Annotated in this window: 59 protein-coding genes and 1 pseudogene (2 of these 60 cut by a window edge); 7 read left to right on the plus strand and 53 right to left on the minus strand. The window is 27.7% G+C overall.

Translation table 11 applies throughout. From position 1 onward, the window contains the following. Positions 1-594, plus strand: the 3' portion of a protein-coding gene (locus J7M87_RS15230; protein ID WP_291652181.1) for a metallophosphoesterase. Its footprint begins 300 nt before the window's first position; only the last 594 of its 894 coding nucleotides appear in the window; the start codon falls outside the window, past its left edge; its stop codon occupies positions 592-594. 133 nt (positions 595-727) lie between these two features. On the opposite strand, the gene J7M87_RS15235 is transcribed toward J7M87_RS15230, so the two are convergent. From J7M87_RS15235 to J7M87_RS15290, 12 genes are all read right to left on the minus strand, one after another. Continuing rightward, complete coding sequence (locus J7M87_RS15235; protein WP_291652183.1) at positions 728-2,506, minus strand: M3 family oligoendopeptidase; 1,779 nt, start codon at positions 2,504-2,506, stop codon at positions 728-730. A 98-nt stretch (positions 2,507-2,604) separates the two neighbouring features. After that, positions 2,605-3,288 (minus strand): AraC family transcriptional regulator, encoded by a 684-nt coding sequence (locus J7M87_RS15240; RefSeq protein WP_291652184.1) that lies wholly within the window; start codon positions 3,286-3,288, stop codon positions 2,605-2,607. Between the two features lie 138 nt (positions 3,289-3,426). Then, positions 3,427-3,771 carry an FMN-binding protein gene (locus tag J7M87_RS15245; RefSeq protein ID WP_291652186.1) on the minus strand — a complete coding sequence of 115 codons (345 nt, stop codon included), beginning with the start codon at positions 3,769-3,771 and terminating at the stop codon, positions 3,427-3,429. 24 nt (positions 3,772-3,795) lie between these two features. Continuing rightward, positions 3,796-5,217 carry a flavocytochrome c gene (locus J7M87_RS15250; protein ID WP_291652187.1) on the minus strand — a complete coding sequence of 474 codons (1,422 nt, stop codon included), beginning with the start codon at positions 5,215-5,217 and terminating at the stop codon, positions 3,796-3,798. 106 nt (positions 5,218-5,323) lie between these two features. After that, entirely contained in the window at positions 5,324-6,022 is a 699-nt protein-coding gene (locus J7M87_RS15255; protein WP_291652189.1) for a response regulator, read from the minus strand. A gap of 2 nt (positions 6,023-6,024) precedes the next feature. Beyond that, a complete protein-coding gene (locus tag J7M87_RS15260; protein WP_291652191.1) occupies positions 6,025-7,563 on the minus strand; it encodes a sensor histidine kinase in 1,539 nt (512 codons plus the stop codon). 99 nt (positions 7,564-7,662) lie between these two features. Beyond that, on the minus strand, positions 7,663-8,241 hold the full coding sequence (locus J7M87_RS15265) for a hypothetical protein (protein ID WP_291652192.1): 579 nt from the start codon (positions 8,239-8,241) through the stop codon (positions 7,663-7,665). Between the two features lie 599 nt (positions 8,242-8,840). Further along, the gene (locus J7M87_RS15270; protein WP_291652193.1) at positions 8,841-9,401 is read right to left on the minus strand and encodes a TlpA disulfide reductase family protein; all 561 of its coding nucleotides are present in this window, start codon (positions 9,399-9,401) and stop codon (positions 8,841-8,843) included. 13 nt (positions 9,402-9,414) lie between these two features. Next, positions 9,415-10,095 (minus strand): cytochrome c biogenesis CcdA family protein, encoded by a 681-nt coding sequence (locus J7M87_RS15275; RefSeq protein WP_291652195.1) that lies wholly within the window; start codon positions 10,093-10,095, stop codon positions 9,415-9,417. 200 nt (positions 10,096-10,295) lie between these two features. Further along, a complete protein-coding gene (locus J7M87_RS15280; RefSeq protein ID WP_291652196.1) occupies positions 10,296-10,445 on the minus strand; it encodes a hypothetical protein in 150 nt (49 codons plus the stop codon). A 43-nt stretch (positions 10,446-10,488) separates the two neighbouring features. Next, positions 10,489-10,917: a DUF3783 domain-containing protein gene (locus tag J7M87_RS15285; protein WP_291652198.1), complete on the minus strand. Its 429-nt coding sequence runs from the start codon at positions 10,915-10,917 to the stop codon at positions 10,489-10,491. Positions 10,918-11,016: 99 nt separating this feature from the next. Then, positions 11,017-11,538, minus strand: coding sequence for a putative ABC transporter permease (locus J7M87_RS15290; RefSeq protein ID WP_291652200.1), 522 nt, complete (start codon positions 11,536-11,538; stop codon positions 11,017-11,019). A gap of 258 nt (positions 11,539-11,796) precedes the next feature. On the opposite strand from J7M87_RS15290, the gene J7M87_RS15295 reads away from it, so the two are divergent. Continuing rightward, positions 11,797-12,618, plus strand: a complete 822-nt coding sequence (locus J7M87_RS15295; protein WP_291652202.1) for a cation diffusion facilitator family transporter — start codon at positions 11,797-11,799, stop codon at positions 12,616-12,618. Positions 12,619-12,670: 52 nt separating this feature from the next. On the opposite strand, the gene J7M87_RS15300 is transcribed toward J7M87_RS15295, so the two are convergent. From J7M87_RS15300 to J7M87_RS15320, 5 genes are all read right to left on the minus strand, one after another. Continuing rightward, a complete protein-coding gene (locus J7M87_RS15300; RefSeq protein WP_291652204.1) occupies positions 12,671-13,324 on the minus strand; it encodes a membrane-spanning protein in 654 nt (217 codons plus the stop codon). Positions 13,325-13,332: 8 nt separating this feature from the next. Continuing rightward, complete coding sequence (locus J7M87_RS15305; RefSeq protein WP_291652206.1) at positions 13,333-14,238, minus strand: permease; 906 nt, start codon at positions 14,236-14,238, stop codon at positions 13,333-13,335. Between the two features lie 3 nt (positions 14,239-14,241). Then, positions 14,242-14,865: a GTP-binding protein gene (locus tag J7M87_RS15310; RefSeq protein ID WP_291652207.1), complete on the minus strand. Its 624-nt coding sequence runs from the start codon at positions 14,863-14,865 to the stop codon at positions 14,242-14,244. Between the two features lie 10 nt (positions 14,866-14,875). Then, positions 14,876-15,817, minus strand: coding sequence for a GTP-binding protein (locus J7M87_RS15315; RefSeq protein ID WP_291652209.1), 942 nt, complete (start codon positions 15,815-15,817; stop codon positions 14,876-14,878). Between the two features lie 185 nt (positions 15,818-16,002). Continuing rightward, complete coding sequence (locus tag J7M87_RS15320; protein WP_291652211.1) at positions 16,003-17,625, minus strand: cell shape-determining protein; 1,623 nt, start codon at positions 17,623-17,625, stop codon at positions 16,003-16,005. 306 nt (positions 17,626-17,931) lie between these two features. Between J7M87_RS15320 and J7M87_RS15325 the strand changes: the two genes are divergently transcribed. After that, the gene (locus J7M87_RS15325) at positions 17,932-18,549 is read left to right on the plus strand and encodes a DUF975 family protein (RefSeq protein ID WP_291652213.1); all 618 of its coding nucleotides are present in this window, start codon (positions 17,932-17,934) and stop codon (positions 18,547-18,549) included. Between the two features lie 459 nt (positions 18,550-19,008). On the opposite strand, the gene J7M87_RS15330 is transcribed toward J7M87_RS15325, so the two are convergent. From J7M87_RS15330 to J7M87_RS15350, 5 genes are all read right to left on the minus strand, one after another. Further along, positions 19,009-19,968, minus strand: a complete 960-nt coding sequence (locus J7M87_RS15330; RefSeq protein WP_291652215.1) for a calcium/sodium antiporter — start codon at positions 19,966-19,968, stop codon at positions 19,009-19,011. A gap of 85 nt (positions 19,969-20,053) precedes the next feature. Then, positions 20,054-20,728, minus strand: coding sequence for a deoxyribose-phosphate aldolase (gene deoC / locus J7M87_RS15335; RefSeq protein ID WP_291652217.1), 675 nt, complete (start codon positions 20,726-20,728; stop codon positions 20,054-20,056). A gap of 112 nt (positions 20,729-20,840) precedes the next feature. Further along, positions 20,841-21,887 (minus strand): DNA polymerase IV, encoded by a 1,047-nt coding sequence (locus tag J7M87_RS15340; RefSeq protein WP_291652219.1) that lies wholly within the window; start codon positions 21,885-21,887, stop codon positions 20,841-20,843. An 11-nt stretch (positions 21,888-21,898) separates the two neighbouring features. Further along, positions 21,899-22,849 (minus strand): DUF4003 family protein, encoded by a 951-nt coding sequence (locus J7M87_RS15345; RefSeq protein ID WP_291652221.1) that lies wholly within the window; start codon positions 22,847-22,849, stop codon positions 21,899-21,901. Positions 22,850-23,028: 179 nt separating this feature from the next. Continuing rightward, complete coding sequence (locus J7M87_RS15350) at positions 23,029-23,802, minus strand: hypothetical protein (protein ID WP_291652222.1); 774 nt, start codon at positions 23,800-23,802, stop codon at positions 23,029-23,031. 159 nt (positions 23,803-23,961) lie between these two features. Here J7M87_RS15350 and J7M87_RS15355 point away from each other — a divergent pair, with 159 nt between their 5' ends. Beyond that, on the plus strand, positions 23,962-24,666 hold the full coding sequence (locus J7M87_RS15355) for a hypothetical protein (protein WP_291652224.1): 705 nt from the start codon (positions 23,962-23,964) through the stop codon (positions 24,664-24,666). Positions 24,667-24,863: 197 nt separating this feature from the next. On the opposite strand, the gene J7M87_RS15360 is transcribed toward J7M87_RS15355, so the two are convergent. Next, positions 24,864-25,139 carry a hypothetical protein gene (locus J7M87_RS15360; protein ID WP_291652226.1) on the minus strand — a complete coding sequence of 92 codons (276 nt, stop codon included), beginning with the start codon at positions 25,137-25,139 and terminating at the stop codon, positions 24,864-24,866. 168 nt (positions 25,140-25,307) lie between these two features. Here J7M87_RS15360 and J7M87_RS15365 point away from each other — a divergent pair, with 168 nt between their 5' ends. After that, entirely contained in the window at positions 25,308-25,829 is a 522-nt protein-coding gene (locus J7M87_RS15365; RefSeq protein ID WP_291652228.1) for a manganese catalase family protein, read from the plus strand. A 107-nt stretch (positions 25,830-25,936) separates the two neighbouring features. Beyond that, complete coding sequence (locus J7M87_RS15370; RefSeq protein ID WP_291652230.1) at positions 25,937-26,353, plus strand: hypothetical protein; 417 nt, start codon at positions 25,937-25,939, stop codon at positions 26,351-26,353. Positions 26,354-26,389: 36 nt separating this feature from the next. Here J7M87_RS15370 and J7M87_RS15375 read toward each other — a convergent pair whose 3' ends face one another. The 8 genes from J7M87_RS15375 to J7M87_RS15410 all read right to left on the minus strand — a co-directional run bounded on the left by J7M87_RS15375 (position 26,390) and on the right by J7M87_RS15410 (position 37,062). Next, positions 26,390-27,127: an amino acid ABC transporter ATP-binding protein gene (locus J7M87_RS15375; RefSeq protein WP_291652231.1), complete on the minus strand. Its 738-nt coding sequence runs from the start codon at positions 27,125-27,127 to the stop codon at positions 26,390-26,392. A 12-nt stretch (positions 27,128-27,139) separates the two neighbouring features. Beyond that, positions 27,140-28,588: an ABC transporter permease subunit gene (locus J7M87_RS15380; protein WP_291652233.1), complete on the minus strand. Its 1,449-nt coding sequence runs from the start codon at positions 28,586-28,588 to the stop codon at positions 27,140-27,142. A 27-nt stretch (positions 28,589-28,615) separates the two neighbouring features. Continuing rightward, complete coding sequence (thiI, locus tag J7M87_RS15385) at positions 28,616-29,770, minus strand: tRNA uracil 4-sulfurtransferase ThiI (protein ID WP_291652235.1); 1,155 nt, start codon at positions 29,768-29,770, stop codon at positions 28,616-28,618. Beyond that, positions 29,767-30,912, minus strand: coding sequence for a cysteine desulfurase family protein (locus J7M87_RS15390; RefSeq protein WP_291652237.1), 1,146 nt, complete (start codon positions 30,910-30,912; stop codon positions 29,767-29,769). The genes thiI and J7M87_RS15390 overlap by 4 nt, the downstream gene beginning before the upstream one ends. Positions 30,913-31,466: 554 nt before the next feature. Further along, the gene (locus J7M87_RS15395) at positions 31,467-31,904 is read right to left on the minus strand and encodes an ACT domain-containing protein (RefSeq protein ID WP_291652269.1); all 438 of its coding nucleotides are present in this window, start codon (positions 31,902-31,904) and stop codon (positions 31,467-31,469) included. Beyond that, entirely contained in the window at positions 31,876-32,799 is a 924-nt protein-coding gene (gene thrB / locus J7M87_RS15400) for a homoserine kinase (RefSeq protein WP_291652271.1), read from the minus strand. The genes J7M87_RS15395 and thrB overlap by 29 nt, the downstream gene beginning before the upstream one ends. Next, positions 32,796-34,259, minus strand: coding sequence for a threonine synthase (thrC, locus tag J7M87_RS15405; RefSeq protein WP_291652273.1), 1,464 nt, complete (start codon positions 34,257-34,259; stop codon positions 32,796-32,798). The genes thrB and thrC overlap by 4 nt, the downstream gene beginning before the upstream one ends. A 253-nt stretch (positions 34,260-34,512) precedes the next feature. Beyond that, positions 34,513-37,062, minus strand: a complete 2,550-nt coding sequence (locus J7M87_RS15410) for a calcium-translocating P-type ATPase, PMCA-type (protein WP_291652274.1) — start codon at positions 37,060-37,062, stop codon at positions 34,513-34,515. Positions 37,063-37,488: 426 nt separating this feature from the next. Here J7M87_RS15410 and J7M87_RS15415 point away from each other — a divergent pair, with 426 nt between their 5' ends. Next, complete coding sequence (locus tag J7M87_RS15415) at positions 37,489-39,129, plus strand: putative manganese-dependent inorganic diphosphatase (protein ID WP_291652276.1); 1,641 nt, start codon at positions 37,489-37,491, stop codon at positions 39,127-39,129. Between the two features lie 158 nt (positions 39,130-39,287). Here the strand turns inward: J7M87_RS15415 and J7M87_RS15420 are convergent, their stop codons facing one another. From J7M87_RS15420 to J7M87_RS15525, 22 genes and pseudogenes are all read right to left on the minus strand, one after another. Then, a complete protein-coding gene (locus J7M87_RS15420) occupies positions 39,288-40,061 on the minus strand; it encodes a flagellar hook-basal body complex protein (RefSeq protein ID WP_291652278.1) in 774 nt (257 codons plus the stop codon). Between the two features lie 14 nt (positions 40,062-40,075). Then, the gene (locus tag J7M87_RS15425) at positions 40,076-40,858 is read right to left on the minus strand and encodes a flagellar hook-basal body complex protein (RefSeq protein WP_291652280.1); all 783 of its coding nucleotides are present in this window, start codon (positions 40,856-40,858) and stop codon (positions 40,076-40,078) included. Then, positions 40,851-41,015, minus strand: a complete 165-nt coding sequence (locus J7M87_RS15430; protein WP_291652281.1) for a hypothetical protein — start codon at positions 41,013-41,015, stop codon at positions 40,851-40,853. The genes J7M87_RS15425 and J7M87_RS15430 overlap by 8 nt, the downstream gene beginning before the upstream one ends. A 38-nt stretch (positions 41,016-41,053) precedes the next feature. Next, entirely contained in the window at positions 41,054-41,569 is a 516-nt protein-coding gene (locus J7M87_RS15435; protein WP_291652283.1) for a hypothetical protein, read from the minus strand. A gap of 39 nt (positions 41,570-41,608) precedes the next feature. Next, on the minus strand, positions 41,609-42,334 hold the full coding sequence (locus tag J7M87_RS15440) for a FliA/WhiG family RNA polymerase sigma factor (RefSeq protein ID WP_291652286.1): 726 nt from the start codon (positions 42,332-42,334) through the stop codon (positions 41,609-41,611). 15 nt (positions 42,335-42,349) lie between these two features. Continuing rightward, positions 42,350-42,991 (minus strand): flagellar brake domain-containing protein, encoded by a 642-nt coding sequence (locus J7M87_RS15445; protein ID WP_291652287.1) that lies wholly within the window; start codon positions 42,989-42,991, stop codon positions 42,350-42,352. A gap of 10 nt (positions 42,992-43,001) precedes the next feature. After that, positions 43,002-43,865, minus strand: a complete 864-nt coding sequence (locus tag J7M87_RS15450; protein ID WP_291652289.1) for a MinD/ParA family protein — start codon at positions 43,863-43,865, stop codon at positions 43,002-43,004. Further along, positions 43,859-45,010 carry a flagellar biosynthesis protein FlhF gene (gene flhF, locus J7M87_RS15455; protein WP_291652291.1) on the minus strand — a complete coding sequence of 384 codons (1,152 nt, stop codon included), beginning with the start codon at positions 45,008-45,010 and terminating at the stop codon, positions 43,859-43,861. The genes J7M87_RS15450 and flhF overlap by 7 nt, the downstream gene beginning before the upstream one ends. Then, entirely contained in the window at positions 45,010-47,034 is a 2,025-nt protein-coding gene (gene flhA / locus J7M87_RS15460; RefSeq protein ID WP_291652333.1) for a flagellar biosynthesis protein FlhA, read from the minus strand. Before flhA ends, flhF begins: the two co-directional genes overlap by 1 nt. Positions 47,035-47,087: 53 nt before the next feature. Further along, complete coding sequence (locus J7M87_RS15465; RefSeq protein ID WP_291652293.1) at positions 47,088-48,929, minus strand: fused FliR family export protein/FlhB family type III secretion system protein; 1,842 nt, start codon at positions 48,927-48,929, stop codon at positions 47,088-47,090. A gap of 14 nt (positions 48,930-48,943) precedes the next feature. After that, a complete protein-coding gene (fliQ, locus tag J7M87_RS15470; protein WP_291652295.1) occupies positions 48,944-49,213 on the minus strand; it encodes a flagellar biosynthesis protein FliQ in 270 nt (89 codons plus the stop codon). 9 nt (positions 49,214-49,222) lie between these two features. Next, on the minus strand, positions 49,223-49,996 hold the full coding sequence (fliP, locus tag J7M87_RS15475; RefSeq protein ID WP_291652298.1) for a flagellar type III secretion system pore protein FliP: 774 nt from the start codon (positions 49,994-49,996) through the stop codon (positions 49,223-49,225). 13 nt (positions 49,997-50,009) lie between these two features. Then, complete coding sequence (locus J7M87_RS15480) at positions 50,010-50,378, minus strand: flagellar biosynthetic protein FliO (RefSeq protein ID WP_291652299.1); 369 nt, start codon at positions 50,376-50,378, stop codon at positions 50,010-50,012. 19 nt (positions 50,379-50,397) lie between these two features. Beyond that, positions 50,398-50,844: a flagellar basal body-associated FliL family protein gene (locus J7M87_RS15485; RefSeq protein ID WP_291652301.1), complete on the minus strand. Its 447-nt coding sequence runs from the start codon at positions 50,842-50,844 to the stop codon at positions 50,398-50,400. Between the two features lies 1 nt (position 50,845). After that, a complete protein-coding gene (locus J7M87_RS15490; protein ID WP_291652303.1) occupies positions 50,846-51,586 on the minus strand; it encodes an OmpA family protein in 741 nt (246 codons plus the stop codon). Further along, positions 51,586-52,392, minus strand: a complete 807-nt coding sequence (locus J7M87_RS15495; protein ID WP_291652305.1) for a motility protein A — start codon at positions 52,390-52,392, stop codon at positions 51,586-51,588. Before J7M87_RS15495 ends, J7M87_RS15490 begins: the two co-directional genes overlap by 1 nt. Before the next feature lie 16 nt (positions 52,393-52,408). Further along, complete coding sequence (locus J7M87_RS15500) at positions 52,409-52,600, minus strand: flagellar FlbD family protein (RefSeq protein WP_291652307.1); 192 nt, start codon at positions 52,598-52,600, stop codon at positions 52,409-52,411. Between the two features lie 131 nt (positions 52,601-52,731). Further along, entirely contained in the window at positions 52,732-53,469 is a 738-nt protein-coding gene (locus J7M87_RS15505; protein ID WP_291652335.1) for a flagellar hook-basal body complex protein, read from the minus strand. A gap of 1,377 nt (positions 53,470-54,846) precedes the next feature. Further along, a pseudogene (locus J7M87_RS15510) lies at positions 54,847-55,371 on the minus strand (flagellar hook-basal body complex protein); the annotation flags it as partial. A 77-nt stretch (positions 55,372-55,448) separates the two neighbouring features. Next, positions 55,449-55,835: a TIGR02530 family flagellar biosynthesis protein gene (locus J7M87_RS15515; protein WP_291652309.1), complete on the minus strand. Its 387-nt coding sequence runs from the start codon at positions 55,833-55,835 to the stop codon at positions 55,449-55,451. Positions 55,836-55,856: 21 nt separating this feature from the next. Then, positions 55,857-56,564, minus strand: a complete 708-nt coding sequence (locus J7M87_RS15520; RefSeq protein ID WP_291652311.1) for a flagellar hook capping FlgD N-terminal domain-containing protein — start codon at positions 56,562-56,564, stop codon at positions 55,857-55,859. A gap of 13 nt (positions 56,565-56,577) precedes the next feature. Further along, on the minus strand, positions 56,578-57,671 hold the 3' portion of the coding sequence (locus tag J7M87_RS15525; protein WP_291652313.1) for a flagellar hook-length control protein FliK. 376 nt of this gene lie beyond the right edge of the window; 1,094 of the gene's 1,470 nt are visible here — the last part of the coding sequence; its start codon lies off the right edge, out of view; it ends in the stop codon at positions 56,578-56,580.

The following is a 57,671-nucleotide window of genomic DNA, read 5'->3' on the forward strand; positions in this document are numbered from 1 at the left end:
AATGCTTTAAATCCTGATATAGTAATAATTGCTGGAGATATTATAGATAGTGATATAAAACCATTTTTAGATAATAATATGGGAATTGAATTTTCAAAAATTAAATCTACATATGGTACTTATGCAGCACTTGGCAATCATGATTTAATGACTAAAGCTGAAAATAAAATAGTAAGTGTACTTGAAGAAAATTCTGTAAAAGTTTTAAGAGATGAATCTGTTTTAATAAATGATAGTCTTTATATAATAGGCAGAGATGATATTACTATAAACAGATTTTCAGAAAATGATAGATCTTCTTTATTAGATTTAACATATAATCTTGATAAATCTAAAGCTATGATTGTAATAGATCATAATCCTAAATATATATATGAAAGCTTAAATGCTAATATTGATTTACAACTTTCTGGCCATACTCATAAAGGGCAAATTGTTCCTGGAAATTTAATTACAAATAAATTGTTTGAGATAGATTATGGTTATTTAAAGAAAGATAACTTAAATGTTGTGGTTTCTTCTGGATATGGTACTTGGGGACCTCCTATAAGAATAGGAAGTAGAAGTGAAATAGTTCAAATAAACTTACATTAATATATAATAAAACTAATTCAAACACAGTTATTAAATATCTATTAGTCTTATAAATTTATTACATAGATACTTAATATTAAAATGAAATTAAGGGATATTTAAAAACACTTTAAATATCCCTTAAAATTTAAATTTATTTTATTTCGTAACTTAAAGAAATAAATCTCTCTATATCTTCTTCAATAAGCTTTAAAGAATTTCTCCAGAAATTAACATCATGAACATCTATATTCATTATTTTTGTTACATCTGCTACTTTTTCTTTTCCTGTAACAGCTAATAATTCTTCATATTCCTTGCAGAAGCTTTCGCCTCTCTTTAAATATTCAGCATATAATCCTTTTGCAAATAGATTTCCAAAGGCATATGGGAAGTTATAGAAGTTAGCTGTTGCATAATAATAATGAGGCTTCCAAGTCCACATATATTTATGCAAGAAGTTATTATCAAGACCATCTCCATAAGCTTCTTTTTGAGCATTTAACATAGCATTATTAATTTCTTCTACTGAAAGAGAGCTTTCTTTTCTCTTTTCAAAAATTTCACTTTCAAATAAAAACCTTGAATATATATCAACTATTACCTGGTTGCAATCAGATATTTCTGCTTCTAAGATAGCAAAGGCCTCTTCCTTAGTTGCGCTTTTAACAGCTCCTCTTTTTACTAATATTTCACAGAAATTAGATGCTGTTTCTGCTAATGTCATTGGATATTCTGAATTTAATGCAGTTTCATTTCTTAAACAGTGACTATGGAATCCGTGTCCAAGCTCATGAGCCATAGTTACAACATCACTAAAGCTATTACCATAATTTAATAATATTCTACTTTCATTTATATCTTTTATACTTTCACAAAATGCCCCACCAACTTTACCTTCTTTAGGCATAACATCTATCCAATTATTATTAAATGCATTAATCACAAAGTCAGCTAAATTATCGCTAAAACTTCTAAAGTTCTTTTCTACAAATACTTTTCCTTCTTCATAAGAAAACTTCATTTCTTTATTTATAACTGGTGCATACAAATCATAAAATGGTAATCCATTCTTATGTCCTAAAATTTCTGCTTTTCTTCTTAAATATTTTCTAAAAGAAGGTAAGCTTTCTTTTATAGCAGTAAGCATTGCATTTAAAATTTCTTCATCCATCCTAGATTCTTCTAATGTCATATGAAGAGGAGATTTATAGCCCTTAAGTTCAGAAGTAGTTAAAACTTCTCCTTTAATTCCATTTAAGGCTGCTGCAACTCCTTCTTCTACTTTTTCATATGATTTGATTTCTGCTTCATAAGCTTTTTTTCTTAAATCAGCATCTGGACTATATGCCATATTTAATACAACAGTCAGTGGTAATGACTTATCTTCATTATCAATATTAATATCAACCTTATGTGTTGATATTAAATAATCTTTATAATTTGACCAAGCATCAGAACCTGTATTTCTCATTTTAGCAATTATAGCTTCTTCTTTTTCACTTAGCATATATTTATTTTTTTCTATTATTTCATTTATAAAAAATTTATGTCTACTTAATAAACTTGATGAATTTATTAAAGTGTCTATATCTTTTATATTTGCTATCCATTTATAAATCTTTGTTAATGGCTCTGCTAAAAGACTATATTTAGAATTTATAATATCTAAATACTTTCTTCCTTCTGGATTTTTTGAATCTGTACTTAAAGTTAAGTTTGCAAAGGCACCTATTCTATTTATAAGTAAATTTATGCTTTCTAGCTTATTTATTAATTCTTCTAATTTTACTAAATCATCTGATTTTTCATCAGTAGACTTAGCAAAATTTTTAAGATCTTCTATCACCTCATCTGCTTTCTTTAAATCTGTAATAAACTCTTTAGAAGTAAATGATGGATATAGTTCTTTCAAACTCCATTCTAATGACATTTTTATGCCCCCTTTATATATATTATTCTTAAATACTTATTTTTAAATACTTATTTTTAATTATATTATTAAACTAAATCGAATTCAATTAATTGTAATTATATTGAATAATTTTTATTTCTAAATTCCGATGGTGACATACCAACTATTTTTTTAAAGGTATTCGCGAAATGACTTTGATCATGAAACCCTAATAATATACTTATTTCTAATATGCTCTTTTCAGTACTTAAAAGTAAAGCTTTAGCTCTTTCAACTTTGATTTCTCTTAGATATTTCATTATTGATATTCCCTTATGCTTTTTAAAACATGTTGATGCATATCCTACTGATATATTTAAGTTATTACATATAGTTTCTAATGAAGTATGATTTTCTATATTTAAATGAAGAGCCTGTAAAAGTTTGTTTACTGTAAAGCTATCAGTAATTTCTGTATCATTAATTAGCAAATCTAAATATTCATTTATCATATTTATCTCAATAATCTGCAATGAACTTATATTATTTGCATCTCTAATTTGCCTATAAAATCTATTATATATAGGATGAAGATATTTCTTAGCAATCCCATTTTTTATAATTTCTCTAGTATATACAGCATTCCAAATTATTAAATCATCTTTTTTATGCTCTTTATCAACATCATCCTTAACCTCTGACTTATGCTTTTCTTTAACTATCTTTATAATTTCTTCTTTGTTTCTAGATTCCATCAAAAAAGATATCTTATTACTAAAAATATTAAAGTCTGATTCAAAGCTTTCATATCCATCATTCATAACTTATCTCCCAATTACATCTCATAATAGTTATATACATATCATATTGTAAATATACAAATCTAACAATATAAAATAGGTAGATTTTATGAATTAAAATCTACCTATTTTCTATATCAAAAGTATAAGGGATAACTTTTATTTTACTGCTGATTCTAAAGCTTTGTTAACAGCCTCTATTACACCTTTTGATGAATTAGTTGCTCCTGATATAGCTTCAACGCCTTCAGTACTTTGTTTTTCAATTATTTCTGGAACTAAATTATCTTTAACACCGTCAACTAAAGTCTTAGTTTCGTTATGCTCAACTAAATTTACTTCAGATATCTTTCCTTTTTCAACTTTCACTTCTACTTTTATTACTCCAGAAGCTCCTTGACCTTCACCTGTATATGTTCCATCAGTGTATTTTCCACCACCACAGCCAACTAAAATAGTTGCTGATAATACTATCGTACTTAATATCGCAGTTATTTTCTTCATTTTTCTTCCTCCTACAATTAAATCTTATTTAATAAATGTTGCTGCATTTTTTCCTGCTGTTCTACCAAAAGTAACTATATCAGCTAATGCATTTCCACCTAATCTATTTCCACCATGAACTCCACCAGTTACTTCTCCTGCTGCAAATAAACCAGGAATTACATTTCCATCTTTATTTAAAACTTCAGCATTTGTATTTATCTTTAATCCACCCATTGTATGGTGCACAGCTGGAGTTACAGGTATTGCATATACTTTTCCTTCATTTAATTGTCTTGGAAGGTCTTCTCTACTAAATTCTGAATCTGTTTTTGCCACTACTGCTTCGTTATACTTATTAATAGTTTCAACCATTATATTCTTATCTATTGATAATTTTTCTGCTAGTTCTTCTACTGAATCAGCTTCTGTAACTAATCCCATATTGAAGTATTCCTCAGTTGCTTTTAAGCTCTTTCTTAATCCTTCATCAAAGAAAAGGTAAGCTACTCCATCTTTTTGTTCTAATATGGCCTTTGAAACTACATCTCTTGTAAATAATTCATTTGTAAATCTTTTACCATCCTTGTTAATAAGAATTGCTCCATTACCTCTTACAGCTTCTGTTACCATTACAGCCTTTTCCGGAACAACTGTTGGATGAGTTTGAATTTCCTTCATGTCTACTAAATCAGCACCAACATTTTCCCCAAGAACTATACCATCTCCAGTAGCTCCATTGTGGTTAGTTGTTGCAAAGCCTTTTAAATCCTCTTTATAACTAACTACCATTTCTTGATTAGCTGAGAATCCCCCAGCTGCAATAACTACAGCCTTTGTATTTATTATATATTCTTTTCCTTCTTTATCAGTAACCTTTACTCCTGAAACATTACCGTCTTTATCTAAAACTATTTCCTTTGCTTCATTCCATAATCTTAGATCAACTTTTTCTTCTTCTGCCGCTGTTTTTAATGTATCAACTAAATGAGCTCCTACAGCTGCTCCCCCTGTTGGTCTGTGAGTTCTATAATTTGTAGCTCCTGCCATTCTACCAACATCTGATAAATCAGCACCTAATTCAGTTAACCATGCAACTGACTCTTTAGCTTCATTTGATAACTTTTCAACTAATTCAGGATCATTTTTCTCATATCCACCTTTCATAGTATCATCATACATAGTTTGTATTGAATCTTCTATACCTTTTGCTTTTTGTTGTTCAGTTTCAGCGGCATTTAATCCACCTGTAGCTCTATTAGTATTTCCACCTACCATTGGCATCTTTTCTAAAACAACAACGTTTTCTACTCCATCTTGTTTAGCTTGTACAGCAGCAGATAATCCTGCTCCACCAGCTCCTATTACAACTATATCAGCAGTTTCTTTCTTTCCACCACACCCAACTAAAGCTGTTGGAACTAAAATTAAAGCCGACATTACTAATGCTAAAACCTTCTTTTTCATTTAACATTCTCCCCTTAATCTTTAAGTTATTTTCAGCATTAGTATATTTGTTAATTAATAAACAATCAATATTGTGGTCATATTGTTTATTTTGGTCTTTTTGGTCTTATTTTTTAAGTATATAATAATTTGTTGGTCTACCTATTTTCCCATACTCCTGATTTATTTCAACTTTACCTTCTTCAGCCATCTTTTCTAAATATCTTCTTGCAGTTACTCTAGCAAGTCCACTTCCTTTGGCAATTTCTTCTGCAGTCAAATATTGTCCATTTTTTTGGATCATATAATCAACTATTTTATTATATGTTTTTCTACTCAAGCCTTTGCATAATTCTTTTTCTTGTATTTCTTCATCTATAAAGTTAGCATTAATATTTAATATATATTGATCTATATAATCTTGATTTATATTATCTATATTTTTTAATTCAATAAATCTATTCCTATAATTAGACAAAGCTTCCTTAAACCTCTCAAATTTAAATGGCTTTATTAAATAGTCAATAGCACCATATTTAAAAGCTTCATCAACTGAAGCTTTACATTTATCAGCAGTAATTAAAATAGTATCTATAGCTATTTCTTTAGTTCTTATCCATTTTAATAAATCTATGCCTTTTCCATCTGGCAAAAATATATCTAATAACATTAAATCCGCATTTTCTTTAATAATTTTTACTTTTGCTTCTTCTATGCTACTTGCATTTCCTACAACTATAAAGCCTTCAAGCTTTTCTAAAAACCTCGTATTTATTTCCTTTACCATTGGGTCATCTTCAACAATAAAAACCTTAATCTTATTCATTGCTATATTTCTACCTCCCATGTTGTAATCTTATCTGAAGTTAATTTTAAACTGCCATTTAATGATTCTATAATATTTTTTATGTTATATAGACCAAGGCCCCTAAAATTTCCTTTTGTACTAAATCCTCTTTTAAATATTTCTTCCTTAGTATTATCAGCAATTTTATCTCCATTATTTTTAACTATTATTTTTATTTTTTCTTCTTGAAAGATTCCAATATATATATATCCATTTTCTCTTGCCTTAAGCTCTTCAATTGAGTTTTCTAAGAGATTTCCTATAATAGTCAATATCTCTTGTACTCTTATATTATTAGGAATAAACTTTAAGTATGATTTTTCATCAACTTCAAATTTTATTTTCATTTCATCAGCCTTATTATATTTAGAAAATAATAATCCTTGTATTGATGGCTCTTTTATTTTACTTAAATTATCTGTTATTATTCCTCTAGTTTCTGTTGTATGGAAAATATACTCTAAAGCTTTATCAGTTTCATCTAATTGTATTAATCCTGCTATTGTATGTAATTTATTCATAAATTCATGGTTTTGAGCTCTTAAATTCCAAGTTAACTCCTTTACTCCTGTTAACTCTTCTGCCATATTATGAACCTTTGTAAAATCTTGAAAGCTAGCAATTGCTCCTACAACCTTTCCATACTCACCAATAATACTGTAGAAATTCCCCATTATTATTATATTATTTTCTAACCTTATTTCCCTATTAAATATTCTACTTCTCCTATACATAACTTCAAATAATAAATTAATTATTTTACTGTCTATTTCATCATTCGAATTTATCTTAAGTATTTCTGAAGCTTTATTATTTATCACTGTAATGTATCCAAAATTATTTATTGCTATTAATCCCTCTTCTATATTATTAATAATAGATTCTTTTTCTCTTAATTGAATAGCTATTTCTTCTGGCTCTAATCCATATATATCTTCTTTTATGTTAGTAGCTAACTTTTTTGCTAAAAAAATTATTATAATAAAAACTCCTATAAATACAGGTATTAATCCTCTTATATATTCCTTAACTTCGCCTCTTAAATCTCTTTTTAGCATTCCTACAGCTACAGCCCCAACTTGTACACCATCTTTATGTACTGGTACAAAAGCTCTTATAGATCTACCTAAATGTCCTTCTCCTTCAGATACGTATGTTTCTCCTTCTCTTAAAACTAACTTTTCATCTCCACCTAAAAATCTTCTTCCAATATTATCTGGAATGGGATGCGAATATCTAATCCCTTCATTATTCATTACTGTTATAAATAGTAATCCTGTTTTTAGTCTTACTCTTTCCGAAAAGTTTTGGATTTTTAAATGTGTTGGATCTCCTTTATCAGCTAATTCCTTTTGAATCATAGGATTTGTTGCCACTACAAAAGCAGTATCAGTTAAACTTTTTCCTATTGCTTCAGATACCTTACTATTTATAATAGCTATAGAGAAAACACTTATAATCAATATAACCGCAATAAAAATACCAATCGTAAGTCTTGTAATTTTCTTTTCTAAAGTCATATTTACCTCTTAAACCTATTTATAATTATTTTTACACAATAATTATATAGCATTATGTATAATCTAACAAATAAAAAGGATGAGATAACTCTCATCCTTTTACATTGGTTTTATTATATCTAAAACATAATCCTTAAATTCTTCAAAACTTCCACTTAGTATTGAAGCACCTTTATTTATTTTCCCACTATTAAAATTATATTCTGCCGAACCATAATTAAAACTTGCACTAGAAACTATTATACTTGCTTCTGTAACTCTATAATTTACTTTTGCTAACATTACATCCTTGCAGAATTCTACAAAATTATTAGCCTTTTCTATATTTCCATTACATACTACAGTTAAAGCAAACTTAAATAATTCATATCCTCCAATAAGTGGTATCATAGAACCATTTGCCATGTAAAATACTTTGCCCATGTTATAGAAATACTTCATATTACCATAACTCATTGTTCTAAATTCATAATTTATCTCTAAATCTTTATTATTTAATCCTTGAAACTTTTCTACTATATCATCCCACGCTCTTGCTTCAGCAGTTTTATTATTATTTATAACACTTTTAAATTGTGAAAAAGCATTTTCTAAATCTTTATCTCTATTTACTACTGATCCATTAACAGCAACGCTATACTCATTATTTTCATATATTAATTCCACTCTATTATTCATATTAAACTCCCCTTACTAATAAATATAAATTTATTATCTAATAATAATTATTATATCATAATAATTTATAATTTCAAGAACTATATTTGCTTATTTCATAATCTCATATGCCTACTTATTTAATCTTTTATATCTTTCTTTGCTACTTTAATATTTTCTAAAAGCTTCTTTTCTCTTTAAAATCATTACTATTTAAAATTCAATATATAATATTTAATTTTAAACCATGACTATGTTATTTAATAAATATCCTAATATACAAACATTATAAAAACTCTTAAAATATATTTAAAACATACTGAATTTTAGTATGGATTAGCTTATGGGATTACTAAATAAAACTATTCCCAAAACTTATAAAATCATCATACCGAAAATGAAAAAGCTCTTATATTTCACAATGGAGAATATATGGTTTATATACATATAGCTTAATAAATAAGTTTGTAAGCTTATCACAAACTTATTTATCATATATACATATACTAGGAAATATTACTTTAAAATAATCATCTTTAACTAAATTTATTAACTTGACTTTTCCAACCCCATAAAAAGTATTTTTCATTCTTAAAAATCCTCTTGAATTTATAAAATCTTTACTTTATAAGATTCTTAATATAATTATTTAGTGATTTTTCATCAATTAATCCCTTATTGTCTTTAACTATATTCCCATCTCTATCTATAAATATAGTTCTTGGTATTGCTTGAACAGCATAGGCATTTGCCGCACTAAATTTTGTATCAAATACTATATTCATGTCCAAATTATTTTCTTTTAAATAATTTAATGCTTTTTCTTTAGTTTCTCTTTTACCATCTGTTAAATTTACCATAAGTATTTCAACATCATCACCATACTTTTTCATAGCATCTTCAAAATAAGGCATTTCTTCTTTACATGGTCCACACCAACTTGCCCATATATTTACTACAACTGGCTTTTTACCCTTAAAATCTGATAACTTTATAGCATTTCCATCTTCATCATAAACTTCAAAATCTGGAGCTGCCTTTACACCTGCAGAACTATTTTCATTTGTTGTGTTATCTATAGGCATATATTCACCTGCTAAATAACCATATCCAAACTTTACTATTACAATTAAGAGAATTAAAGATATAATTATTGTTATTAATTTTTTCTTATCATTCAAAGTTTCTACCTCCTTAATTAAATGTAAGTAATGATAATAATAAGTTTAAGTATCCTGTCATCATTAAAATACCTATTATAATTAACAATATTCCTGAAATAGTATTAATAATTTTATAATTTTTCTTAATGAACGTAAAAGCACCCTTTAATGTATCAATTAATAATGCTGATATTATAAACGGAATTCCAAGACCTAAACTATAAGTAAGTAACATAAATATCCCTTGCATTGAATCTTGACTATTTGCAGCCATCATTAAAGCAGATCCTAGAAAAGTTCCTACACATGGTGTCCAACCTATTGCAAAAATAACTCCAAATAATACTGACGAAGTTAAATTAAGATTATTTAAATCACTTTTATTTTTTAATTTAAAACTTCTATCTAAAAATGATATTTTTAAAACTCCAATATAATTTAATCCAAATAGAATTAATAATCCTCCTGCTACAATATTAAAAGTTTTCATATATCTTTGTATAAATGTTCCAAAAGTTCCCGCAGCTCCACCTAGAATTGTAAAAACAATTGAAAATCCAATTACAAATCCAATTGAATTTATTAGAGCCTTATTTGTCTTCCCATCTTCATTTCCTCCCATGAAATATGAAACATATATAGGAAGCATAGGTAATATGCATGGGGAAATAAATGTTATTATTCCCTCTAAAAATAGAATAAAATAATTCACGACATCACTCCTCTTCTTTTTTTGATAGTATATCATAATATCTGGAATAATTGAATAAGTTACTTTTTTGAAACCTATATCACTCTGACCTAGATTATTAGCTGTGCTGTTATGTCTGAAATATAAAAATAGATATTGTAAACTATATTAGTTTACAATATCTATTTTTATATATTTATGTTTATAATATCCTACTTCAATTATTTATTTAAATTGGACTTTACATCTTCCAAATCTTCTTCACTTATTTCAAGTAATTTTATAATTGTTTTTTCATCTAATCCTAAATTTTTAAGGTTCAAAAATCTAGTTGTTATTGTTTGTAATTCAACCTCTCTTTTAACACTCATTTATAATCTCCTCTTGTAACTAAGAATTAAAACATAAAATGTATTATTCTTCATCATGTTCAAAGTCTTTACCTGTTTTCATTGCTATTCTTTCAGCAACTAAATTTTTCAACAGCACATTTACGGTCCATTCTCTTGATGTTTCTGTAACTGTTGCTTTTAAAACATTATTAACTCTAAATTTCTTTAAGTTTTCAATGAATATTCCCATTTTAGCACCAGGAATATTATTAAATATAATTGCTTTATTCTTTATTCCATCTTCTGAATCATTTAATATGTTTCCTTCTAGTACATCTTTTACAATTGAGTTTCCATTTTTATAACTTAAAATAATTTTATCTCTAATGCCTATCATTCCAGCAAGATTACTTACTGTTTTAATTTCTTTTGCATTAAAGTTACATAAAATTACACAACTCCTACCATCTTTAACTTCTGTATCTTTTATATCTAATTTTTCAAATGACATAATCTTCTCCTTATTAATTAATTTAATTTATATAACTATATCATATAAAAATACTAAGAATTAAGCAACCTTGAATTTATTTTATAAATCTATTTAAGATTAATTTTGAATTATAGGGCTTCTATAAAGTATTTTTACAGTTATTATTAAATCAAATAACATTACAAAAAAACCAATTAAATTTGTTACTCTAAATAATTTTTCTAAACTTAAATATATATTATTTATGGTTGGTTGAACTAAATTAATCCCTACATAACATAATATCATCCAATATAAAGAAAATCTTAATGTTATTAAACCTTTATAGTTATATTTTAACTTAGAATAATCCCAGTATTTTTTATTAAATATTTCTTTTAATAGATATCCACTTATAAATTCTACACTTGTTGGAACTATTAAAAATAATATAAGAGTTATACTAATGTTAAAATTAAAATATTTATTACACAATACTAAAATAGTAAAAGCAATGCCGTACATCGGCTTATATGGTCCTTTCATAAAACCTTCTTTTTTAAAATTTCCAGTTATTATATAACTGTAAACACCTTCAATTATCCAACCTACTATTGAATATAATATAAAATTAAATAAAGTAAAATTTATTATAGTCACAAAAATACACCGACCTTCACTAATTTTACTTTTAGTTTAACCAAAATTTATTTATAAATACCTTACCAATAATTAAATCTTCCCCATTCCCCCTAATTTGTGAAGTTAATATTTATTTACACTAAATTCTTTTATTTTACATTTTTTATTTCATTGTAACTTTTATATTTTGTAGGAATAAAATGAATTTATAGATTATTTGTAAGGGAGAGGACTAAAATAGAGTCTAATTATAAAAAAGTTAAGATTATATTATTAGTGATATTAATTGCCAATATAGTTGTTGCATTATCAAAGATAGTAGTTGGATTAGTTATTAATAGTTCTAGTGTGATGGCTGATGGCTTTCATTCAATTTCGGATGCTGCATCGAATATTGTAGGAATAATCGGAATTGTTATGGCTTCAAAGCCTAAAGATACCGATCATCCATATGGTCATAAAAAATTCGAAACAATTGCAAGTATGTTTATAGGTACAATGCTTCTATTTATATCTTTTAATGTTATTAAATCTTCTATTAGCAAATTATTTAATCCTTCTACATTAGAAGTTAGTCTAGAAAGTTTAATTATTATATTAATAACTTTATTTATTAATATATTTGTTGCCTTTTATGAAGGTAATCAAGGCCAAAAGCTTAATAGCCAACTATTAATAGCTGATTCTCTTCATACCAAGAGTGATATTTTTGTTTCCATTGGAGTACTTATAGCCTTATTTTCTGTAAAACTCGGATTTCCTCCTATAATCGATACTATTGTATCTTTTGTTGTCGCTTTCTTTATTCTTCATGCATCCTACGAAATATTTAGAGATAATCTTTCTTCTTTAACAGATAAAGTAATATTAGATGAAGAAGTTGTTGTTGATATTTTAGATGAATTCGATGATATTAAAAATGTTCACAATATTAGATCTAGAGGATATAAAGATTGTGTATTCTTAGATATGCACATAAAAGTCGACTCTAAATTAAGCGTTGACGAAGCACATATCCTTGTTCATAAAGTTGAAGATACTTTATCTTATAGACTAGGGAAAAAAATAGATGTTATTATTCATGTTGAGCCTGATTAATTATAAGTAAAATGACTAGTTATAAAATAAATCTATAACTAGTCATTTTTTGTTAAAAATATTGGTTATTTGGTGGCTTCACCTTTATATATTCCTCTATGTTAAAGTAGTATTCTCCATCGTACTCTATTTTCCCTAGTGCCTTAATCCATTGGCCTTCATTTAAAGTATCTTTACAAATTGAATTCAATCCTATTATTACTGAATCTGCTACACAGCAGTTCATTTCTTCTCTTGCTAAAATAAATTTTTCTTCTCTATTGTGGTTGTGTACAAATCCAGTGTATATTATATACTTTCCTAAATAATCTTGTCCATTCTCACTAATTTCTTCAATTATATGATGATTTTCATTAGATATTTCTATTGCTTGATTTGCTACTGAGCTTTTAAACTTATAATCATTTATATTAAATTGTTCCTGAGAAACCAAGTCATTTAATAATATAAAAACTCCAATTGCTAAAGTAAATATTATAGGTATATAACTAATTGAATTGTCTTTTCTCGTATTGAAGCTTATAACTTTAAATATTTGAACTATAATTAAAATAGGTAGTATTGCTAAAGCTATATATAAATTTTTAGCAGTTTTAGGACTTAAAAAATTATATATATACCCTGATAGCATTAAATAACCAATAAAAGCAGTTAAAAGAATTAATATTAATAACCATATAAATTCATCTATATTAAATTTCTTCATATTACCTCCTATATGATTATTGTTAAACTTACAGAAAATGCTAGTACAACTAAAACAATTAAGGTAATAAGTTTAATTGTAAATCCCTTTTTAAAATACGATCCAACTATAATAGCATTTTTTAAATCTATCATTGGTCCAAGTATCAAAAATCCAGAAATAGCAGGTATTCCAAAATGTTCTAAAAACCCTTTTGCTATAAATGCATCAGCTTCTGAACATAAAGAAAGTAAGAATGAAAGTAACATCATTACAATTATAGCTAAATACTTTCCATTTGCCATATTATTTAGCATAGTTTCATCAACTATAGTTATAAATATACTCGATAGAAAAGACCCAAATATGTAGTACTTTAATATATTTGAAAACTCCTTATTAGCATGTTCTAAACATAATCTTATTTTTGATTTGTTGTAAAAATAATCTGTTACTACACAACCACAGTCACATAAATTTTCATAATCAGAAGTATTTTTTATAATTTCTTTTCTTTTATTTGTTAATAAATCTATTAAAATTCCTATAATTATGGCACATAATATTCCACCAAATACTCTTATCAAAACAACTCCTATATCATTGAATGCATAAAAAGTTGATGCCATAACTACTGGATTAACAATAGGAACACAAAGCATAAATACTATTGAAACTCCTACAGGTACTCCTTTTTTAATTAAGCTTTTTGCAATAGGTACTATAGCACATTCGCATATTGGAATAAAAACTCCAGCAAATGCTGCAAATATTATTGAAATAAATCTATTTTTAGGAAGGAGTTTTTTTACTAATTCTTCTGAAATATACATTTGTATTACTGCTGAAACAATAGCTCCAATTAATATAAAAGGTAATGCCTCTAAAATCATACTAATAAATGTGTTAGCCCATTTTTCCAACCCAATACTCACCCTTTATCTTCCCTCCTTATTAAGAAGAGTTCTAATTCTCCTAGTCAATATGCTTTCTTTAAAATAACTACTTGATTTTAAATCTTCTTCTAAATTATTTATGCTTAAAGAACATATAATTGGTGCAGTAAGATTAATACTTTCAAGTATATTTTTTAAACTTTCTCTTTTTTCTTCATCTATAGAATTTAAATTGTTTAAAACAATAATTTTACTTGATTGTATAAACGGTATTATAAGTTCTCCCATATTTTTTAAATAAACTTCTAAGTTACTTGACTCTCCTATATAATAATTACCATAGAAATTTATTTTTTCTTTAATTTCCTTATTCTTAATAAGATCAGCAATTACATTTAAAGTATAAGTTCCATTAAATTCTATGATTATCTTATCGTACTTTTTATATTTTATTTCATCTAGTAAAGTGCTTTCTATATTATTACAATTATTCAAATAAACTGTCTTTACATTCTCAAATCCTTTTTCAATATTAGTAGATCCTCTTTCTAGAAAAACTACTAATATTTCTTGTTTACTACACATTTCTGTAGTCAAATATGAATTTATAAAAGATGTTTTTCCTGCTCCTAAAAATCCGCTTACAACTTCTAGCTTACACTTCATTTTATTAGCCTCATTTAAAAAGTCCTTTTAGCTCTTCTTTGTTTAGTTTAATACCTATAAAAGATATTACATTACTTTTATTACCTTTTATTTCTCTAATATCAAATTCATCTTTTACAAAGTCAAACTGCCCATAACTTCCATCTATAAGTTTAACGATACCCTTAGCTCTTAACACATCCCCATAGTTTTTTGATGAAGATATAAATTTAAACTTTGATATTAATTCTGATTTAGATACCTTAGAATTAGGATATATTGCAAAAGTTTCAAAAACCTCATCAGCTTTCTCGAACCCTTCTTCCTTTTTACTTAATCTAGGCTTAAATAAGCTACTACCCTTTATATTTAAACTTTCATAGTCCTTTTGATCTAATATATCCTTTCCCCTTATCTTTCTCCAATCTTCACTAATAATAACTGCTCGTCTATTTAATTTTCTTATTTTTGAAACTACCTCTTGTACCTTTTCATAATCTAACTTTTGAACTCTACTTAAAACTATTTTCTTAGTATTTAATATTTGATCTTCATAAAAATCTTTAAAATTATTAATATACATATCAAATTTTTCAGGATCAATAACAGTAATTATATTATCAACTTCTGATTTTTCTTTTAATTTTTCTTCTTTAAATACTTTTATTATATCTGTTAATTTTGCAACCCCTGAAGGTTCAACAATTATTCTACCTGGATTATATTTTTCTATTACTTCTAAAACAGCTTCCTTAAAATCACCAGTAACTTGGCAGCAAATACAGCCTGAATTTATTTCCTTTACTTCTATACTAGATTGTCTAAGTATAGCTGCATCAATGCTTACCTCACCAAACTCATTTTCTATAATTGCTATATTTTTTTCATATGCACCTTCGGTAATAAGCTTTTTCATAAGAAAGGTTTTCCCCGCTCCTAAAAATCCTGAATATATATCTACTTTTATCTTCATTTAACACCTCTATATAAAACTTTCTCATATAATGTTCTAAACATTTTATGTGTTAAATTTAAATTATATTACCAATTTTATTAACAAAATAATTATTAAATATAAAATATTATATTACTAGTTTTAAAGTAATAAAAAGAGGCTATGAATTAATTGCGATTTAACTCATGGCCCCTTAAATTCTATTAGTTTTGTGTACCCTCTAAAGTGATATTTTCAAATGAATTGGTTAATATAAATTTTCCATCTCCAACTTTTATAAATTTAACTACTATCTTATCACCAACAGAACTTAATGAAACTTCTCTTGATGTTTCTGTTGAAACTGAAAATATATTATTACTTCCTTTAATCTTTATATCATAAATACTAGTTCCATCCTTCACAACTAATCCAATTCTTTCAATTTCACCTTCTAATGTTTCCTCACTATTACTTCCTTCAAGGGAAATATTAGTATTAGTTAATCCTTCTAAATATTTATTAAGAGTTGATTGCAATGAATCTCCAACTCCCACTATATTATAGTTTTTAACATTTACCATAGCATATTGCTTAACTAATCCATTAGAATCTTTTAAAGTCATGAAATAAGTTGGTTCATTTTGTATATTTATTAAATATGGTAAAGTTGCTGTATATCCATATTGTTGAACTTTACCTTCTGCAGATTTCATACTTGCAGTTTCTGTTGCTCCTGATGTTTTATACAAGCTTGTTTCCCCAGTTCTTGTATTAGTTAAAGTAAATCCTACTAACCCTTCATCATTTCCTACAGATGTTACTCCAGTAAAATAATAACATTCATCATTATTAAATATTAAGTTCATTCCCTCTGTAGACTTTAATTTATCTTTATCACCAAAATTAAATACCCCATGAACAAGTTCTCCCCACTTATCTATATAATTTTTTATATATCTATCTGGTTGAATTCTATCTATCCATTTTGGAGCATCTTCTATTCCATAAACATTAGACTCTCCTGTCTCAGCATCTAATACAAGTACACCTATAGCTTTTGCTTCTGTTATTCCAATAGCATTATCATACCTAGTAACAACCCAATATGGATTTCCTTCATCATCTAATTCAAAAGTAAAATCAGTATGTCCGGCTTTCATATCTCTAAGGTAAGTTGCTCTACGCAAATCACTAAAAAGATAAGCTGATTCTAAATACTTAATTTTAATGTCTTTTCCATTTACTTCTGTTACTAATTGAACATCACTTTCATTTGTTGCACTTACCTTTATATATCCTGTTGTTCCTTCTCTGTTAGTAAACCATTTAAATAATGATGAATGCTCTAATGGCGCAACGTAGTAAAGTTGTCCATCTATGCTTTGCAATGTTAAATCTCCTATAGTTACTTGGCTTCCTAAGCTAGGTATCTCTCCTAATTTTTTATCTGCCAACTTATATGCTACTTCTTTATCTATAGTTGGTAATTGCTTTAAATCTATATGCTGAATTTCATTACTAAATTCAACACCTTCAACATTACCAATTAATTCTCTATGATCTTTATAGCTAACTATAGGACTAAATACTACTAATGATAAGATATAAATTACAGCTACTATTACTGCTGCTAGTCCATATTTCTTATTAAATGTAAAAAAAGCATAAATTGCTGTTACTACAACAAATACTCCTACAATATAAAATGAACTTAATGTAATGTCTAATATTAAACTACTATTAAAAGCTAAAAATATTCCTGATACTATATAAGCTGTAATTAACCATCCTAAATATTTTAAAAATGATCCTTTTTTTGGTGTAATATTTCTTATATTCTCCATTTTTATCCCCCTAGATATTTTCTACTATTTTATATAGTATATATTACAGTATAATGTAATGTTTGTAAATATATTTTTAAATATTTATATCTCTTAAAAATATAAAATTAAATCGTATAGCTTTTAATTTCTTTTTAGCTTATTAGATACTTAATATTAAAGTATAGTTTATTATAGATTATTACTCTTACTTAAATAATCTATATAAAGATATTTTTCTGAAAATTCAACTTTTTTTTCAAAAGCCCATTAAATACATTTTAAAATATTGTATAATAATATTAAAACAAATTTAGGAGGTCTAAAATGAATCGATCTGAATTAAAATCTAGAGCCAAAGAACAATTAAAAGGTCGTTGGGGACTGGCAATAATAACCATACTTGTTGCAGATTTAATTATTAGCTCTACTAATATGTTGAGAGGACTTGACTTCGTAATAGAAGTTTCAGAAAATTTAACTTTTACATTAAATTTAATTACCTTAATTTTTGGTGGTGTTATATCTGTTGGATTGAGTAAATTTCTTTTAAACTTTACAACAAATAAAGAAGAACCTAAATTTACAGATTTATTTTCACAATTTAAAATATTTTTTAAAACACTTGGATTGCATATTTTAATGGGAATTGCTATATTACTAGCATCATTACTTCTTTTAATTCCTGGAATTATAGTAGCTTTAATGTATTCTCAAGCCTTTTATATTTTAGCTGAAGATCCCGATAAAGGAATAATAGAATGTTTAAAAGAAAGTTCTAACCTTATGTATGGCTATAAATGGGAGTTCTTTGTATTAGGTCTTTCCTTTATTGGATGGTGGATATTAGCAATATTAACCTTAGGTATAGGAAACTTATGGGTTTCTCCATATCAAAAAGTTACAGAAGCAAATTTTTATTTAAAATTAAAATATAATATATAAAAATAGGAGTTTTATTTAACTCCTATTTTATATTTTTTTAAATAAGGAATAATATCTACTATTGCAAGAATTATGGCAATGGACTCAATTCCAAATATTAATAAAAATTTCACTCTTATCATATCCTTAAGCTTTTTATTAATATAATATGATTTAAATCACCTTAATGACAAAAAAAATCTGTAATAAACATTTGCTTATTACAGACTTTTTTATTTAATTACTATTTACCCCATTGATTATTTGTAGCTGTCTTTTTTGCTCCATGACATCCACATTCATCAGTATGTTTCTTTTCTTCTGTTTTTTTGTTTTTACAACCACATCCATTAGCCATATTAAACACCTCCTATAACTTACATCCTTATTATTTGCTTTTTGGACAAATTTAATGTTATAAAAAATGTTGCATATATGGATTAATAATTAATATAAAGTGTTATTTTTCCAAAGCAAATATTAATTTCTTAATATTATGTAAATCATATATCCAATATATAATAGTATCAATATTAAACCTTCAAGTTTATCAAGTTTTAATTTATCTTTCTTACCTTTAAACATGAAAATTCCAAGTATTATAGAAATAGCTATTAAAAATAATATATCTATTAATAACTCTGAAGAAATTGGAATTGGATTAATTGAAGATGAAACTCCTAATATTAATAAAATATTGAATATATTTGAACCTAATACGTTTCCTACAGCAATATCATTTTCGCCTTTAATTGATGCTATCATTGTAGTTACTAATTCTGGTAACGAAGTACCTACAGCTACTATAGTTAATCCCACTAATTTATCACTTAAACCAAAAGAATATGCTATGTCAGATGCTGAACTAACAACTAAATTACCACCAACTATAATTCCTACAATTCCTAATATTATTTTTATTATACAATTTAAAATTTTTATATCTTCTTCCTCTTCAGGATTTTCTTCTTCTTTTCTACCTTTAGCAGACTTAATTAAATACACTGTATAAATTATGCATAAAATTAATAATATTATTCCTGATACTCTTGTTAAAGCAGCTTCTTTATTTAATAATACTCTTCCAAATGTCAAAATTAATAAGACAACTGATACAACCATATTCACTATATAATCTTTAATCATGGTACTTTTCTTAATTATTATAGGCATTATTATAGATGTTACTCCTAAAACCATAAGTGTATTAAAGATATTAGATCCTAATATATTACCAATTGTTATTCCATTATTCCCTTCAAAAGAAGCTATTAAGCTAACTGCTAGTTCTGGAGCACTTGTTCCTAGCGATACTATTGTTAGTCCTACTATTATTGATGGTATTCCAAATTTTTTAGCTATTTTTGCAGCTCCATCCACGAAAATATCTGCTCCTTTTATTAATAAAACAAATCCTATTATTAAAATTAAATAACTCATTACTTCTCCTTTTTATTAAGTTCTTATTACGCAGAAAATAAGGTAATCCATATTTATAGATTACCTTAAATCCATAGCTTTATAATTAGTAATTTGAATTAGATTTAGTTCCTTCACAAATTGCTATTGAAGCTGAAGCACCTATTCTTGTAGCTCCATTTTCTATCATAGCCATTGCATCTTCTAAGCTTCTAACACCACCTGAAGCCTTAACTCCAAGTTCTTTGCCTACTGTTTCTCTCATAAGTTTTATATCGCTTGCCGTAGCTCCTCCAGTACTAAATCCTGTAGATGTCTTAACAAAATCTGCTCCAGCTTCCTTTGATAATCTGCAAGCTGTTACTTTTTCTTCGTCAGTTAAAAGACAAGTTTCTATAATAACCTTTGTTAAAGCTTTTCCTTTTGCAACATTAACAACAGCTTCTATATCTTTCTTAACATATTCTAAGTTTCCTTCTTTAAGCTTTCCTATATTTATAACCATATCAACTTCTGTTGCACCTTTTTTAATAACATCTTCGGTTTCAAATGCCTTTACTTCTGTTGTAGTTGCACCTAAAGGAAATCCAATAACTGTGCAAACCTTAACATCACTACCCTTCAACATATTTGCAGCTTTTTCTACCAAAGATGGATTAATGCATACTGATGCAAAATTGTACTCTAATGCTTCAGTGCAAAGTTTTTCAACTTCTACTTCCGTAGCATCTGCCTTTAAAATAGTATGATCTATCATTCTTGCTAAATCTTTTTTATTCATAAGATCTCCTCCTGTATGTTAAACTTTTTTCTCTCAGAAACTCATTATAAATGAAAAACGCTAGTAATTAAAGGGAGTTTTTTAACAAATCCTATTTTTTATGAAATTTAATTTAAAATAGGCGTAATTGTTCCACCTTATTTTCTTTAAAGGATGAAACTGTAACTCCTATTAATCTAACTCCTTCATTTATTTCCTCATTATATAGTATTTCCTCACAAGTCTTATATATATCCTCAAAATTATTAGTATAATAATTTAATGTTTTGCTTCTTGTATGATTTTGAAAGTCACTTGTTTTATACTTTACTGTAATTGTTTTACCTTCTAAATTACCTCTTATAAGGTATCCACTTATTTCATTAGAAAAATCCTTTAAATAAAACATTAATTCTTCTTTGTCATTAGTATCAGTCTTTAATGTTCTTTCTTTACCGTAGGATTTCCTATCTCTTTCAACTTCTACTTCTCTATTGTCAAATCCACGTATTCTATCATATATTTCTAAACCATACTTACCTAGATACTCTATATAAAAACTTTTTGGCATTTCATATAAATCCTTCACAGTAAATATACCTATATTATTTAATTTTTCAACTGATTTTTTTCCAATTCCATGTATTTTTGATACTGGAAATGGTAATAAAATATATGGAATCATTTCTTTTGTAATTATTTTTATTCCATTAGGTTTGTTCCAATCTGAAGCTAATTTTGCTAAAAATTTATTATAAGATATACCTACTGAAATAGTTAATCCAATTTCTTTAAAAACTCTATTTTTTATATATTTTGCTGCTTCCATACCACTTTTAAAATTGCTATTAGTTATGTCTAAATAAGCTTCATCTATTGAAATAGGCTGTATAATTGAAGTTACATCTTTTAAAATATCAAAAACTTGATTTGAAACCTCTTTGTATCTAAATATCCTAGTTCTTAAATATATTCCATGTGGACATAATTTTTGTGCCATGAAAATTGGCATTGCAGAATGTACTCCATATTTTCTAGCTTCATATGAACATGTTGATACTACTCCTCTTTCACTAACGCCTCCAACTATTACTGGCTTTCCCCTTAAATTTTTATTATCGAGTTGTTCAACCGATGCAAAAAAAGCATCCATATCTACATGCAAAATTACCCTTTCCATAATTTCTCCTTTTAAGCTAAGGCTTCTGCAAACATCCCTTTATTTTTTGATTTTATAAAACAATATACTCCTTGTGCTAATAATTCATCTACATAATTTCTTTTTTCAGATATAGTTGTAAATGAAATTATTGAAATTGCAATAATAGTTCTAAATCCCTTATCCATATAATATTCATATTCACTTTCTTCATCACAAAGCATATCTACTACATCTTCAATTAAATCAACACTCTTTCTCATATCATTATTAGACAATACACCTAAGAATGGTAAGAATTGTTGTGCTAATTTTATACCTCTTTTTTCTAACTGTAGCATAAATTCTATTGTTTTATACATATGTCCAGAAGATCCATTTAACATGATGGCATTTGTTAATCCCTGAATACTATTTTTTGACTTGATATTTAAATCTGTCATATGGGTATAAATAGTTTCTATAAACTCATCAATTGTATCAACATCTATATCATTTAAAGCCCATAAAGCACAAACTAAATAATCATCCTCGCCTGTAATATTATAATATTTTTCCTTTAATAATATATATACATCTTTCATTTTATTGGCTATTTTATGCTTATCTTTATTATATCCATATTTAGCTATAACAAACGAAGTTAATACTAAATAATCACATTCATTAAATCCTTGAAATTTTAAAACATCCATTACTTCATATATATCATCAATTAATTTATTTTCATTTCCTTCTTCTATTGCAATCAACAAAGATAAAATATAAAGCATGTCTCCTCTAAAAGGTGAAACCCTTGATGAAGTTGCTTTTATATATTTTCTAATTTCTTTCACTTTTTCAAACGGAATTTCCTTTTCATAATGGGCAAAAACTAAAGATGCAAAATGATTAATTAAATCTCCATCATTTCTAAGATCTTCTTTTGCATTTCTATAGTTCTCAATGGTCAGATTAATTCTGTCTTTGAGAAGTTTCTCCATATCTAATACTCCCTCACTTTATTTTAAGCATATTAATTTCCCCAAGAATATTATACTATAAAAACTGTGTCAGTTTCATAACAAAATTATAACAATTTATAAAACTTACAATAAAGAAGCCAAGGTAAGACTTAATCTTATCTTGGCTCTTAACATTTGTCATTTGTTTATTTTATCAATTAACAACAACAGAATAGTAATGCAAGAGCTGTTAATCCAAACCAGCAGTCGCATCCGCAACCTCCAAATCCACCGCCGCAGCCAAAGCCACCACAACCTCCAAATCCACCGCCGCAGCCAAAGCCACCACCGCAGCCTCCGCAACAATTATTAAAGCATTGATCCTGGAATACACTACCCTTTCTATCAAATATGATAGTTAGTTTTATAGTATTTTCACAATCCTTTAAAAACATTTGTGGAAATTTACAGAAGAATTTTGATAGCCATGGTCTAAAAGATCTTACTATAATTACAAATTCTTGAGGTTCAAAAGATTCGCTAATGCAACAATTTTTGTTTATATTTTTTAATCCTAATTTAAAATCGCTGCTAGCCAAGCTATTATTACAACCTGTACTACTTATATCATCAATATTAAAATCGTTGATACTTGAATTATATCCATCTAAACCTTCTAAATTAAAATTATTACTAAAATCATTTAAATCATTACTAAAATTGTTAATAGAATTATTATTACAGCATGGATTTCTTCTTATTACTCTAATTGGAGTTGAAATTGCTAATAAATCATTACATGGAAGAGCCGGAGCTGGTAAAATTCTACCGCAATTAACAATGATAATATTTATCTTTACTCCATCTCCGCAGATGTTTCTTGGTAAATTTCTCCTAAGCTCTCTTCCTATACATTCATCTGCACAAATTATTAGATTATACTCATTGCCTATAAAGTCATTGTTTTGTACCCTTCTTAAACATATTTTCATTTGTATTTTCTCCTTTTATCACAAAGTTAGATAATACATAATATGTTTAACTTATAGTATTGTTTACCCAATACCTTTATTATTTTACTCATTTAGTTATATATTAACTATATCTATTAATATAATTCTATATAGCAATAAAGTTTGAAAGGAATAAATATGGCTAGCAAGAAATTTTCACTACTAAAATCATCAACTGATGAGGTTATTGAAAAAACTATTACTGAAAAAAAAAGAGATGATTATCCAATAATGGATACAGAAGTAATAGAGTTTATATCAAAAGAATTTCCTGATACATCTAAGGAAATAAGTAACTCTCTTAAAAACCTAAAAAATACATTAGAAAAATCTATAGATTATATTGAAGATATCTCTAGTGCAATAATAAAAAGTGAAAGGAACTTCACATTAAGTAGAAAATATAGAGAAACTTCAATAAGACTACATGAAATCAGTATTGGTATAGAAAAATATATAGAATGGATGAATAGCTTAAATAATAGCCAAAAGCTTGACTCTAAACCTAATAATGAAGATGAAAGTGAGGATTCTCTCCCCTTAGATAATGAGATGAATAATGACTTTTTAGAAATATGTAACGATTTTACTGATAAAAATCCTTTATATTTTAAATTAGATAACTCCAAAGTAAAAGTAGATGATTGGAATGATATGGTTATAAAAACTGCAGACATACTTATTAAAAATTATAAGGACTCAAAGAATCTACTATATTCAAACATAACTTTTCCAAATCTCAACACCAAAAAATCGCCTCAAAATGATTTTAGAGACACGATAATTGAAATGCTATTAGAATATAAAATAGATTTATCAAGATATTTTATATCAACAACCTAAATAATTTGTATAATAATTATATTATTGACAATACTAATAATGGATGCATTAATCAGTGTCCTCTTAGTATTATGAAAAAAGATGAATGAATTTTTTAAATTCATTCATCTTTCTTTTTATAAGCAAATTCTATTTTATATTTATTAATGACTTTTTGTTGAGTAATTAATAATCTTCGTTTAATATTATATGAAAACTTATAAACTTCTTACGTAAAACCCTTTATTATAAATTTCTTTATCATATTTTATTTCAATATCATTACATAACTTTTTATCTTTTATAGCTATAGTAAATTTCACTTCATTTATAATTACTTCAAAATCTTCATCTGAAATAAAATCTGCAAATAAATCATAAGCTGGTTTTCCACATCCAACGCCTACTACCTTTACTCTTATATGATTATAGCTACTTTTTTCTATTTCATTTAATAATGCTTCCTTTGTGTTTTCATTAAATATTATATTCATATTTATCCTCCTTGACATTTATTGCGCAAATAATAATACATTATTTTTATTATATATATATTTAAAGTAATAATCTACATAATTAACTTTACTATCCAAGCTCTTTTGATATCACTATACAACTTTTTTTTCGTATACTATAATAAAAAATAATTTAAAGGAGCTATTATGAAAAATGACTTTAGAGACTTACACGAAAACTGCTCATTAGCATTACCCTACCCCAAAATAGAAATTTCCGAAAAAAATCCTACTTATGCTAACTTAATTAAAAAAAGTTATGCTGGGACTAATTCTGAATTAACAGCAGCAACTCAATATACTTATCAAGGATTAATTACAAAGGATATAATAGGAAATACATTAAGGAAAATAGCAGAGGTTGAAATTCATCACTTAGAGATTTTAGGAGAGCTAATTGTAGCCCTAGGCGAAAATCCAGACTTTTCTATAAATAAAAGAGATAAGAAGTTAAACTGGAATTCTAAATTTATATCTACCTCTGATTCAATAAAAGAATTGCTTTTAGAAGATATAAAAAGTGAAGAAGAAGGTATAAGTCAATATAGAGAAACAGCTTATTTAATTGACGATGAAAACATAATTGCAATTCTTAATAGAATAATATTAGATGAAGAACTTCATATAAAAATTTTAACTAATTTATATGAAAGAGAAATGAGTAAATAATTAATTTATTTTTTTATTTAATTAATAATAGAATTATGTTATAATGACCTTGTTATTATAATTATTTGATTATGACAATATTTCTTAAATATAAAGGAGTTTTAATTATGGGTTTCAAAGATAAAATGAGTAAATATTTTACAGATGCATATATGGAAAAATACGGTGATAGAATGACTAGCACTGCTGGTACCGTTTTATCTGTAAAAATTGAAGAAAAAAACATACTAGGTATAATAAGAAAATTAACAGCTCATATTTTAATAAAACCAGATATGGGTAAAGGTGTAGTTAAAACTCAATATAAGGCTAGAAAATGGTTTAAAAAACCAACTTTTATTGATGTTAAACAAGGTCATAAAGTAATCGTTATGGGAATTGAAGGTGAAAAAGGTAAGGCTGATTCAGAAGTTATTACTATTTCAAATATAGCTAATTTAACTACTAAAAAAGACTTACATCCATTTGATCACAATCAACTTAAAAAAGCAAGACAACAAGCGACAAAAATGAGAGCAAGATAATAAAAACAGCCTAAAAATTTAGGCTGTTTTTATTATCTATTTTTCTTCTATTAATCTTAAAAATTCTCTAGTTCTATCTTTTTTAGGATTAGTAAATATTTCTTCTGGAGCTCCATCTTCTACAACAACTCCATTTTCCATAAATACTATTCTATCTCCAACATCTTTTGCGAATCGCATTTCATGAGTCACTATTATCATAGTCATATGCTCTTTTGCTAGATCTTTAATTACTGCTAAAACCTCTGAAACTAACTCTGGATCTAAAGCTGAAGTTGGTTCATCAAATAATATTACTTCTGGATTGATAGCTATTGCTCTTGCTATACTTACTCTTTGCTTTTGTCCTCCAGATAAAGTTTTAGGATAAACATCTTTTTTTTCTAATAATCCAACTTTTTTTAGTGCTTTAACAGCTATACTATTTGCTTCTTTTTTATCTATTTTCTTAACTACAATTAATGCTTCTGTTACATTTTCAATAACGGTTTTATTATTAAATAAATTATAATTTTGAAAAACCATTGCTGATTTAGATCTTAAATTATGAATATCCTTTTTAGAAACTTTATCAGCTTCAACCCTTAAATCTCCAATTTGAATTTCTCCTGAAGTAGGTATTTCTAAATAATTTAAACATCTTAAAAAGGTTGATTTTCCAGACCCTGATGGTCCAATCATTACTACTACTTCACCTTTTTTAAATTCTAAATTTATTCCTTTTAATATCTCATCATTTCCAAATTTCTTTTTTAAATTATTTATCTTAATCATCTTTATCACCTCTTAGTAAACAGATAGCTTATTTTCTATTGATTTTTGTATAACATTATAAATACTAATTGTTACCCAATAAACAATTGCAACAGCTATGTAACTTTCAAAAAATCTATAGCTTGCTGCTGCACTCATTTGTGCCCTAGCTAATGCTTCTGTTACCCCTAATGTAAATGCTAAAGAAGATCCTTTTATATTATCTACAAATACATTTCCAAGAGAAGGTACTGCTACCCTAAACATTTGTGGCATAACTATACGTTTCATTCCTTGCATTTTAGTCATACCTACTGATAAAGCAGCTTCCATTTGTCCCTTGTCTATAGCGTCAAATGCACCTCTTAAAGCTTCTGCAATATAAGCTGAAGCATTTAATGCTAATCCTATCACAGCAGCTGTATAAGCTGTAATCCCCTTTAATTGTGGTATTATTTGAGGTAATCCAAAATAAAGTAAAAATAATTGAACTAAAAGTGGAGTTCCTCTTAAAAATGATATATAAACTTCTACTAACTGCTTTAATATTCTTATATTATTAATCCTGATTAAAGCTATTATTATTCCAATTACTAAAGCAATTATCATAGATATTATTGATAAACTTAATGTAGTTTTTAAACCACTTAATATACTTGTAAATAATGATTTTATATAGCCTGCATTTGATCCTGTTACATCTGTTTTAAGCCATTTATTAGATATTTCAGTAAAGGTTCCATCTTCTTTCATATCATTTAATGCTTTATTTACTTCAGCTACAAGTGTCTCATTTTCTGAATTCTTTATAAATGGGAATGCATTTTCAACAGGCTCTATTGGCTCTCCTGCTAACTCTAACTCTAATCCCTTTTCATTTATTGTAATTATTGCAGAAATCTTATCTATTACCACTCCATCAATTCTACCAAGTAATAAATCTGTAAATGCTGCATCTGTATTTTGATACGTTACAACAGTAACCTCATTATTTACATCTTTTTCTCTTATTATTTGCTCGTAGTTACTACCAAGATCAACTCCTACTTTTTTACCTTTTAAGTCTTCAAAACTATTAATTGATTTTGGATTTCCTTCTTGTACAATTATTTGCGCTCCACTATAAACATATGGATCACTAAATAAGTATTTTTCTCTTCTCTCTTCCGTAACTGTAATTTGATTTGAAATAGTATTAGCCTTATTAGTATCTAATAATCCAAACAATCCACTAAAAGATGCAGTCGTGAATTCTATGTCATAACCTAATCTATTACCTATTTCTCTCCATACATCAACATCAAAACCTTCTATCTTATCACCATTTAAAAATGCAAAAGGATAATAAGTTCCTGACATTGCAACTACTAATTTTCTCTCATTATTTAGAGTTTCTTTATTATTAGTGCATCCTACCATAACTAATATTGATAGTAATAAACTTATAATTAAAGATATTTTTCTCTTCACCCTTGTCTTCACTTCCTTATCTTCTGTTCAAAAGCTATATTAGTTAAATACTACAAGTTCTGTTTCTTCAATAGCTTTATTTACTAATTCGTCAATATTTAAAACTTCTTCTGATTTTCTTATTAAATCTAATCTTGGTTTTGTTTTTGGATGTTTTGGAACGAATATAGTACAACAATCTTCATATGGTAATATTGATGTTTCATATGTACCAATTTCTCTTGCTATATCCATTATATCTGTTTTATCCATGGCTATTAATGGTCTAAATACTGGTCTATCAGCACAATCATTACTTACCATTAATCCTTCCATAGTTTGGCTTGCTACCTGCCCAATACTTTCTCCACTTGCAACAGATTGAATACCATATTTCTCTGACAAACTACAAGCAACTCTCATCATGAATCTTCTCATTATTATTGTTAATTCATCTTCTCTACAACCATTTATTATTGCCATTTGTATTTCTGTAAATGGTACTATATGAAGGTTTACTCTTTCTGTATATGTAGCTAATATTTTAGCTAAGTCCTTCACCTTATCTTTAGCTCTTTCTGATGTATATGGATGGCTATGATAATAAACGCAATGTAATTCTACACCTCTTCTAGCCATTAAGTATCCGGCAACTGGAGAATCTATACCTCCTGATAACATAAGCATAGTACTACCATTAATTCCATATGGTAATCCACCCACGCCTTTTATTTTATCTTTAGTTGTATATATATATGCATTTTCTCTTATTTCTACATTTACTAAGCATTCTGGATTTTTAACTTTAACTTCTAATCCATTCATATGATAAACTACGTAAGCTCCAATTTCTTTAGATGTTTCTAATGAGTTTTTTGGGAATAGTTTATTTGCTCTATTAGTTTCAATTTTAAAGTTTTTAGGATTAGCTTCTTTAACCTTTCTTAATGCTTCTTCTTTAATAGCTTCCATATCTCTTGGAACTTCTGTTACTATACAAACCTCAGAAACTCCAAAAACTTTTCTTACTCTTTCAGTAGCCTCTTCTATATTATCTGCCTTAATAAAATATCTACCTTGATCAGATATTAATGTATATTCAATTCCTTTTAGCTTTTTCTTTATATTATCTCTTAATTTTTTTTCAAACTTATTTCTATTTAATCCCTTTAAAAAAATCTCTGATGCATATTTTACTAATATTAATTTATTCATTTTCTTACTCTCCTTAAAAATGTTAATGAACTTTTTAAAACTTCTATAACTTTGTCTATTTCTTCTTTAGTATTAAACTTTGAAAATGAAAATCTTATGGCACTTTCTATTTCTTTATTACTTAACCCTAAAGCTTTTATTACATAGCTCCCTGATACTGAACTAGTTTTTGATGTACAAGCAGATCCAGTTGCTACAAAAATATCTTTATCTTCTAATAAATGGAGTAACACTTCAGCTCTTACCCCAATAAAAGAAACATTTAATATATATGGTGTAAAATCTTCACTAAAAGGACTATTTATTCGTATATTATCTATTTCTTCTAACCTTTTTATCATATATTCCTTTAAACCACTTACATATTTAAAGTTTTCTTCTTTATGACTAAAAGTTATTTCTGCTGCCTTATGTAAACCAATTATAGCTGGTACATTTTGAGTACCTCCTCTAAATCCACCTTCTTGACTTCCACCATGTATTAATGAATTTAAAACTATTCCCTTTTTAATGTAACAAAATCCTATTCCCTTTGGTCCATGAATTTTATGTGCAGCCACTGATAACATATCTATATTCATTTTTTTTACATCTATGGCTAACTTTCCATAAGATTGAACTGCATCAACATGAAATCTTGCTCTAGAACTTCTTTCTTTTATAATTTCTCCTATGCTCTTTATATCTTGTATTGCTCCCATTTCATTATTAACATGCATTATAGAAACTAATACTGTATCCTTGCATATTGCCTCTTTTAAATCATCTAGAGATATCTTTCCATCTTTATCTACATCTAAATATGTAACTTTAACTTCATTTTTTTCAAGTTCTTTATATGTCATCAAAACTGAATGATGTTCAAAAATAGTTGTAATAACATGATGCCCCGGCTTTACTAATCCTTTTATTATTAAATTGTTTGCTTCACTTCCACCTGATGTAAAATAAATCTCATCTTTTGATGCATTTATACTCTTACCTAAAAATTCCCTTGCCTCAACAAGTTTTTTTTCAGATTTTATACCTATCTTATGGAGAGATGATGGGTTTCCGAAATATTCCTCCATTGCATTGACTACTTCATCTATAACCTCTCTATATGGCTTTGTTGTTGAACTATTGTCAAAATAAATCTCCAAACTTTATCCCTCCTTCTAATAATATTATTATCTTTTACTATTTCTTAAATTCATAATATAAAACTTAAGCATCCCCTTATTTTTTACGCAAAGAAATATAAACTTTATTATAAATACATTATAAACTAAAGTTTCCTATCTTTTCTTCATGTTTAAAATTACTATATCAAATTTCATAAAATAAATAAAGGTTTAATTTCTTATAATAAACTTATAAAAAACAAGTAAAAAGACTATCTCGTAAAATATTCTATATCTTAGAGATAATCCTTCTTTTCACTTATTATTACTTTTCATCTTTTTATATTCTATAATAAGTATTACCGTTGTTGTTAAAAGTACCATGGAAATTGATAAAAGTATTTCTAACAAGATTTATTCTCCTAATAAAGTACTATATAATATATTGTATATATATTGTTTATAAATATTACATATTTAACTCATAAATTTGAATCATAAAAAAGGCTTTGTAATTGTATAAGATAACATATTACAACAGCCCTTTGCAAGATATCAAAACTTCAATAAAGAAGCTTTAAGCTTAATTTAAATTATTCCATAGCCACAAACTCTACCCTTTCAACATCATTTAACTTTGATAAATCTTCAAGTAAAGTTTTTAAATCACCACCAAGTGATGATATATCAATTGTTAAACTTAGGTTTGCACTTTTATTCATAGGTATTCCTTGATTTATTGTTATTATACTTCCTCCTTCTTCGGAAATATAATTTAAAATACCTGAAAGCACTCCCTTATTATCTTTTATCATCATGTTAATCGTTACCTTTTGTCCCTGCCCAGTTTCTGCAAGTTCAAAAACAGCTTCTTTATATTTATAGTAAACGCTTCTACTAATATTAACAGTTTTAGCTGCATCGGTAACATCTTTAACCTTTCCTTCTTTTAGCAGTCTTTTTGCATCTACTACTTTTTCATAAACATCTGGTAAAACTCTTTTATCTACAACTAAAAAATTCCCCTTCATTAGTATCACCTTCAAATATAGTAGCCCCATTACTATCTATATAAAGTTCCCTTACATCCCAATTAATATTTTCATTTTCTAAGAAATCTTTTATATCTGAAAATATATTAGTATCATTACTTTTTATCATAGACATAATTGTTGGCCCTGCACCACTTAAAAAGCACCCCAATGCACCTAGTGATATACACCTATTATAAACCAAATTATAATCTTTTATCAATGGAATTCTATATTTTTCATGAATTGCATCTTTGCAACAATATTTTAACAACTCATATTTCCCACTTGTAAAACTAGAAATCATTAATGATACTCTACTAATATTGTACACAGCATCATCAAATTTAACATCTACAGGCAAAACCTTTCTAGCTATTGAAGTTGATAATTCAAATTTTGGAATTAATGCTATAAAACTAATTCCTTCTTTTATATCTATTTTACTATAAATCACATCTTTTTCTTCCATGACAGATACAACCATCCCACCAAAAAAGGCTGGAGCTATATTATCTGGATGTCCCTCAATATCAACACCTATTTTAAAAAGTTCCTCTATACTTAATTGATTTTTCATAATATAATTAGCGCCTAATAAACCTGCAACAATGCAGCTAGAGCTTGATCCTAGTCCCCTTGAAATAGGTATATCCTCTTTAATTAATTTTATATTTAATCCTTTAGGTTTAAAATTATATTTCTCAAAACATATATTCATAGCCTTATATACTATATTTTCCTTATTGCAAAACTCATTCTTGAACCCATAAAAATGAATTCCTTTTTCGCATTCAGAAAACTCATATTCATTATATAAGTTAAAAGCTATTCCTAAAGAATCAAATCCTGGTCCTATATTAGCGGATGTTGCTGGTACTCTAACTCTTATCATATATTTTCTCCCACAAACTCTTCAAGAGCTTGTCTCATATTATTAGCACTACAAATATTATTATGAAGAACTTTTTTCTTATCTAGATTTTTTAAATTAGTTGGAATATTTACTCCACAAAATTCATTTAATCTTTTTATTAATTCAAAATCATTATCCTTATTAGTATCTATTTCTAAAGCATTTGTGATGTTTCTTGGAAATTTATATGGACTTGCTGTTGAAGCAATCAAATATGGGGTTGTATCTCCTGTAGATTTAATATATTTATTTAAAACTACATAAGCTACAGCTGTATGAGTATCAATTAAATAGCCCTCTTTTTCATATAAATCTTTTATTGCTTTATATACCTCTCTTGTATTAGCATAATTTCCATAGAAGTCTTTTAAGAATTCTCTAGTTTTTTTACTAATACTGTATAATCCGTTATTTTTCAACTCTTCCATTAATGTTTTTATTTCATTGCAGTCTCGTCCAGTTGCTTCAAATAAAAGTCTTTCTAAATTAGAAGAAACCAATATATCCATAGATGGAGATTCTGTTATTATAAGTCCTCTTCTTTTATCATATATTCCTTCATTAAAGAAATCAGTTAAGACCTTATTTTCATTAGATGCACATATAAACTTTGCAATAGGAAGCCCCATTTCCTTTGCATAATATGCAGCTAATATATTTCCGAAATTCCCCGTTGGAACTGAAACATTTATCTTATCCCCTAATTTTATTTTTTGCTTATTTACTAATTGAAAGTATCCATAATAGTAATATACTATTTGTGGAATTAACCTTCCGATATTAATTGAGTTTGCAGAAGAAATCCTAATTCCTTTTCTTAGCATCCTTTCTTTAAACTCGTTATCCCCAAATATATCTTTTACGCCTCTTTGAGCTTCGTCAAAGTTACCTTTAATACCAATAACTTCTACGTTACTACCTTTTTGAGTTAACATCTGCATTTTTTGTACTGGACTTACCCCATCATTTGGATAATATACAAGTACTTTAAATCCATCTATATCACTAAATCCCTCTAATGCTGCTTTTCCAGTATCCCCTGAAGTGGCTGCTAGAATAATAATTTCATCCTTTATATTTTCTTTTTCCTTTGCTATCTTCATTATTTGAGGAAGAAATAATAGTGCTGCATCTTTAAATGCAGCTGTTGGTCCATGATATAGCTCTAAAAATCCATTTTCCTCTATAACTTTAAATCGATTTCTATATGATTTATCTACTGCAAATTTGATTTCCTCAAAAGTAAAATCTGTAAAAAACTCTTTAATTATCTCAAAAGAAATTTCCTCATATTTAAGATTTTTTTTATTTTTTATCTTTTCATATAAATTAGGAAATTTTTCTGGAACATATAACCCACCATCACTAGAAATTCCATTTATAATTGCTTTTGAAGAAGATATATTAACTTCTCCTCCTCTGGTACTAATAAATCTCATAAAATCACCCCAAATTTTGCTCTACCACCCTTTACCAATATATTATCATGTTCTTTATTGAAATACAAGTGTCTTCATTTAGAAAACATATATTTTTTCTCAAAAAAATATAGGGGCTTGACGTCACCCCTATATTTTAATTCATATTTTTTTATTTACATACTTTAATTATATTCTATCTCATTAATAACAGTATAATAATAAATAATCAATTTGCTTATTTAATCAAAATAACAATTGAAATTATATATTATTATTTTTTTGATTTTATAAATAAATATAAACTATTTATTAAGAAAATTATTCCTGAGTAGAATAAAACTATAGCCCATTGTCCTAACTTTAATGGAACTGTATTAAATATACTTGCTAAGAATGGTACATATAATATTGAACATACCATAAGCATTGAAAAAGTTACAGCTCCAACTAAATATGGATTAGTAAATACTTTAATTTCAAAAATAGAATGTCTTTCTGATCTACACTCAAAAACATGTAATAATTGTGACATAACAAGTGTTGTTAATGCAAGTGTTCTGCATGTAGCTAAATCCATTCCATATAATCTTCCTGTCATAAATGAAAGTAAAGTACAAATTCCAATTAAACAGCCTCTTACTACAATCTTTGACCATAACCCTCTTGCAAAAATACCTTCACTTTTTTCTCTTGGTTGTTGCATCATTATATCTTTATCAGCAGGATCTACTCCAAGAGCAATTGCTGGTAACCCATCTGTTGCTAAGTTAACAAATAATATTTGTATTGGAGTAAGTGGATTAGGCAAGTAAAATAATGACGCTAAGAACATAGTTAATACTTCACCTAAATTACAAGATAATAGATATCTTATAAATTTTCTTATATTATCATATATTATTCTACCTTCTTCCACAGCAGATACTATAGTTGCAAAATTATCATCCATTAATACCATTGATGCAGCTTCTTTAGTTACATCTGTTCCAGATATACCCATAGCAATCCCTATATCAGCTTCTTTTATTGCTGGAGCATCATTAACACCATCTCCAGTCATTGCAACAATATTATTTTGCTTTTTAAAGGCTTTTACTATTCTAAGCTTATGATGTGGAGATACTCTTGCAAATACTCTTACATTTTTAACTTTCTTCATAAGGTCTTCATCACTAGTCTTTTCAATTTCTTCACCGGTCATAGCTTGATCATCTGTGTTACAAATATTTATTGATTTTGCTATTGCAAGTGCTGTATTCTTATGATCTCCCGTTATCATTACAGGTTGTATCCCAGCAAGTTTACATTTAAGAACAGCATCTCTAACTTCTAATCTTGGTGGATCAATACTTCCTGCAACACCTAAGAATATCAAGTCTTTTTCTAGCCCTTCATTTTTTACTAATCCAGTTTCTTTATATGCAGCAGCTATACATCTTAAAGCTCTATTTGACATTGCTTCTATATAAGATGCAACTTGCTTTTTCTTTTGCGCTGTTAAAGGCTTTACAGTTCCATTTTCTAATATGTGGGTACACCTTTCAATAACTCTTTCTGGAGCTCCCTTCATATAACAAACTTCCTTTGTTCCTTCTCTAACTATAACACTCATCATCTTTCTTGAGGAATCAAATGGAATATCATAAATTCTTTTTGCATTAGATACAAAAGCTTTAAGTAAATTAACATCTTTAAAGAAAGCTTTTATTAATGCTGTTTCAGTTGGATCTCCATGCAGAGCCTTTTCTATGTTTTTAACATTAAAATCATAATTACAATCATTACAGTAAACTAAAGCTTTCATCATAGTTGAATGGTTAGTCAATTGTTCCTTATCTAGATCGCAAATTTTACCATTCATATATATTTCTTTTACTGTCATTTTATTTTGTGTTAATGTTCCTGTTTTATCTGAACATATTACAGAAGTACATCCTAAAGTTTCTACTGCTGGTAATTTTCTTACTAGAGCATTTTTCTTTAACATTCTAGATACACCTAATGCTAATGCAACAGTTACAATAGCTGCTAACCCTTCTGGTATTGCAGCAACAGCTAATGAAACTCCAAGTAAGAACATTTCTGCTATTTCATTACCTCTAAGTATTCCAAGTACTGTTACAACTGCACAAATTGTTAAGCATAATACTACTAATATTTTACCTAGTGAATCTAATCTCTCTCTTAATGGAGATTTTTCTTCTTCAATATTATCTAGAAGATTTGCTATTTTTCCCATTTCAGTATTCATTCCAATACCATCAATAAGTAAAATACCTCTTCCTTTTAATACTGTAGTTCCCATAAATCCTTGGTTTTTTCCTCTTTTTGAATCTTTAGATACTCCAACTGACTCTCCAGTTAAAAGTGATTCATCAATCATTATTCCTGATGATTCAACAAATGTACCATCTGCTGGAATTCTATCACCAGCTTCTAAAATTACTAAATCACCTATAGTAACTTCTATTGAATTTAATACTTTTAATACTCCATCCCTAATAACTTTACAAGTTGGTGCTGCTAATTCATTTAATGCTTCCAAGGATTTTTCTGTTCTATATTCTTGAACAAATCCCATTATTGCATTTACAACAACTATAATAAGTATCGTTATAGCATCTGCAGTATCTCCCATTAAGCCAGATATTACAGTAGCAGCTATTAATACCCAAACAATAAAATCATTAAATTGAGATAAAAATATTACTACAGGCGATGTTTTCTTTTTGTGAGATAATTCATTTAATCCATAAGTACTTTGTCTCTTTTCTGCTTCCTTTGTAGATAGTCCCCTAGATATTTCTCGTTCTTGTATCACCGGTTGTCCTCCTTAATTTAGTTTCTATATATTATATTTAGTAAATTCAAAGATATGATTTTTTTTAATAATTGCTATGTTAGTCGAATTATTTTTTATCTTTATTTTTAGAATTCTTAATCATCTAGTTTAAATGTACAAATTTCTACACATACTTTATATAGATATCTTTACAAATTTAAAATATAAATATAGAATATGTATATAAGTTACAATAAAGATTTAACATTTTAATAAACATTTAAGTTATTGATAGTATATAAGGAAATTTATTATTATAGTAACTTATCTAAAAATTTAATAATATATGCGTTCAATTTTGCTATTTTTTCTAATATGTATATTAACTTTTATATATACTGACACTTTTAATCATGTAGATTATAATTGAAACATATATGTGAATTAACTAAGGAGGGTAATAATTTGAAAGATGTAATTTATGTAACTGGACATAAGAATCCAGATTCTGATTCAATATGTGCAGCTTTTTCATATGCTGAATTTAAAAATAAGACAGGCAAACTACCTGCAATACCAGTAAGATTAGGAAACGTTAGTCAAGAAACTCAATATATTCTTGACTATTTTGGAGTTGAAGCTCCTCAATTGTTAAAAACTGTAAAATTAAAAGTTGAAGATTTAGAGTTTGATAGAATAACTCCTGTATCACCTGAGCTTTCATTAAAAACTGCATGGAATATAATGAGAGATAAAAATATAAAGACTCTTCCAGTAGCTGATGAAAATGATCATTTACTTGGAGTTTTAGCTGTATCTAACTTAACTTCATGTTATATGGATATATGGGATAATAGAATTTTAGCTAAGAGTAATACCTCTTTTGAAAATATAGTAGATACATTATCTGCAAAAGAAATTTATGTTAATACTGAAAGAAAAACTTTCCCTGGAAAGATAGTTGTTTCAGCAATGAAGCCAGAAAGTATGAAAGATCATATAGAAGCTGGAGATATCGCTATAGTTGGAGATAGAGAAGAAGTTCAAGATGCTTTACTTGATCTTAATATATCTCTATTAATAATAACTGGATCTCATACTCCAACTAATAAAATAATTGAAAAAGCTAAAAAATCTAATATAAGTGTTATAACTACACCACACGATTCATTTACAGCTTCAAGACTTATAGTTCAAAGTATTCCTGTTGGATATGTTATGATTAAAGATAAATTAGTAACATTCTCAACTGATGAATTAGTAGAAGATGTAAAGAAGGTTATGATAGATACTAGATATAGAAGCTATCCTGTTATTTCTGAAAATGGTAAGGTTCTTGGTACAGTATCAAGATATCATTTAATTTCTAATTATAAAAAGAAAATTATTCAAGTTGACCATAATGAAAGAAGCCAATCTGTTGATGGACTTGAAGAAGCAGAAATTCTAGAAATAATAGATCATCATAGAGTAGCAGATATTCAAACTAGTGGTCCATTATACTTTAGAAGTGAGCCTATAGGAAGTACTTCTACTATAGTTGGTAAATGCTTCTTTGAAAATGGAATAAGACCATCAAAACAAGCTGCTGGACTTTTATGTGGTGCAATAATTTCAGATACATTACTATTTAGAAGCCCAACTTGTACTCCTCAAGACAAAAGTATTTGCTTAAAGCTTGCAGAAATAGCTGGAATAAATGTAGAAGAATTTGCTAAAGAAATGTTTAAAGCTGGTACTTCATTAAAAGGAAAAACAGTAGAACAAATCTTTAACCAAGACTTCAAGCCATTTGGAATTGAAGATACAAGAGTTGGTATAGCTCAAGTTAATACAATGGATATTGAAGGGTTTATGCCACTTAAAGATGAAATGTTAGCTTATATGAATACTAAAGCAAAAGAAGCTAAATTAGATATGGTAATGTTACTACTTACAGACATACTTAACGAAGGATCACAAATACTAGTTGCTGGAGATAGACCAGAAATAGTAGAAAAAGCATTCAACGTTACATTACAAGATAGTACTGCATTCTTAGATGGAGTACTTTCAAGAAAGAAACAAGTAGTTCCACCAATAACTGCGGCAGTATCATCTTTATAATTGATAATAAATAATTAGCAATTGAGAATTATAAAATAAAAAAAGGCTGAGATTTTCTCAGCCTTAATTTTTTATTTTATAATTCAACTCTTTTGAATTATTTCATTAATTATCCATTATCCATTGTCAATTATAAATTATAATTAAGCTTTGCTTAATTACCTAGCTCTCATATTATTAATCATTCCCCACATTTCGTCTGCAGTTTTTACTCCTCTTGAGCTAAGTTCGAAAGCTCTTTGTGTTACTATCATTTCTGAAAATTCTGTTGCAACATCAACATTTGAACCTTCCAGTGTTCCTTGGTATATATCAAAGTTTGTTGTTCTTTGAACTTCTACTCCTGGTGATGGAGTAAATAAATTATCTCCTATTGATATGAAAGCCCTATCTCCTACTGCTGTATATACTGGAATTTCAGCTACTTGTATAAAGTTTTCTTTATCTTTTATATATACTTGTCCCTTTTTATCTACTAAAAAGTTATCTTTATTAAAAACAACATTATCTTCTGAGTACCCATTTAAGTAATTTAATTCTAATTTATTTCCTCTATTATCTACAAGTCTACCTCTAGCATCAATAGCTAAAGCTCCATCTCTTGTATATGCTTCTTGTCCATTATCAGAAATAATTTTAAAATATCCTAGGCCATCTATTGATAAATCAGTGCTTCTTAAAGTTTCTTGAAGCATACCTTGTGAGTTATCTCTAAACCATTCTGACGTTCTTGTACCGGTTCCAATTACTGAATCTTTATCATTAAGTGGAATTCCATTTCTATCTAAAGACTCTGTAAGTAAATCTTTGAAACCAACTTCTATTTTTTTATATCCCATAGTAGTTGAGTTTGCTATATTATTTGAAATTGCATCTAACTTATCTTGATTTGCATTCATTCCTGTTTTACCAGTCCATAATGTTCTTAACATAAATTCTCCTCCTACTATTTAACTGCTCCTATTTCATTTGCAGCCTTTCCTAAAGTTTCATCAATAGTTTGTACTATTTTTTGATTAGTTTCAAAGTTTCTCATTGTAGTTATCATATTAACCATTTCATTAGAAATGTTTACATTAGAACCTTCTAATGCTCCTTGTGTAACCCAAACTTGTGCATTATATATAGGATTTTCTCCTCTAAAGTAGTTATCTCCTATCTTTTGTAAATTTCCATAATCGCTAAAATCAGCCGTTGCCAAAGTATGAGTTGATCTATTTCCTACGTAAAGATTATTATTTTGATCTAATATAAACTTATCTCCACCAACAAATATAGGATCAAGTGCACCTGTGTTTTTATTCATCCCAAGAATCTTATCACCATTAGTATTTATTAGGTATCCATCATTTCCAACTTTAAAATTACCATCTCTTGTATATAATATTTCATTACCATTATTAGTTTGTCTTTGCACAGCAAAAAAGCCTCTTCCCTCTATTGCAAAATCGGTTTGTTTATCTGTGCTTTTTATAAGCCCTTGAGTAAATGCTGTATCAACGCTATCTATTTCTGATCCTAAGCTTATAGTTCCTAATTTTTGTACTACATTATTGCCATTAACTACTTTATCTCTATTTTGTATCATAACTTCATCAAAACTTTTTATTGATAAATTATCGCCTTTAAAGCCTGTTGTATTAGCATTAGTCATATTGCTTGTAATATTATTTTGCCTATTTTCTAGTGATATTAATCCTGATACAGCTGTATATAGACTTCTAATCATTGCCCTCATCCCCTTTAAATAGTACTTTACATTCATCATCATAGTGCATTCCAAGACCTCTAGCCTTTTCCTCTATCTTATCATTAGAAATCTCTTTATTATAACTATATCCAAACATAAAAATCGAAGTTAATACCATGCCTATTCCTATTCCCATAAGTATTTTTCTATCTGTTAAGAAATCAAATATTATAGTTAACTTTTTAATAAACTTTTTATTAATAGTACTTCCCCCTTACCTATGGATAGCTCTTCACATATTTTATCATCAGTTAATCCATTTTCTAAAAGCATTTTTACTTTCTTTAACTTATCACTTTTAAAATTGTTATCTGAAATGTTTGACTTATTAGAAAAATTTATTTCAGATATTACATCTTCATTAAAATTATTAGTATTATAATCTTTTTTGAAACTATTCTCTGAATCCTCTTCTTTAAAACTTGCTATATTTATTTTATTATCGTCTACTATCTTAGAATTCTTAATATTATTTATTGAAATTTTTAAATCCTCAATTTCTTTCTGTAGGTCTAAAACAGTTTCTGCTAAATCCTTTCGTATAGCTATTATCTCCAAATCATAATCTTTATCATTATTTGATTCTTCTCTCTCTAATATTTTACCGAATGATTTATTTTCTTTTTTTATTGCCTTAACATTTAAAATTATAAGCATAATTCCTATTAGGATTATTAATATAGGAAGCATAACCTTCTCCCTCCTATTATGTTCAAAATGATTTACTTTTTATATATAATTTATTTTTTGCATTACTACTCTCAAGTTTCTTATTGCTCTACTATGTAATTGACAAACTCTAGATTCTGAGACTTCTAAAATTTGTCCAATTTCTTTTAGTGTTAGCTTCTCATAATAATATAAATTTAAAATAAGCTTGTCTTTATCTTTTAATTTTTCAATTGCTTCTGCAAGAATCTCTAATTTTTCTTTATCTTCTAAAGTTTCTTCAGGAGAAATAGAATTTTTATCTTCTAAAGTTTCCATTATAGTTACATCATCATCATCAGAATAAATTATAGATTCCAAAGACATTATGGACATGTAATTAATATAGTTTTCAACTTGAGAAACCTCTTGCTCCGATATATTTAATTCTTGTGCAATTTCTTGTAAACTTGGTTCTCTCATATATCTATTTTGAAGCTTTTCAACACACTCATTATACTTTGCTAATTTATCCATAGCCCCTTTTGAAATTGGCCTACATTTTCTTATTTCATCAATCATGGCTCCTTTTATTCTTAGAGTTGCATAAGATGAAAACTTCATTCCTTTAGTTGAATCATATCTATTAATTGCATCTAAAAGCCCAACAATTCCGTAGCTCACTAAATCCTCATATTCTATATACTTAGTTTTACCGAGCATAACTCTAGAGGCCAAATATTTAACTAATGGTATATACTTTTCGACTATTTGTTCTTTATGAATTATAGGGCTTTGACATTCCATACTAATGGCCTCCTCTTAAATAAGTTCTCTTTGTTTTCTCATTATTGTAAATACTGTTTTTATTATTTTTTCTCTTGTTCCATTATCTATATCATCAAAATTTATACCGCATATGTATTTTTTATCTTCTGATTTATCAACTCTTATTACTCTACCTCTTACAGATATTTTTTCATTATCATATGTTAAATTTGCAATTATAATATCTGAAGCTTTTACTTCTTCCTTTATCTTAATTCGCATACCACCACCACTTAAATCAAGAAGTAATGCATGCTCATATTTTTCTTCTCCGCTAATATTTGATTTTAACTCTTCTTCCTTTATATAATTTATAACTTGTACAACATTAACTCTTACATAGTCTCTTCTTTGAATCCTTGTTATATCATAAGGCTTACTTATTCTATAAAATGGTATATCTTTTTCTGTTATTCTACCTAACACCTTATTCTTATATCCAAATACATTTCCTTTATCATCATAAAAAATTTGCTCTATTTCACTTCCATCTTTTAGCGTTAAATAAATGCCATCGCTTACTGGAATTGTTATTAGTATTTCATCATCCTTTATATCTTGGATTGAAGACTTATACATACTTTCCTCCCATAAAACGTCAATTTTGCAATTTATCCCAAGTTCTAACTTTGCCATGACTAACCCCCTAAGAAAAAATATTAAATAATTTTTTAAACAACCCTTGAGCTCCTACTCCCATAGTTTCCTTTTTTTCACCTATAATTTTTTCGGCTATAGTTTTTATACATTTAGCTGCATCACAATTTGGATATCCTATTACAAACGGAAGCTGTTCTCTTACAGACATTATAAGCTTTCTATCTTCATATACAACTCCTAAAAATTTTACATCTAACTTTAAAAACCTATTAACTGCCATTTTAAATTTTGAAAAAGTTTGATCTCCCTCTTTTTTTTCTAAAATCTTATTAACTACTATGCTTGCTTTATCTTTTATTTTGAAATGATCTACTGCTTTTAATAGACTATATCCATCTGTTAATGATGTTGGTTCAGGAGTAGTTACTAATATTACTTCATCAGAACATGCAATAAAAGCCAAAACACTTCTACTTATTCCTGCTCCTGTATCTATAAAAATATAATCAAAACCCTCTAACATCTCTATCTTTTTTAAAAACAAATCTCTTTGATTTTGCTGAATATCTTCTATATTATTAAGTCCACTTCCACCTGGCAATAGTTTAACCCCTTCTGGTCCGTTAACAATAATATCTTCTATTGCTAATTTACCATTAATTAAATCTAAAACACTATTTTTAGGATATATGCCCATTAATACATCATCGTTTCCCATTCCTATATCTGCATCAAATATTAAAACTTTTTTTCCCTTTTGTACTAATGTAATTGCTAGATTCACTACAAAATTACTTTTCCCAACACCGCCCTTGCCTGAGGTTACTGTAATAATCCTAGCCTTTCTTTTTTGTTCCTCCAGAACTTCACCTCTTGCTAGTTTTCTTAAGCTTTCAGCTTGATCTAACATATAGTTTCCTCCCCAAGAATAAGTTTTGAAATTTCACTTTTTAATGGGATTCTAATATCATCTGGAACGTTTTGACCAGTAGTAATATATGCTATAGGCTTTTGTGCCTTCTTTATAATATTGTATATACATCCATATGAGCTAGTTTCATCAAGCTTTGTTATTATCATTTTTTCATAGCCAATTTCACTATATCCATTTATTATAGTTTGTATATCTCTATTTTTAGTTGTTCCACTTATCACTAATGCTATATGATCTGCATTTACTTTTTGAGTAAAGGCTCTAAGTTCTGATATTTGCATAGTATTTTTACTGCTTCTTCCAGTTGTATCAATTAATATTACATCACAATTTTCAAGCTCACTAACTGCATCTTCCATTTCCTTTAAAGTTATAACTACTTTAAATGGAATATTCATAATTTCTGCATAAGTTTTTAATTGTTCTACAGCACCAATCCTATATGTATCTATTGTAATTAAACCAACCTTCTTTTTTTCTATTAATGCTAATCTTCCTGCAAGCTTTGCTATAGTCGTGGTTTTTCCAACTCCTGTTGGTCCTACCAAAACTACTTTGCCACTTAAACTTTCAGTACAAACCTCAATTTCATTTTCTAATAATTCTTTAAAATATTTTTTAAATTCATCTATATTATCATATTTATTAGTTAATATTTCTTTTATTATTTCATCATCAATATCCATATCTTTTAAATATTCTAATACTATATCTTTCTCTTCCTCTTTATTAGTATTTTTAATAACTCTATTTAGCAAATCTTTGATTTCTTTTACTTCTTCTTTTATATTATCTGTATTTGTTAAATTCACTTCTTTATTAATCTGTTGAGCTTTATCAATCTTGCTATCTTTACTATCATCTATTATCTTTTTAATACTATCTATTGAGTCCTTAAAATCTATTTGATTTTTATTTTCTATATTAAATTTATTCTTTTTGTCTATTTTGTTATTTTCTAAAGCTGCTGTGACTTCAATTAATTTAGGCATAAAATACCCCTTAATACCAGATTCTTTTACTTTTCTTTGGCTTATTATAATAGCATCTTTGCCTAATTCATATCTTATCCTAGTAAGAGCCTCATTCATATTTTTGACTAAATATTTTTTAATTACCATTACAATGATACAACTCCTTCAGTTCTTATTTCTACATCATTTGGAATCTCATTTAATGATATAACCATCACATGTGGAAATACCATTTCTATAAGCTTTCTAAATACTGGCCTTATATTAGGTGATACTAATATAACAGGTTGATTATTGTAAAAATATATTCTATCAAGAGTATCTCTTACACAATCAAGTATTCTAGTAGTTGTATCTGGATCAACAGCTGGGAATGATCCTTGCATAGATTTTTGAGTATTTGCTGCTATTATTTCCTCTATTTGTGGAGATAAAGTAACTACTGTTATACTTCTATCTTCATCTATTACTTGATTACAAATCGTTCTTGCTAAAGCAAATCTAACATACTCTGTTAAAAGTTCTAAATCCTTTGTAAGTCTTGAGTTATCTGCTAAAGATTCCATTATTGTAACCATATCTTTTATTGGAACCTTTTCTCTTAATAAATTTTGCAATACTTTTTGTAGCTCTCCTATTGTCATTAAATCTGGAATAAGTTCTTCCACAACTGTACTATATTTCTCTCTAGTATTATCTACTATTAATTGAACTTCTTGTCTTCCAAGTAACTCATATGAATGAGCTTTTATAGTTTCAGTTAAATGTGTAACCATAACTGTAGTTGGATCTACAACTGTTAAACCTTTTATTTCTGCTTCTTCTCTTTGATCTTTATTTATCCATACTGCTGGTAAATTAAATGTAGGTTCAATAGTTCTTATCCCTGCAATTTGAGAATTATCACCAGAAGGATCCATGCAAAGTAGCATATTAGCCATAAGTTCTGATGATGCTATAACAGTTCCCCTTATCTTTATTACATACTCATTTGTTTTTAATTGAAGATTATCTCTTATTCTAATAGGTTGTACAACAACACCCATCTCTATTGCACATTGCCTTCTAACAGATGCAATTCTTTGAAGTAAATCTCCGCCTGTTGACTCATCAGCTAAAGGAATTAATCCGTAACCTATTTCTACTTCCATAGGTTCTACAGAAATTAAACTCATTACATTTTCTGGTTCTTTTCTTTCCATTTCTGTATACTCTTCCTCTTCCTTTGCAAGCTCAGCTTCTTGATTTTTCTGATCTTCCTTTATTAAAAGATATGTAGCAATGGTTCCTGTAACTGCCGCTAATAAAAATGGAAGCTTTGGCATATCTGGTATTAATGCTAAGAAGAACATTACCGCAGAAACTATTCCAAGTGCAACAGGGAATGCAGTAAGCTGTTTACTAAAGGTTTTACCAAAGTTATCAGAAGATCCTGACCTAGTTACTAATATACCTGATGCTGTAGATATTAATAATGCTGGTATTTGACTAACTAATCCATCTCCAATGGTAAGTCTTGTATATAATTCTCCAGCTTGTTCAAAATCCATACCTCCCATTACTCCAATAACAATACCTGCTATTATATTAATTATGGTTATTATTATCCCAGCTATCGCATCTCCTTTTACGAACTTAGATGCCCCGTCCATAGCTCCATAAAAGTCCGCTTCTGATTGCAAATCCTGTCTTCTTTTTCTTGCAGTTACTTCATCAATTATTCCAGCATTTAAATCAGCATCTACACTCATTTGTTTACCTGGCATAGCATCTAAAGTAAATCTTGCTGATACTTCTGAAACTCTTCCGGCTCCATTAGTTATTACTACGAATTGTATAATTACTATAATTAAGAATATTATTATACCAACAACATAATTTCCCCCAATAACAAACTCTCCAAAGGCTTCAATTATGCTTCCTGCATCACCTTCACTTAATATAAGTCTTGTAGATGATATATTAAGACCTAATCTAAAAAGTGTTGTTACAAGTAATAATGTTGGAAACACTGATAATTGCAATACATTTGTAGTAAACATAGTTATCATTATAATTACAGCTGATAGTGTAATATTAAATGCTAATAGAATATCTAAAATTAGTGGTGGAAGAGGTATTATTATCATAAGTACAATACCTAAAACACCAAAGGCTACTAATATATCCATATTTTTTTTAATATCAATTTTATTGTTTGCAAGCAACCTTATCCCATCCTTTATTATCTAGTACGTCTTTTTTTCTTATCCAATTTATATACCATAGCTAATACTTCTGCCACAGCTTGATACATATCTTGTGGAACTTCTTTATCAATTTCTACTGATTCAAATATCATTCTTGCTAAGGGTTTATTTTCTATTATAGGAACTTTAGATTCTATAGCCTTTTCTTTGATCTTTATTGCTATAGCATCAGCTCCCTTAGCCACAACCTTAGGTGCTTCCTTCCCTTCTTCATATTTAATTGCCACAGCTAAATGAGTAGGGTTTGTAATTACAACAGTGGCTTCTCCAACTGATTGCATCATTCTCCTTTGTGACATTTCCCTTTGTCTTTGTTTTATTTTAGATTTAATTTGAGGATCTCCCTCAATTTGTTTGTATTCTTCCTTAATTTCTTGCTTAGTCATTCTAATATCTTTTTGAAAAAGCATATATTGCACAACATAATCTATAATTGCAATTACAACTAATAATATACATACCTTCACAAATATGCCGACTATTAAAGATTTAACCTCAACTCCTAAAGTAGGTAAATATAAATTTCCAATTTGCATTATTTTATCAAAGTTATCTCTTATATATGAATAAGCTAAAAATATAACTATTGATATAAGTATTAAATTCTTTATTAATTCAACTAAAGATTTTTTAGAAAACATATTTTTAAATCCATTAATAGGATTAAGTTTTCCAAAGGAAGGCTTTATAGCATCCTTAACTACTAGAAATCCAGATTGAATTAAGCTTGCAGCAACTCCAGCTATCATTATAGGTAAAATAACTGGCATTATTACAATTGCTGCCTTACTTATTATAAGAGTATTTATACCCTTTATACTATTTTCCGTAACTTCTATGGATCCCATATCTCCTAGAAAATAAACTACATTATCTTTTAAAGAAGATACTATAAACCCGCTTAATGCAACAATAACTAATACAGTAGCTATCATTGTAATTGCAAGCCCCACATCTTTACTTCTTGCTATTTGCCCTTTTTTTCTAGAATCACTTTTCTTCTTTGGAGTAGCCTCTTCTGTTTTTTCATCTGCTCCAATTAAGAAAACTAAAGGGACAGTTGTCATTATTTTTCTAAATATATCTGGTAAGTAACTTATGCTACTAACAAATAACTTTATTATAATAGGTAATGATATTGATATGGCGATTATACCAACCAACATTTTAACTGGCATACCGAGTATCATCACATTTATTTGAGGGACAGCTCTTGAAATAAGTCCCATACAAAGATCTGTTAATATAATTATCAATACTATTGGTATTGCAATTTTCAATCCTATCACAAAATACTTCGCTATAACTTCTATAAGTACCATCATTGTATCAGGGTATAATAGCCCTTTACCCATTGGTAGTATTATAAAGCTTTCAATAAGGGATTTAATAAGCATATGATGTCCATCTACTACGAAGAAAATCATAAGTGCTACATAATGAAGCAAATTACCACTTATAGTGGTACTTGTTTTACTGTTTGGATCTATTGTATTAACCATACTCAATCCTATATGTACATCTATTAAACTTCCTGCCATAAGTACTACTTCAAAAGCAATATTAGAAATTAATCCAAGAATTAATCCATTAGTAACTTCTGAAATCATATAAATAACTAAATAATAATTGCTAGTTATTGAATTTATATTTGAATAATCTATTCCTCCAAGTAATGCGAAGGAAAATATTAATGAAAACATAGCTTTTAATGTTTTTGGTGTTCCATTTGGAAAAAATACATTTGTTATAGCAAAAAAAGCTGTAACCCTTAAAAATATAAAAAATAAGGCTAAAAAGTAGGTTGTATCTATCATACTTTACCTACCCCCTAAGTAGATATTTTAATAATAAGTTCAAATATTCTTTCTGTAAAAGATACTAGTGTATGTAACATAAAGCTTGATAACATTAGTCCTACAGCTGCAATTCCTATAAGTTTTGGAACAAAGGTTAATGTTTGTTCTTGTATTTGAGTGGTTGCTTGAAATATACTTATTATTAATCCAATTAAAATTGATACTACTAATATAGGACCTGCTACTTTTAATGATGTATATAATGCATCTCTAACAATTCCTATTATTAAATTTTCACTCATACATATTACCTATCCTCCAAAGCTCATTATTAATGATTTAACCATTAAATACCAACCATCTACCATTACAAATAATAATAATTTAAATGGTAATGCTACCATTACAGGCGGCACCATAAACATTCCCATAGACATAAGAACACTTGCTACAACCATATCTATTATTAAGAAAGGTATAAACAGTAAAAAGCCTATTTGGAATGCTGTTTTTAATTCACTTATTGCAAAAGCTGGTATAACAACAGTTAATGGAATATTATCTCTTGTTATTTCTTCTTTATCTAATTTTGATGCTTCAATAAATAATTCTAAATCTTTTTGTCTTGTTTGCTTTAACATAAATTCCCTTAAAGGCTTACTTCCAGCCTCCATAGCTTCATCTTGAGTTATTGTATTTTCCATAAAAGGCTTAAATGCATTGTTATTTATATCACTGTAAACTGGTTGCATTATAAATATAGTTAAAAATAATGCTAGTCCAATAAGTATTTGATTTGGTATAGATTGTTGTGCTCCTAAAGCATTTTTTAAAAATGAAAATACAACTATTATTCTTGTAAAAGATGTCATCATTATTATTATGGAAGGTAATAATGTTAAAATAGTTAATATTATTAATAATTTAATATTATCAACATAGTTTTGAGGAGAAGTAGATTCACCACCTACCGAAATATTAACGTTTGGTATATTTATAGGCTCAGCACTTACACTTTTATCAAAGGTGACTATTAAAGCTAATGCTAAAAACATTATAAATATATACTTTTTCTTTTTACTCATACAAATCTTCCTTTTAGTTATATTTATTTCTAAGTTTATTTATTTTAGATTTTAAACCCTTAATAGCTACTTCATATTGCTGATTAATCTTTTCTTTTTCTCTTCTTTTCTCCTCTTCTAAAAGCAATATCTCTTCTTCAGATATTTCATCTATCTTTTCACTATTATTATTAGATGAACTCATTATATATCCTTTTTTCCCAATCTTTACCACTACTATTGAAGTGTCTTTAGCTATCTGAACTCTTTCTAATACTTTTACATATTTTCCTTCATTAAACTTATTAAGTCTATTTCCGCTTATTTTAAATACTAAATACATAAGTCCTAGTACCACTGTAAGTGCAAATATTAACTTAAATATCATAAATGTTAAATCCATCTTTTAACTCTACTTCCTTCTATTGTACTATAATATCACTTATATATACATCCTTTATCAATCCTGACTTTAACTTTTGATTCATTCTAGTAATCATATCACCTTTTAGCACTGCTTCATTAGCTGGCTCAAAACTACTAGCCTTGCAAGATTTCACATAAAATATTGCTACATCTCTAAGCACAACTTTTTTATCTTCTATTTCTTTTACTAAATCTTTATTATTTTTATCATAACCTATTGAAAGATTTAGCTTAACATATCTCTTTGATCCTTCATCACTTAAATTTACAAATATCTCTCCAACTTCAAAAAAAGCTTCTTCTATAACAACTGGCTGTGAGGCATTATTCTTATTCATAAAGTAATATACTCCTCCAAATGTTCCCCCACCAAAAATTGCTAGAATAACAATGATTATAATTAATTTACTACCCTTTTTTTTCTCTTGCTTACTTTCAGCCATTTTATTCTTCCTCCTTTTCAGTTGTCACAATTAAAATATCAACTCTTCTATTTTTAGCCATATTCTCATAAGTATCATTAGGTGCTACTGGATGGTACTCTCCATATCCTGCTGCACTAAATCTTGAAGGATCTTGTCCCATTACTTCTATAAAATATTTAACTACATTTACTGCTCTATCAGCAGATAATTCCCAGTTTGATGGGAATCTACCTGTATTTATAGGTCTATTATCTGTGTGACCTTCAACTAATATTTGATTATCTACAGATGCAATGAGTGAATTAATTTTATTAAGTACTTCCTTACTATCTTCTCTTAAATCAGAACTTGAAGTTTCAAATAAGACATTATCTCTTAGTTGTATTACAACTCCTCTTTCATTGTCAATTATATCTACAACAGAACCTAAATTATTTTCGTTAACAAATTCTTTAACATTCTTATACATTTTTTCTTGTTCTGTTAATGATTCTCCACCTTCTATATTATCTTCAGTTTCTCCTCCAATTAAAGGCACTTCCCCATTATACATGTTATACTCCATTATGCTATCACCACTTTGTCCACTCAGCATTGATGTAAAAGCATTAGAAATACTTTTTGTTTTTTCCGCATCAACAGTAGCCATTGAATATAACAAAACGAAGAAAGTAAGCAATAAAGTTACAGTATCAGCATAAGTTGCCATCCATTCATCGCCTCTTAAGCCTTCACCTTTATTCTTTTTCTTTCTAGCCATTAAATAACAACTCCTTCACCATTTTCAATGCTGTTATTTAAATATTCTAATTTTTCCTTAGGAGGTAAATATGTTATCAGCTTTTCTTCCACGATTCTTGGATTTACACCTGATTGTATTGCAAGTATTCCTTCTAAAATCATTTCTCTTTCTCCAGCTTCCTTTGCACTCTTTTGCCTTAAGTTAGATGCAATAGGATTACAGAAAATATTTGCTAAAAGTGAACCATAAAATGTAGTAATTAAGGCTTTTCCCATACCAGATGCAATATTGGCTACATCCGTTAAATTTGCAAGCATTTGAATTAATCCAATTAAAGTTCCTAACATACCAAATGCAGGTGCATAAGCTCCCCAAGCAGCATAAATACCTGCTCCTCTTTCATGCCTGTTTTCCATTTCTCCAATTTCTAATTCTAATATTTCTCTTATTGTTTCTGGTTCAATACCATCTACAACCATTTGTAAGCCTTTTTTCATAAAAGGATCTTCCATTTCAGAAATGTCATCTTCTAAAGATAATAAACCCTCTCTTCTAGCCTTTTTGGAAAGATCACCAAATCTTACAACTATATCTTTTCCTGATGATTTATTTTCCTTAAAAGCTTGTATGAAAAGCTTTCCCATGTTTTTCACTTCTTCTAATGAATATGTTATTAAAAGAGCTGATAGTGATCCTCCTACAGTTATTATTACAGATGCTAAGTCCCAGAAAATTTTAAGACTACTTCCAATAAGCATTCCATAAATCATTAATACTATGCTTAATATTAACCCAATTGAGGTTAATATATCTGACTTTTTCATATACTATTGCCTCCCATTACAATCTATAAGTAACAATCTTATTTTTATATCTGATTACTTTTTCCACTATCTCTTCTACACTTTCAAGCACAATATACTTTTTACCATTTGTTAATGTTATTAAAGTTTCAGGAACCTCTTCTATTTTCTCTATATGATCTGCATTTAAAATAAACTCTTTATTATTCATAGCTGTTACATTAATCATTAAATTCCCCTCTTCACTATAGTAAATTTACCTTAGTAGATATAAACCATTTTTGGGTAATTTGCTTATATATTTAAACCGCTTTGCTCAATTATAAATTTAACTGAGCATCAGCGATCTATTTTACTTAACTATCTCTTTAAGTTAATTATATCTTGAAGAATTTCATCTCCAGTAGTTATCATTTTTCCTGCTGCTTGGAAAGCTCTACTTGAAACTATCATATCTGTAAATTGTTCTGATAAATCTACATTTGACATTTCAAGCATTCCTTGAAGATTATCCCCATAACCATTTGAATTATCATCATTTAAAGTTCCAACACCACTCTTTATAATAGCATCCCCTGAGTTAACTGATGAACTATAAAGGTTTCCTCCAAGCTTAGATAAACCTTCTGGATTCTTAAAGCTTGCCATCGCTAACTGTCCAAGTGCAGCTACTCTACCATCTTCAAGAACACCATTAATTACACCATTTTTATCTATTGTATAAGTTTTAACTCTAAGCTCTATATCTGTTCCTGGTATTCTTACCTTATCTGGAATTTTAAGAGTTTTTAATTCTCCATCATATGATTTTAGATCTTTTGTTGCATCTACAAAATTAATACTTCCATCACTATTCATACTTTCTATTGGAGTTCCTCCATTTGTTTCCTCTGAAACAACTCCTCCAATTTCCATTGGCTTTCCAGTTGCACTTACTCCTTGATCTATTCCTTTTCCTTCTAGTGCTCTAGTTAAAGCATCTTGTATGTTTTTAGCTGTAATAGCATTTGGAGTTACAAAGTCTCCATTTATTGTAATTGTTTTTCCCTTTTCATCTATAGTAGCTTCTGTTTTAGTTCCTGGAGTTATGGCTCCCACTTGGAATTTATAACCATTTAAAGCTGCTCCAGCATCAAAAAGAATCTCTATTCCACCTACTGTAATTTTTCCTGGCGCTTTATCAACTTCTCCACCTTCAACATTATCTGAAGTTAATCCTGTATAAGGCTTAGATGTTCCTGATATTTTAACCTTTGGTAAATCACTTGGATACTGTGCTGCTAATGCTTCATTTATTTTATCTTCTAAATCCCTTGCTGAAACTTTTTTAGTAAAATCACCTTTAATAACTAACTTATGATTATTTCCACCTGAAGCTGGCTCATATACTACAGATAACCCTGGTTCATTTATATCTGTAATTTCAAACTCTAAGTTATTTAATAGTGTTCCTGATGGAAGCTCTACATTTAACCCTGCTATATTTAGTGCCTTTGGAGCTGATGCTGTAACCCCTTCTTGGAATTTAACTTTATTTGTTGTTTCAGCTGAATTTATACTTCCTGCAACAGTTAATTGAGTCTTAACTCCATTTGCTTTTAATGCACTATTTAATTTAGTTTGCAATTCTGTATTTGTAAATGAATCTGCCTTAGTAAAATCACCATTAATTATTATATTTCCATTTTCAACTACTACTGTAAGTGGTGTTCCTGCTGAGCTTTCTCCTATAGAAATTGTGTAGTCATTAAGCTCTCCATCAGTTTGACCTGAAAATGCAAATCCACCAACTGATAAATTAGTTGTACTTCCATCTTTTGTATTAACTATATTAGCTGGAGAATTAACTTTACCTGAATCATCTGTAGTACCACTTATATTACCTAATGTTGCAGGCGTTCCTGTAACTTTTACTTCTTGTGTAATTCCAGCAGCTTTAAACTTACTATTTAACTCGTCTTGTAAATCTGAAGAATTAAATGCCTTATTTAAGAAATCTGCATTAATAACAATTTTCTTTCTTCCTTTTTCTATATTTACTTCTAATGGATCTTTTGATATTTCTCCAATTTCAAAGCTATATCCATTTAAATCACTACCTTCATTAAGTTGAATAGTAAATCCAGCTATAGTAATTGCCTTAGGAGGTAATGCATCTGTACCACCAGCAACAGCTGATGACCCTAAACCGTCAAAGCTTATAGGCTTTCCGCTAACAAAAATTTGTTGAGATATCCCTGCTGATGATAAACCTTTATTTACTGCTGATTCAACTTGAGCTGGTGTTAATGCTCCTGATGAAGAAAAATCACCATTTACTATTATAAGTTTTTCTGCCTTATTAACATCTGCTGATGTAACTGTTCCTGGACCAACAGCTCCTAAAACTACTTTATATCCATTTAATTGTGATCCAGGTCCAAATCTAAAATCTAATCCAGCAGTGCTTACTGCATTAGGAACTTGTCCCGTTGCCTCTTGTGAACTATCATCATTTGTTAATGAATAGCCCATTACTCTAAATCCATCACCAGTTAATAAATTTCCTTGTTCATCTAATATAAATGAACCGTCTCTACTATACATAATTTCGCTTCCAGAATTACTTAATGATTGTTCAGTTATATTATGTGCACCTGCTCTATGATTTACTTCTAATGTGCTATCATAAATTGCTGGCCCTTTACTTACCATAAAGAACCCATCACCATCTATTGCTACATCTAAAGCTCTACCTGTTGGCTGCATCATACCTTGAGTCATAACTGAATCTATGCTTGCAAGCTGAACTCCAAGCCCAACTTGACTAGCATTTACTCCCCCTTGGTTATTAGATGGCGCCATAGCATCAGATACATTTTGACTTAACATATCACTAAATCTTGCTCTTGATGATTTAAATGATGTAGTACCAACATTTGATATATTATTTCCTATAACATCTAACTTAGTTTGATTAACTTTCATACCGCTTATCCCGGAATACATTGATCTTAACATAAATTTGACCTCCAACCCTTTATTATTTCTTGCATCTGTCATTCAGCAAGAATTAAGCCTCCTAAAATAGGTCCAGCTTATAAAATTACTACACTATCTACATTTGTAAATACATTTTCCTTGGCTCTTTCTTTTTCTATTGCTGTTATTACTGTTTTATTTTCTATGCTAGCTATTAAAGCTACATCTTTATATATCATTACAGAATTCTTAGATCCCTTAGCCTGTGCCATTTTAAATCCTTTTGCAATTTGATTCATATCTACATCTGTAAAGTTAATTTCTTTCAATCTCTCTGCCGCATGCTTTGAGAGTGTATACTCTTCACTATCTTTATTTATAGTTTCCTTTAAAATATCATCAAACTTGCTTTTGTAGTGATTATTTTTTTCATTTACCCTTTCATTTGGTAACTGAAAATTACCTACAGGATAAGCTTTTCCATTTATAACTCTAAAGCCCAAAAAATCACCTACTTTAATAATTTACTTATCTTCTTCTTTATCTTCCTCTGGTTTTATCTCTTCTTTGCTATTTGAAGCCTTAATTATCTTGTCATAAGTAAATTCCTTTATTTCATCTGAATCATGTAACTTAACTCTTACTTTAACTACACCTTCATCCTTTAATACTCCTAAAACTTCTCCAGTAATATTATTTTCACTTGAATCTTTCTCATTTAATTCAACATGCTTTCCAATAAATGAAGAAGCAACTAAAAATGACATATTACCATTTATATTATTAATTGATGGCAATGAATAATCAGGAACATCTAAAACAGTAAGTACATCTGTTATATCAAATTCCTTATAAGTATTAGCTCCATTTTCATTAACTTCTACAGAAATTGTAGTTTTTGCTGATGTAGAAGTTACAGACTTTACAATCCCAGTGTAAGGCTTACCTTCACTATCAACGCTTTTTAAAGTTACACCTTTTCCAACCATTGAGTTATGTGCATAACTAGACATTGTAGTATTTAAATTTGTCATTTGCTCCATTGAAGCAAACTGTGCCATTTGAGTAACATATTGAGTTGAATCGTTATTTCCCATTGGATCCATATTAGATAATTCTGCAGCTAATATTGTTAAAAATGCATTCTTATCCATGTCTTGTCCTGGTTTAACTATTTGTGTTCCTCTATCTGTTGCCCTAGCTCCAGTATAACTATTTATAACATTAGACAATTATAATCCTCCTCTACGCCAATAAATTTACATTGCTTTCATTAAGTAAATCTTCTTTAATTTCCTCATCATCAATAAATATAGATTTATTATTATTTTCACTGCTTTGTTGCTTTCTAAAATTATCTGATGAATTTTCTTTTCCGCTAAAGAAAGTAGTATCTTCATTATATATTCCTATATTTACTTCTTGGATTTTTATATTTTGATCTACTAAGCTTTTCTTTATCTCATGTAAATTAGAGTTTAATAAATTATAAGTTTCTTTAGAAGTTGCCTTTATTTCTGCTCTCATTATTCCTTCTTCTGAAAGAATTTTGATAGTCATTTCTCCTAATTCTTTAGGATAAATTTTTACTTTTAATTCTTGTACAGCATTTTTCATCATAAACTTAACATTTTTTATTATGTCTAAATCTAATGTTTGCTTATTTACAACCACTGGTTCTTTTATTACTTCTACGTTATTTTTATTAAACTTGTCATAATAATTTAATACTTTTGAAAATGAACTTTTACTATCACTGTCTATTATCTTAGAAAGTATTTTATCTTCATCATTATTATCATCTAAAGAGTTTTGTTTTAATGTATCATTATCATTTAAATTTTTATCTTTATCCAATGAATTAACTTTATTATCTGAAAAGTCATCATTTATAATTATCTTTGTCTCACTAATACTTTCCTCTGCTTCATCAGCTTTATTTATTCCTTTTTCTAGTAATAAACTACTTAATATTTTAAGCTTGTCTTCGTCTTTAATATTTGAAGATATTTTTTCTATAGATTCTTTTGATAATGATTCTAATATAGAAATGATTTTATTTGATAATTCGCTTTTATAATCATCTATTGCATTAGTATCAAAAGCATTTAAGTCTATATCTTCTAAAATATTATCAGTTATTTCTTTTACATCTTTTAACAATTCCTTAATATCCATATCGTCTAGACTATTAGATCTTAATAGTTCTAAATTTGATAAAGGATCTTCTATTTTTGTATTCTCATTTGAATTAAATAATGTTAAAAATAAATTTTCTATATTATCCAAATCATAATCACTTAAAATGCTAAAATCATTATTAATATCAATTAAGCCTT

The sequence above is a fragment of the Clostridium sp. genome (assembly GCF_017888565.1).
Taxonomy (GTDB): domain Bacteria; phylum Bacillota; class Clostridia; order Clostridiales; family Clostridiaceae; genus Clostridium.

Excerpts from the sequence above, each read along its gene's own strand:
- J7M87_RS15350 (WP_291652222.1), bottom strand. The coding sequence starts at position 23,802 with ATGAAAATATGTTTAAGAAGGGTACAAAACAATGACTTTATAGGCAAT.
- J7M87_RS15320 (WP_291652211.1), bottom strand. The coding sequence starts at position 17,625 with ATGGAGAATATAAGAAATATTACACCAAAAAAAGGATCATTTTTAAAA.
- J7M87_RS15420 (WP_291652278.1), bottom strand. The coding sequence starts at position 40,061 with ATGTTAAGAACATTATGGACTGGTAAAACAGGAATGAATGCAAATCAA.
- J7M87_RS15340 (WP_291652219.1), bottom strand. The coding sequence starts at position 21,887 with ATGGAAAGGGTAATTTTGCATGTAGATATGGATGCTTTTTTTGCATCG.
- J7M87_RS15495 (WP_291652305.1), bottom strand. The coding sequence starts at position 52,392 with ATGAAAAAGTCAGATATATTAACCTCAATTGGGTTAATATTAAGCATA.
- J7M87_RS15330 (WP_291652215.1), bottom strand. The coding sequence starts at position 19,968 with ATGAGTTATTTAATTTTAATAATAGGATTTGTTTTATTAATAAAAGGA.
- J7M87_RS15300 (WP_291652204.1), bottom strand. The coding sequence starts at position 13,324 with ATGAAGAAATTTAATATAGATGAATTTATATGGTTATTAATATTAATT.
- flhA (WP_291652333.1), bottom strand. The coding sequence starts at position 47,034 with ATGGATATATTAGTAGCCTTTGGTGTTTTAGGTATTGTACTTATGATA.
- thrC (WP_291652273.1), bottom strand. The coding sequence starts at position 34,259 with ATGAGATTTATTAGTACCAGAGGAGGAGAAGTTAATATATCTTCTTCA.
- thrB (WP_291652271.1), bottom strand. The coding sequence starts at position 32,799 with ATGATAAGAGTTAGAGTACCAGCAACATCCGCTAATATAGGACCAGGA.
- fliP (WP_291652298.1), bottom strand. The coding sequence starts at position 49,996 with ATGAGTAAAAAGAAAAAGTATATATTTATAATGTTTTTAGCATTAGCT.
- J7M87_RS15240 (WP_291652184.1), bottom strand. The coding sequence starts at position 3,288 with ATGAATGATGGATATGAAAGCTTTGAATCAGACTTTAATATTTTTAGT.
- J7M87_RS15315 (WP_291652209.1), bottom strand. The coding sequence starts at position 15,817 with ATGAAGATAAAAGTAGATATATATTCAGGATTTTTAGGAGCGGGGAAA.
- J7M87_RS15435 (WP_291652283.1), bottom strand. The coding sequence starts at position 41,569 with ATGCTTCCTATATTAATAATCCTAATAGGAATTATGCTTATAATTTTA.
- J7M87_RS15370 (WP_291652230.1), top strand. The coding sequence starts at position 25,937 with ATGGGTTTCAAAGATAAAATGAGTAAATATTTTACAGATGCATATATG.
- J7M87_RS15375 (WP_291652231.1), bottom strand. The coding sequence starts at position 27,127 with ATGATTAAGATAAATAATTTAAAAAAGAAATTTGGAAATGATGAGATA.
- J7M87_RS15450 (WP_291652289.1), bottom strand. The coding sequence starts at position 43,865 with ATGTTAGATCAAGCTGAAAGCTTAAGAAAACTAGCAAGAGGTGAAGTT.
- J7M87_RS15235 (WP_291652183.1), bottom strand. The coding sequence starts at position 2,506 with ATGTCATTAGAATGGAGTTTGAAAGAACTATATCCATCATTTACTTCT.
- J7M87_RS15325 (WP_291652213.1), top strand. The coding sequence starts at position 17,932 with ATGAATCGATCTGAATTAAAATCTAGAGCCAAAGAACAATTAAAAGGT.
- J7M87_RS15285 (WP_291652198.1), bottom strand. The coding sequence starts at position 10,917 with ATGTCATTTGAAAAATTAGATATAAAAGATACAGAAGTTAAAGATGGT.
- flhF (WP_291652291.1), bottom strand. The coding sequence starts at position 45,010 with ATGGTAATTAAAAAATATTTAGTCAAAAATATGAATGAGGCTCTTACT.
- J7M87_RS15480 (WP_291652299.1), bottom strand. The coding sequence starts at position 50,378 with ATGGATTTAACATTTATGATATTTAAGTTAATATTTGCACTTACAGTG.
- J7M87_RS15485 (WP_291652301.1), bottom strand. The coding sequence starts at position 50,844 with ATGGCTGAAAGTAAGCAAGAGAAAAAAAAGGGTAGTAAATTAATTATA.
- J7M87_RS15425 (WP_291652280.1), bottom strand. The coding sequence starts at position 40,858 with ATGATTAGAAGTCTATATACAGCTGTATCAGGATTAATATCACTAGAA.
- J7M87_RS15465 (WP_291652293.1), bottom strand. The coding sequence starts at position 48,929 with ATGATAGATACAACCTACTTTTTAGCCTTATTTTTTATATTTTTAAGG.
- J7M87_RS15355 (WP_291652224.1), top strand. The coding sequence starts at position 23,962 with ATGGCTAGCAAGAAATTTTCACTACTAAAATCATCAACTGATGAGGTT.
- deoC (WP_291652217.1), bottom strand. The coding sequence starts at position 20,728 with ATGAATAAAAAAGATTTAGCAAGAATGATAGATCATACTATTTTAAAG.
- J7M87_RS15395 (WP_291652269.1), bottom strand. The coding sequence starts at position 31,904 with ATGAAGGGGAATTTTTTAGTTGTAGATAAAAGAGTTTTACCAGATGTT.
- J7M87_RS15500 (WP_291652307.1), bottom strand. The coding sequence starts at position 52,600 with ATGATTAATGTAACAGCTATGAATAATAAAGAGTTTATTTTAAATGCA.
- thiI (WP_291652235.1), bottom strand. The coding sequence starts at position 29,770 with ATGAATAAATTAATATTAGTAAAATATGCATCAGAGATTTTTTTAAAG.
- J7M87_RS15445 (WP_291652287.1), bottom strand. The coding sequence starts at position 42,991 with ATGGCAAAGTTAGAACTTGGGATAAATTGCAAAATTGACGTTTTATGG.
- J7M87_RS15265 (WP_291652192.1), bottom strand. The coding sequence starts at position 8,241 with ATGAATAATAGAGTGGAATTAATATATGAAAATAATGAGTATAGCGTT.
- J7M87_RS15360 (WP_291652226.1), bottom strand. The coding sequence starts at position 25,139 with ATGAATATAATATTTAATGAAAACACAAAGGAAGCATTATTAAATGAA.
- J7M87_RS15345 (WP_291652221.1), bottom strand. The coding sequence starts at position 22,849 with ATGGAGAAACTTCTCAAAGACAGAATTAATCTGACCATTGAGAACTAT.
- J7M87_RS15440 (WP_291652286.1), bottom strand. The coding sequence starts at position 42,334 with ATGGAATGTCAAAGCCCTATAATTCATAAAGAACAAATAGTCGAAAAG.
- J7M87_RS15280 (WP_291652196.1), bottom strand. The coding sequence starts at position 10,445 with ATGAGTGTTAAAAGAGAGGTTGAATTACAAACAATAACAACTAGATTT.
- J7M87_RS15250 (WP_291652187.1), bottom strand. The coding sequence starts at position 5,217 with ATGAAAAAGAAGGTTTTAGCATTAGTAATGTCGGCTTTAATTTTAGTT.
- J7M87_RS15365 (WP_291652228.1), top strand. The coding sequence starts at position 25,308 with ATGAAAAATGACTTTAGAGACTTACACGAAAACTGCTCATTAGCATTA.
- fliQ (WP_291652295.1), bottom strand. The coding sequence starts at position 49,213 with ATGAGTGAAAATTTAATAATAGGAATTGTTAGAGATGCATTATATACA.
- J7M87_RS15310 (WP_291652207.1), bottom strand. The coding sequence starts at position 14,865 with ATGAAGTGTAAGCTAGAAGTTGTAAGCGGATTTTTAGGAGCAGGAAAA.
- J7M87_RS15430 (WP_291652281.1), bottom strand. The coding sequence starts at position 41,015 with ATGGGAATAGGAATAGGCATGGTATTAACTTCGATTTTTATGTTTGGA.
- J7M87_RS15490 (WP_291652303.1), bottom strand. The coding sequence starts at position 51,586 with ATGGCTAGAAAGAAAAAGAATAAAGGTGAAGGCTTAAGAGGCGATGAA.
- J7M87_RS15245 (WP_291652186.1), bottom strand. The coding sequence starts at position 3,771 with ATGAAGAAAATAACTGCGATATTAAGTACGATAGTATTATCAGCAACT.
- J7M87_RS15255 (WP_291652189.1), bottom strand. The coding sequence starts at position 6,022 with ATGAATAAGATTAAGGTTTTTATTGTTGAAGATGACCCAATGGTAAAG.
- J7M87_RS15260 (WP_291652191.1), bottom strand. The coding sequence starts at position 7,563 with ATGACTTTAGAAAAGAAAATTACAAGACTTACGATTGGTATTTTTATT.